Source organism: Methanosarcina sp. MSH10X1 (genome assembly GCF_004099695.1).
Taxonomy (GTDB): Archaea; Halobacteriota; Methanosarcinia; order Methanosarcinales; family Methanosarcinaceae; genus Methanosarcina.
In genome coordinates this window covers 1-57,671 of record NZ_SCHL01000005.1, presented here as the reverse complement: position 1 = coordinate 57,671, position 57,671 = coordinate 1, and the positions used below count along the sequence as shown (strand labels likewise).

General features: G+C 41.1%; 42 protein-coding genes, 1 pseudogene and 1 CRISPR repeat array (1 of these 44 running past the window's edge). Of the genes and pseudogenes, 15 read left to right on the top strand and 28 right to left on the bottom strand.

The window, feature by feature from the left end:
• Positions 1–1,537: direct repeats of the CRISPR family, unit length 37 nt; unit sequence GTTTCAATCCTTGTTTTAATGGATCTTGCTCGCGAAT (it extends 2,128 nt beyond the left edge of the window).
• Between the two features lie 113 nt (positions 1,538–1,650).
• The 8 genes from cas4 to EQO05_RS05830 form a co-directional block, all read right to left on the bottom strand.
• On the bottom strand, positions 1,651–2,340 hold the full coding sequence (gene cas4 / locus EQO05_RS05865) for a CRISPR-associated protein Cas4 (protein ID WP_240664376.1): 690 nt from the start codon (positions 2,338–2,340) through the stop codon (positions 1,651–1,653).
• A 55-nt stretch (positions 2,341–2,395) separates the two neighbouring features.
• Positions 2,396–2,686, bottom strand: a complete 291-nt coding sequence (gene cas2, locus EQO05_RS05860; RefSeq protein WP_054298559.1) for a CRISPR-associated endonuclease Cas2 — start codon at positions 2,684–2,686, stop codon at positions 2,396–2,398.
• 81 nt (positions 2,687–2,767) lie between these two features.
• Positions 2,768–3,739, bottom strand: coding sequence for a CRISPR-associated endonuclease Cas1 (gene cas1, locus EQO05_RS05855; protein WP_128504666.1), 972 nt, complete (start codon positions 3,737–3,739; stop codon positions 2,768–2,770).
• Entirely contained in the window at positions 3,727–4,386 is a 660-nt protein-coding gene (locus tag EQO05_RS05850; RefSeq protein WP_128504664.1) for a CRISPR-associated endonuclease Cas6, read from the bottom strand. Before EQO05_RS05850 ends, cas1 begins: the two co-directional genes overlap by 13 nt.
• 1 nt (position 4,387) lies before the next feature.
• Entirely contained in the window at positions 4,388–6,838 is a 2,451-nt protein-coding gene (gene cas3 / locus EQO05_RS05845; protein WP_128504662.1) for a CRISPR-associated helicase Cas3', read from the bottom strand.
• A complete protein-coding gene (gene cas5b / locus EQO05_RS05840) occupies positions 6,813–7,514 on the bottom strand; it encodes a type I-B CRISPR-associated protein Cas5b (RefSeq protein ID WP_128504660.1) in 702 nt (233 codons plus the stop codon). The genes cas3 and cas5b overlap by 26 nt, the downstream gene beginning before the upstream one ends.
• Before the next feature lie 9 nt (positions 7,515–7,523).
• Positions 7,524–8,552 carry a type I-B CRISPR-associated protein Cas7/Csh2 gene (gene cas7b / locus EQO05_RS05835; RefSeq protein WP_128504658.1) on the bottom strand — a complete coding sequence of 343 codons (1,029 nt, stop codon included), beginning with the start codon at positions 8,550–8,552 and terminating at the stop codon, positions 7,524–7,526.
• Complete coding sequence (locus EQO05_RS05830; protein WP_128504656.1) at positions 8,545–10,419, bottom strand: TIGR02556 family CRISPR-associated protein; 1,875 nt, start codon at positions 10,417–10,419, stop codon at positions 8,545–8,547. The genes cas7b and EQO05_RS05830 overlap by 8 nt, the downstream gene beginning before the upstream one ends.
• A 223-nt stretch (positions 10,420–10,642) precedes the next feature.
• Between EQO05_RS05830 and csa3 the strand changes: the two genes are divergently transcribed.
• Positions 10,643–11,245 carry a CRISPR-associated CARF protein Csa3 gene (gene csa3, locus EQO05_RS05825; RefSeq protein ID WP_128504654.1) on the top strand — a complete coding sequence of 201 codons (603 nt, stop codon included), beginning with the start codon at positions 10,643–10,645 and terminating at the stop codon, positions 11,243–11,245.
• A 68-nt stretch (positions 11,246–11,313) separates the two neighbouring features.
• Here csa3 and EQO05_RS05820 read toward each other — a convergent pair whose 3' ends face one another.
• On the bottom strand, positions 11,314–13,242 hold the full coding sequence (locus EQO05_RS05820) for a glycoside hydrolase family 15 protein (RefSeq protein ID WP_240664375.1): 1,929 nt from the start codon (positions 13,240–13,242) through the stop codon (positions 11,314–11,316).
• 802 nt (positions 13,243–14,044) lie between these two features.
• Entirely contained in the window at positions 14,045–14,674 is a 630-nt protein-coding gene (gene wrbA, locus EQO05_RS05815) for an NAD(P)H:quinone oxidoreductase type IV (protein WP_128504652.1), read from the bottom strand.
• A gap of 373 nt (positions 14,675–15,047) precedes the next feature.
• On the opposite strand from wrbA, the gene EQO05_RS05810 reads away from it, so the two are divergent.
• The 6 genes from EQO05_RS05810 to EQO05_RS05785 all read left to right on the top strand — a co-directional run bounded on the left by EQO05_RS05810 (position 15,048) and on the right by EQO05_RS05785 (position 23,167).
• Positions 15,048–16,178, top strand: coding sequence for a glycosyltransferase family 2 protein (locus EQO05_RS05810; RefSeq protein ID WP_240664374.1), 1,131 nt, complete (start codon positions 15,048–15,050; stop codon positions 16,176–16,178).
• An 8-nt stretch (positions 16,179–16,186) separates the two neighbouring features.
• Positions 16,187–17,356, top strand: coding sequence for a glycosyltransferase family 4 protein (locus tag EQO05_RS05805; RefSeq protein ID WP_128504648.1), 1,170 nt, complete (start codon positions 16,187–16,189; stop codon positions 17,354–17,356).
• Positions 17,357–17,894: 538 nt separating this feature from the next.
• Positions 17,895–18,860, top strand: a complete 966-nt coding sequence (locus EQO05_RS05800) for a glycosyltransferase family 2 protein (protein WP_240664373.1) — start codon at positions 17,895–17,897, stop codon at positions 18,858–18,860.
• Positions 18,838–19,731 (top strand): lysylphosphatidylglycerol synthase transmembrane domain-containing protein, encoded by an 894-nt coding sequence (locus tag EQO05_RS05795; protein WP_128504646.1) that lies wholly within the window; start codon positions 18,838–18,840, stop codon positions 19,729–19,731. The genes EQO05_RS05800 and EQO05_RS05795 overlap by 23 nt, the downstream gene beginning before the upstream one ends.
• Positions 19,732–19,993: 262 nt before the next feature.
• Positions 19,994–20,602 carry a bifunctional 2-polyprenyl-6-hydroxyphenol methylase/3-demethylubiquinol 3-O-methyltransferase UbiG gene (locus tag EQO05_RS05790; RefSeq protein ID WP_240664371.1) on the top strand — a complete coding sequence of 203 codons (609 nt, stop codon included), beginning with the start codon at positions 19,994–19,996 and terminating at the stop codon, positions 20,600–20,602.
• A 516-nt stretch (positions 20,603–21,118) separates the two neighbouring features.
• Positions 21,119–23,167, top strand: a complete 2,049-nt coding sequence (locus EQO05_RS05785) for a glycosyltransferase family 39 protein (protein ID WP_164888479.1) — start codon at positions 21,119–21,121, stop codon at positions 23,165–23,167.
• A 60-nt stretch (positions 23,168–23,227) separates the two neighbouring features.
• On the opposite strand, the gene EQO05_RS05780 is transcribed toward EQO05_RS05785, so the two are convergent.
• On the bottom strand, positions 23,228–24,415 hold the full coding sequence (locus EQO05_RS05780; RefSeq protein ID WP_128504642.1) for a glycosyltransferase family 4 protein: 1,188 nt from the start codon (positions 24,413–24,415) through the stop codon (positions 23,228–23,230).
• Positions 24,412–26,019 carry a glycosyltransferase gene (locus tag EQO05_RS05775; protein WP_128504640.1) on the bottom strand — a complete coding sequence of 536 codons (1,608 nt, stop codon included), beginning with the start codon at positions 26,017–26,019 and terminating at the stop codon, positions 24,412–24,414. The genes EQO05_RS05780 and EQO05_RS05775 overlap by 4 nt, the downstream gene beginning before the upstream one ends.
• Before the next feature lie 39 nt (positions 26,020–26,058).
• On the opposite strand from EQO05_RS05775, the gene EQO05_RS05770 reads away from it, so the two are divergent.
• The gene (locus EQO05_RS05770) at positions 26,059–27,783 is read left to right on the top strand and encodes a glycosyltransferase (RefSeq protein ID WP_128504638.1); all 1,725 of its coding nucleotides are present in this window, start codon (positions 26,059–26,061) and stop codon (positions 27,781–27,783) included.
• 36 nt (positions 27,784–27,819) lie between these two features.
• Here the strand turns inward: EQO05_RS05770 and EQO05_RS05765 are convergent, their stop codons facing one another.
• The 5 genes from EQO05_RS05765 to EQO05_RS05745 form a co-directional block, all read right to left on the bottom strand.
• Entirely contained in the window at positions 27,820–28,875 is a 1,056-nt protein-coding gene (locus EQO05_RS05765) for a DUF1796 family putative cysteine peptidase (protein WP_164888478.1), read from the bottom strand.
• A 268-nt stretch (positions 28,876–29,143) separates the two neighbouring features.
• Positions 29,144–30,547, bottom strand: coding sequence for a bifunctional 2-polyprenyl-6-hydroxyphenol methylase/3-demethylubiquinol 3-O-methyltransferase UbiG (locus EQO05_RS05760; protein WP_128504635.1), 1,404 nt, complete (start codon positions 30,545–30,547; stop codon positions 29,144–29,146).
• A 16-nt stretch (positions 30,548–30,563) separates the two neighbouring features.
• Positions 30,564–31,775 (bottom strand): ABC transporter ATP-binding protein, encoded by a 1,212-nt coding sequence (locus EQO05_RS05755; protein ID WP_128504633.1) that lies wholly within the window; start codon positions 31,773–31,775, stop codon positions 30,564–30,566.
• Complete coding sequence (locus EQO05_RS05750) at positions 31,775–32,554, bottom strand: ABC transporter permease (protein WP_128504631.1); 780 nt, start codon at positions 32,552–32,554, stop codon at positions 31,775–31,777. The genes EQO05_RS05755 and EQO05_RS05750 overlap by 1 nt, the downstream gene beginning before the upstream one ends.
• Complete coding sequence (locus EQO05_RS05745) at positions 32,523–33,626, bottom strand: glycosyltransferase (protein WP_128504629.1); 1,104 nt, start codon at positions 33,624–33,626, stop codon at positions 32,523–32,525. Before EQO05_RS05745 ends, EQO05_RS05750 begins: the two co-directional genes overlap by 32 nt.
• Positions 33,627–34,308: 682 nt before the next feature.
• On the opposite strand from EQO05_RS05745, the gene EQO05_RS05740 reads away from it, so the two are divergent.
• On the top strand, positions 34,309–36,804 hold the full coding sequence (locus EQO05_RS05740) for an oligosaccharyl transferase, archaeosortase A system-associated (RefSeq protein WP_240664369.1): 2,496 nt from the start codon (positions 34,309–34,311) through the stop codon (positions 36,802–36,804).
• A 368-nt stretch (positions 36,805–37,172) separates the two neighbouring features.
• Here EQO05_RS05740 and EQO05_RS05735 read toward each other — a convergent pair whose 3' ends face one another.
• Positions 37,173–38,639, bottom strand: a complete 1,467-nt coding sequence (locus EQO05_RS05735) for a DHH family phosphoesterase (RefSeq protein ID WP_128504627.1) — start codon at positions 38,637–38,639, stop codon at positions 37,173–37,175.
• Between the two features lie 480 nt (positions 38,640–39,119).
• Between EQO05_RS05735 and EQO05_RS05730 the strand changes: the two genes are divergently transcribed.
• The 6 genes from EQO05_RS05730 (at position 39,120) to EQO05_RS05705 (ending at position 44,904) form a co-directional block, all read left to right on the top strand.
• Positions 39,120–40,628, top strand: coding sequence for an NAD(P)H-hydrate dehydratase (locus tag EQO05_RS05730; RefSeq protein WP_128504927.1), 1,509 nt, complete (start codon positions 39,120–39,122; stop codon positions 40,626–40,628).
• Between the two features lie 394 nt (positions 40,629–41,022).
• Entirely contained in the window at positions 41,023–41,208 is a 186-nt protein-coding gene (locus EQO05_RS05725) for a hypothetical protein (protein WP_128504625.1), read from the top strand.
• A gap of 176 nt (positions 41,209–41,384) precedes the next feature.
• Positions 41,385–41,852 (top strand): cyclic pyranopterin monophosphate synthase MoaC, encoded by a 468-nt coding sequence (gene moaC, locus EQO05_RS05720; protein WP_128504925.1) that lies wholly within the window; start codon positions 41,385–41,387, stop codon positions 41,850–41,852.
• A 76-nt stretch (positions 41,853–41,928) separates the two neighbouring features.
• A complete protein-coding gene (locus tag EQO05_RS05715; protein ID WP_128504623.1) occupies positions 41,929–42,780 on the top strand; it encodes a ribose-phosphate diphosphokinase in 852 nt (283 codons plus the stop codon).
• A 59-nt stretch (positions 42,781–42,839) separates the two neighbouring features.
• The gene (locus tag EQO05_RS05710; protein ID WP_128504621.1) at positions 42,840–43,556 is read left to right on the top strand and encodes a hypothetical protein; all 717 of its coding nucleotides are present in this window, start codon (positions 42,840–42,842) and stop codon (positions 43,554–43,556) included.
• A gap of 559 nt (positions 43,557–44,115) precedes the next feature.
• The gene (locus tag EQO05_RS05705) at positions 44,116–44,904 is read left to right on the top strand and encodes a C15orf41 family protein (RefSeq protein WP_128504619.1); all 789 of its coding nucleotides are present in this window, start codon (positions 44,116–44,118) and stop codon (positions 44,902–44,904) included.
• A gap of 205 nt (positions 44,905–45,109) precedes the next feature.
• On the opposite strand, the gene EQO05_RS05700 is transcribed toward EQO05_RS05705, so the two are convergent.
• The 10 genes and pseudogenes from EQO05_RS05700 to EQO05_RS05655 form a co-directional block, all read right to left on the bottom strand.
• Entirely contained in the window at positions 45,110–48,334 is a 3,225-nt protein-coding gene (locus EQO05_RS05700) for a DNA double-strand break repair ATPase Rad50 (RefSeq protein WP_128504617.1), read from the bottom strand.
• Positions 48,331–50,142, bottom strand: coding sequence for an exonuclease SbcCD subunit D (locus tag EQO05_RS05695; RefSeq protein WP_128504615.1), 1,812 nt, complete (start codon positions 50,140–50,142; stop codon positions 48,331–48,333). The genes EQO05_RS05700 and EQO05_RS05695 overlap by 4 nt, the downstream gene beginning before the upstream one ends.
• Positions 50,143–50,744: 602 nt before the next feature.
• On the bottom strand, positions 50,745–51,221 hold the full coding sequence (locus EQO05_RS05690; protein WP_164888477.1) for an HNH endonuclease: 477 nt from the start codon (positions 51,219–51,221) through the stop codon (positions 50,745–50,747).
• A gap of 258 nt (positions 51,222–51,479) precedes the next feature.
• Positions 51,480–51,842, bottom strand: a complete 363-nt coding sequence (locus tag EQO05_RS05685; RefSeq protein WP_128504611.1) for a hypothetical protein — start codon at positions 51,840–51,842, stop codon at positions 51,480–51,482.
• 193 nt (positions 51,843–52,035) lie between these two features.
• Complete coding sequence (locus tag EQO05_RS05680; RefSeq protein ID WP_128504609.1) at positions 52,036–52,671, bottom strand: sarcinarray family MAST domain-containing protein; 636 nt, start codon at positions 52,669–52,671, stop codon at positions 52,036–52,038.
• 4 nt (positions 52,672–52,675) lie between these two features.
• On the bottom strand, positions 52,676–53,233 hold the full coding sequence (locus EQO05_RS05675; RefSeq protein ID WP_205793717.1) for a hypothetical protein: 558 nt from the start codon (positions 53,231–53,233) through the stop codon (positions 52,676–52,678).
• Between the two features lie 250 nt (positions 53,234–53,483).
• Positions 53,484–54,110, bottom strand: coding sequence for a sarcinarray family MAST domain-containing protein (locus EQO05_RS05670; protein ID WP_128504607.1), 627 nt, complete (start codon positions 54,108–54,110; stop codon positions 53,484–53,486).
• A gap of 1 nt (position 54,111) precedes the next feature.
• On the bottom strand, positions 54,112–55,689 hold the full coding sequence (locus tag EQO05_RS05665; protein WP_205793715.1) for a hypothetical protein: 1,578 nt from the start codon (positions 55,687–55,689) through the stop codon (positions 54,112–54,114).
• Between the two features lie 17 nt (positions 55,690–55,706).
• Complete coding sequence (locus EQO05_RS05660) at positions 55,707–56,354, bottom strand: sarcinarray family MAST domain-containing protein (protein WP_128504605.1); 648 nt, start codon at positions 56,352–56,354, stop codon at positions 55,707–55,709.
• Positions 56,351–57,671 (bottom strand): annotated as a pseudogene (locus tag EQO05_RS05655) (hypothetical protein); the annotation flags it as partial. The pseudogene EQO05_RS05655 and the gene EQO05_RS05660, both read right to left, overlap by 4 nt.

Below are 57,671 nucleotides of genomic sequence, written 5' to 3'. Positions count from 1 at the left end.
TTTAATGGATCTTGCTCGCGAATGTACTCCAACTACAGGTTTAGTGCCTTTAACTGTTTCAATCCTTGTTTTAATGGATCTTGCTCGCGAATGGTTTGTGGGATATGTGGAACGCATTGGATAGCTAGTTTCAATCCTTGTTTTAATGGATCTTGCTCGCGAATTCTCAACCAATGAACCCTAAGATCAATATACTCACGTTTCAATCCTTGTTTTAATGGATCTTGCTCGCGAATACTGATGGAACAACACTTTCAACCTGTAACAAATGGTTTCAATCCTTGTTTTAATGGATCTTGCTCGCGAATATTAACCATAATATTCTACTCCCTAATTAACAGGTTTCAATCCTTGTTTTAATGGATCTTGCTCGCGAATGAATAGTCCTTGTGATACATTTTCTGAACTGTTGAGTTTCAATCCTTGTTTTAATGGATCTTGCTCGCGAATCAAGCTGTTTATTGAGAGGTCCCCAGTTTTTGTTGTTTCAATCCTTGTTTTAATGGATCTTGCTCGCGAATTCTTCCCCCCCATCTCTTTGTCCGGTTTGTGTACTCTGTTTCAATCCTTGTTTTAATGGATCTTGCTCGCGAATAAAAATGAAAAAGGCGACAGGTGGATAAATGGTAAGTTTCAATCCTTGTTTTAATGGATCTTGCTCGCGAATTGTCAAACGCAACAGGAATTCAGGAAGGAACTGTAATGTTTCAATCCTTGTTTTAATGGATCTTGCTCGCGAATCCGTAAGTGCAGCAAGCGCAGCCGCTGACATCCAGGGTTTCAATCCTTGTTTTAATGGATCTTGCTCGCGAATTCTTCATAGATTCAGACGGGCTCGATGTATATTCGTTTCAATCCTTGTTTTAATGGATCTTGCTCGCGAATTTTCTGTGTACTATCCTATATATCTTCAAAGATATTGTTTCAATCCTTGTTTTAATGGATCTTGCTCGCGAATACTCTAAAAAACCCGTACCAATAGAAGGCGGGAAAAGTTTCAATCCTTGTTTTAATGGATCTTGCTCGCGAATAATTACAAATCAAGCCGCAAAGGACGAGCTTCAGGGTTTCAATCCTTGTTTTAATGGATCTTGCTCGCGAATTCTACCACTATAAATGTCAAGAGCAATAATATTAGTTTCAATCCTTGTTTTAATGGATCTTGCTCGCGAATGATTTTTTGGAGATGCACGAAAAAAAGCGTATGAGGTTTCAATCCTTGTTTTAATGGATCTTGCTCGCGAATGGCCATTTATTCCACGCCCACTTTCAACATCTTTTTGTTTCAATCCTTGTTTTAATGGATCTTGCTCGCGAATCTTTATAATCACTTTCTCTTTTTCTCTTTTTCCTTGTTTCAATCCTTGTTTTAATGGATCTTGCTCGCGAATTTTAAACTGTTTATATAACAGAATATTTTATTTTAGTTTCAATCCTTGTTTTAATGGATCTTGCTCGCGAATACTGTATCTTTGGAGCTATTTTTGCTGCAGGTGTTTGGTTTCAATCCTTGTTTTAATGGATCTTGCTCGCGAATAGGGCAAAATTTTCCGTTATTTGGCTAGAAAAAGCCTGAGATCAGCCCTATATTAAAACTAAAATTCTTGTTGGGATATTATCAAACCCTTTATAAATACAAGAAAAACCACTTCATACGCAGATATTCCGGTAACAGCAATCTACGCACTTTCTAGAAGATCTGGAGGTCTTGGGATATAAACCTTTTTGAATGATATCGAGTATTTCCTGTATTATTTTATCAGCTTTTTTTAAATCAGTGGTGGTAATTTCGATTTCTTTAACCAGGCTGTTGCTGCGTGTAAAACAAATGTATGCACGATTTACTTCAATATTGTAGTTTTCCCGTATCAAAAGCGCCTGCAAGACGAGTTGAAACTTATAGGTTTTAAAGACCTTTTCTTTGTATTCGGCAAACTTGTATTCAAGCGGAGCAGCTGTGCCGTCTTCCAGAAACAGGACTTCATCCACGATCCCCTTTATATGGCGCTCTTTTGAGGCAATAAAAACATTGCTTTCTTTCCTGATGCAGTCCAGACTTCTCCGCAGGTAATCCTTGTTTGTAAGCTTTCTGGTTTCGTGAACTTCGCGACCTTTTAAGACCTTAAACCTTTTCTCTTCATGTTGAGGGATATCCAGACAGTACATATAGTAAATGAAACGGGAACAGAACAGGTATTCAAGCACGTCTGAAATTCGGATTATTGTTCCGGAATCAGTTTCAGCATATACACCATCATCGCCTCCGATGTCGTTTCCAATATCTTTTTGAGTGCCTGCTCCCAGATCGTTCTCAGCTATTATGGACTCAGATTTTGTCATATCTTCCCTCGAAAACTTAGAGAAATTCGGAGAAATTTAGAAAAAATAAAAGATTTTAGAAAAACTTGGTTATCACTTCGTCGCTGACAAGGTCCTTATCAAAAGCCTGCCCGATAAGCAGGACTTTCTTAAAAGATTGCTCGTCCATAGGAAATACGTACACAGAATCTTTTTCCGTGTCAATCAGTTCTTCGCATTCAAGCCCCAGAGACTCTCTATCATTTGTGTTCAGGTCCCCCAGAAACACGCTTTTCTGAACCCTGTAAAGCCCATAATTCTTACAGCGGTCGCTGACCTTCTGGCGAGTCCTGTTATCCGTAATGTCATATATTACCCAGACAAGCAAACCCAATCCCCTCTGTATTATTTCCAGGTCTCATATTATAATATTTTAGAATCTCATTATATGACTCATTGTTTTACTGTTTCATTTCCCAATCAAGCTGTTTGCAATCCTGTGGCAGTCGAACTGGATTGTGTTTCCGATTTTTATGTTCCTCCCTCCGTAACTTATTTCTTTCTCGAAGGTTTCATTGACAGCCTGGATCAGTACAGCTTTTCCCTCTTTATTAAGGGTCATTCCGTTCGGAATCGCATCAAAGAAGCTATCCATTACCTGTTTTTTCGAGAAAAGGTTGAAAACAGTCCTATCGATATGGATGCGGTACATCTCTATCAGGTCAAACACAAAAGATTTCTTGTTATAGTCGTCCGTATGGTTAAAACCAACATAAGGATCAAGCCCTGCTATAATGCACGCTTTTTCCACTTTCGAATACAGAACCCCGTACCCATAGTTCAAAAGACAGTTAAATTCATCCTTTGCAGGGTTCCGGCTTCTGCCATTGAATTTCCATTTATCAGGCAAAAGGAAACTCAAAGCCCCAAAATAATTTCTGGAAGCCATTCCTTCAAACCCCATAATTTTCCCGCGCATCTCATCAAGAGTTCCTTCAAGCGCTTCAAGCTGGGCTTTGGTTTCTATCATTGCAGCAATATAATCATCGAGTTCGTCTTTTTGCTCAGGCCTGTTCTTTTTAAGGTCTTTCAGGAAAAGAATCTGGTTCTCGATTTTCTGCTCAACCCACCCTTTTGCCAGCCTGAATCCCTCTTGCTCTTCCGAAATCTGAAGCTGCCTTCTTCTTATATAAGTCGTGCTTCCCAGCTTCGAATGCCACACCCTCCCGTAAGGGTCCCCGAAATTATCCAGAAAAACAATATCGATATTGTTTTCCACCGCAAATTTGATCGCATCGGTAGTAATGGTTGCAGAAGTAGTAATTAAAATACTTTCAACTTTCTTTTCCGAGACTTCGAAAATCTTGTCTTCGTTTTTAACAAGGAAACAATTGTTTTGCTTTTTTAAAAATGAACCGTGAGAATTGATTACAAGCTGCATCTTTTCACCGTCCCGAAACCACGCGATACGGATTTTCCAAGGCCGAAATAGTCAGGGATGAGGAAATTTACCATAAATTTCCCTTTGAACGTAGCAATTTTTACTCCTTTCATGCTGCCTACGCCGGGCTGAAGGTCTGGCTCACATTTTATCTGGCTGGGAACAGTATATCCAAGAGACTTGGACATAGAAAGAATGTTTCCGACCAGAGTTCTCCGAAGGAGTTCTTTTTGTTCTTCAGGATTCATTCTCTGATATTTATCAGTAAAATTTTCCTGATTGAGGGCAAACCAGGGAGTTTCAAAGCTGTAAGTGTGGAATTTGTCGGAAAGGCCAAACTCCTGTTCTTTAAATGATATTTTTTTTTCTTGAATTTCATAAGTGGATTCGCCTAGCTCGATTTTCTCATATTTATTGAAAATTTCTTGGAGGACTTCTACACCTTCGTTTATTCCGAAAACTAGAGGAATGCCGTTCAAAATTTTATATTGGACTAAAGGATACATGTAAATTACTTTATCGCAGTTATGTTGATGTAAAAGTGTATATTCATTAAACCGGGTTGCGAAAAACCCTCGTAGCTTTGAGGCGTTTGTCCTTACTTTTCGGTCAGGAACAAGAGTTAAAGTTAGCGTTTTGACTCTCATGTCAATCACCCATTAGGGTAGGTTTTAATTCAAAGACAAAACCAGTTTCAGGATCATAATAATGTTTTGTTTGTTCAAAAGGAATATATCCGATATTGAGATCCTCTAGTTCTTCACAGGAAAAATCTTTTTTGGGTACGGAGATCAGGTATTCATTAAAATCCTTCCGGATTGTTAGATACCTTTCTTTTCTTTCCAAAGGATTTTTAATAGATTTTAGCAAGATGTAATTTTTCCAAGTTTCAACCGCTTTATCATCTAATTCGACAAATACGTCTATTTTTTCATATTCTGCTTTATCATCTATTAACCTGAAATCTGAAGTGAGAGCTTCAAATTTAAGCTCGTTAACACATGAAAGTAGTTCCTTTGATTCGTCCTCACTTGAGAAATCTTTGACTTTCCGGAAATAATTATTGTTTAAAAAGACTAAGTCTTTTTCGAAGATTTCAGAGGAGCTTTCTTTCAAAGCATCTTTTGTGTTATCAATGAGAAAACTTGAGTATATATATCGACTGAGTTCTTTCGTTTTATCTTTCAGTACTATGATCTTCACTTTTCCCCTTTTTACACTTCCTCTTTCATCTGTGGAAAAATTTCTATTACATCTCCCAGCAACCTGATTTATTGAGTCAATCGTAGCAAAATCTCTGTAGACAATATCGACGTCTATATCTACACCAGCTTCGATAAGCTGAGTGCTAACAATAATTTTCCTTTCGTTTGACTTTGCTTTTATTTCCTTAATTTTTTTAAGTCTTTCTTTTGGGATTATGTTAGTTGAAAGATAATAGTAATCTGTATTTTCAAGTTTCAGATTGTTTAGATAATTAAAGATATATAGAGAAGATTTAATTGTATTTAACACAACCAATAAGTCTTTTTTTGGTTCATTTCTCGCTTCAGATTCAACTATCTCCTTAAATTCATCCAAATTCATTGGATTTAGGTCTATTTCCAATTTAATTCGATCAAGTTCCCCAAAATACTTATCTTTGTTTTTTACCAGCTCAATTATCTCCTTCTTTTCGGGGTCGAAGATAAGAGGTTGAGTAGCTGTCACAAAGATAAAGTAAGTATTAAAGTACTCAGCAAACCCCGAAATTATCTGTCTTAGCAATAACCAGTACTTGTGGGGAATCGACTGGACTTCATCAAGTATTACAATCGAATTCGCAATTGTGTGAAATTTCCTGATTGAGCGATTTTTATTAGATATTATTGTGTGGAAAAACTGGGCAAAAGTAGTAACGATTATTTCAGAATTCCACCCTTCAATTAAAAATAAACTTTTAAGCCCTTCAAATTCTTCTTCATCTTGCGTTTTGTAAAAAATATCGGCAAGATGATGATGTTTAAGTAATATATCCTCAGTAGGATTTACCATATAAACTGTCTTAAAAACATCTTCAAAAGCATCATAGTTTTGGTCTATTATGCTCAAGAAAGGCAACGAATAAATTATTTTTGAGTTAATTCTTTTTTCCTCTTTTAATCTTGCTTTCAATTTTAGCGCAAATGAAAGTGATGTGAGAGTTTTTCCTGATCCTGTAGGGACACTTATCGAATAAATTTTATTATCGAGATCAAGCTTTTCAATGTTTTCTGTTACTTCGTTATAAATTTCGTTACGCATTCTATTGATTACGCTTTCATTACTCTGGAAACCCCTTTTTACCTTGTACCGATCTACAAGATCAGGTGGGATATTTGTTTTACTGGAAACGTCAATAGAAGATGCATCAATTTTATCAGAGTTTATAAGAATTGAATAAAGAGTTAATGTCATTAGATAATAGCCTGTAAACTGCTCTTTCTGGAGCAATGCAACAAACGTATTTCTATTTTTTAAGATTTCTTTAGCAATGGAACGATATTCGTTGCAAAAAATATCAATATCAAAAGGAATACTATAACTATGCAGTAGCCGCTCATATATTAACTTCAACTCGTTTGTTTCTAGCGACTTTATTTGAAGATCAATAACTTGAAGGGTATCTTCATCTCTCAACTCTCTAATCTCATCCTCGGCATCTTTTAAGTTACCATGATGTCTTTTTACAGTTAAGTACCCTATAGTAGGAATAAGCTCCAGATTTTTATTACCATTTATCGAGCTTATGTATTTTCTTAAAATATAATATGTGAAAATAGCTGAAATAAGTCCATGATGATATTCTTTTCTGTTTTTTAAGCTCCTCTGTATGGCTGGATCTGTCTCTAAAATATATCTCTGGAAATATTTCGTACCTTTCCCAAAATCATGACAAATTCCGATAAGAAACGCAATTTCAGAAAAAGTATTTTGATCAATCCCAAATTTTTCTAGAGATAAGTTTTTTGCATCACTAGTTAAAATAGATTTATTACCTACGTTAGATAAGTGTTCAAATAATGTTTTTTTTGGATGTGAATGAAGATAGAAATCACATGAAGACAATTCCTTCCCCATTCTCAAGTCTCCATAAGTTTTTTACATTCGCAACTATACTTTTTCCGTTTCTTTCGAATAGAACTTTGCCGTACTCTGATACCTCTCTTTCAGGTAACATCTCTAATGGTATAGTTTCTGAAAAATATTCTTTTCCTTCCTCGAAATTGATTTTCAAGAGTTCTTTTTCGAGGATTATAGAATGGACTTCTTTTTCAGAGTCCGAAAATTCACTGACACCCTCCATTTCTCCTATAAATTTGTAATTAGCAATGTGTTCACTTAGACCTAGACATAAAGTGTATACTGACTTGTGATCCTTTAACAGAGAGTGCAGTTTATTGTATATTTCTTCAGAGGTATGAGAAAAATAAATTCTATACTTCACATCTTTTAATAATTCAAATCTTATTTGAGTCCTATTTTTAATTTTACTCATCAAATCTGCAGATTTTGTGTCGATAAGATTTTCCGCAATCCTAGTTTTTTTGATTGGGCATATTATTCTTACTGCAATACTTGCATTATTTTTCGAAAAATACTTCAAATATTCATCTTTTTCGAGTCCTATAATTGCACCAATCATACCAGCAATTGAGGTTCTCGGAGGAATAGAAAAAGTAAGAGGAGAAGTTGTTGTGTATTGTTTCCGGAAATGTCCAAACTCTCCCCATATATCGAATACTAATACCCTCATAGTTTTAGCTCACAGTGATAACTCTTCAATTTCAATTTCAGCGTCTTTAAGGCATCCTTTGAGATCCTTCTTTTCACCATTGTATGTAAATACAAGAGCTTCGTCTTTACATAACTGGACATTTTTAATTTTGGTCTTGTTTTCAACCAATTTATCGACCAGTTTTTGAACTTCAATTCTTACCTGTGAAATATCTCGGATCTCTTCATCAATTATCTCGGACTGCAAAGAAATGAAATTGTTTAAATCTCCAATGTGGTAATTTCCTTCTTTGTAGTTTACTACGAATAGAAAACGTGGGATCTGTCCAATTTTTGATCTTGAAATCAAATTTTTAGTTCCATTCCACATTCCATCGAAAAGCAGTTTGACATCATCTTCAGAGATACGAGTTTCCTTTGCCACATTCTCGTTTATTATTCCATAAAAATTGATAAGAGAATATGGTAGAAAATCTTCCTCACGGAAAGTCTTTTTACTTGCTCCTTCTTTAGAAGCAAAGGCTCCAGTTCCTCGGAAGTGTTTCATAAAAACTTTATGCATTGATCTTCCAATTTTAAACTGTACAGGCCCAGTGTGAGTTATTGAGCCAGACTTATCTTTGTCTTTATCTTTGTCGTTATCTTTATCTTTGTCTTTATTTTTATCTTTTTTATTTTCTACTTTCAATTCAATAGGGATTGTGCAACCAAAGAGACGAACATCAATACATCCATTAAGAATGTTTTCATCAATGTCCTTTTTTCCGATTTCAAGAGCTTTGAAAGGCTCTTTAATGGTTAAAAAATCTCTAGCTCTTAGTTTTGCATCTTGAATATTTCCCATTTCATCAGGAATTTCTCGCACGAAAATTTCCTGATTTTTAAATTTGTACAGATAATCGCGGATTGTTCTCTTAAGTCTGACATCGGTCACGAGGTTAATTCCAGTTTCTTCATCAATTCTTGGCTTATTTTCATCCAGTGGGTCGCCGTTTGGATTCCCGTCCTTTATATCATATAAAAAGATAATTTCAGATCTATTTTTTATTTCAGTCATTGTTTTCCTCCTTATTGTTCATAAAGGATTTTAGATAATTAGATAAGTTCATGCCGAGAACAAAGTAAAAACTTATTTCATCATTTGGCATTTTCCAGTTGGTTCCTGACTGAACCATGTATTTCGCGATTAATGACTCAAGATCTTTGTAATAATTTGCATTGTACTCTTCAAGCTTATTTTGTATTTCAGGTAAAAGTCTCTTCACATAACGCTCATCGAGATTTAACCCTCTAAGCTTTGCTCTAAAAGGCGTATTATTCCTGTTATGCCACTGTACATTAAGTAAATATTGTGTAAGTATGCCCTCTAAAAATATAGCTCTTTTTGCATCTGTATTGAAGAAGCTTTCAAATTCCGAAAAAATTTTATTTATATGTTCCTCATATTTATTTTCTTCTTTAAACTCGACATCTTCTAATAAAGCCACTAAATCCTTAGAGCTCAAATATTTGCCTCCTTCATAGTTTGCTAATAATTTTAACTGGTTTAAGAAATCTAACATTTGAAATCCCAATAATAAAGATAAATTTGTAGACTTGTCCGCCAGGAAATCTTCTCTTATGCGATCCATGATATGCTTCAGTAAAAAATCGTAGTCAATAGCTTTGAAAGTAAATATTCCATTTATAATTTCTAAAAAATATTTATCCATATTAGAATTTCCGCGGCCATTTAAGAAAAAGTGTCCAATATTTCCTAGTGTAAATCTGATAGGTTTAGTATCATTGTTATCATAGTTCTTAGTGAAAATACTTTTTTTGTCAACTGCTCCCTTAATATCAAAAAGTTTATTCAACCTTGAAGGAAGAATATCTTCAACGTACAAAAGAATTCTATATGCAGAGTTTGATTTTTCATAAAATTGGAAATTTAGATTGAGGAAATTTTCCTGTTTACTTAAGATTTCCAATATATCTTCTTCATTTTCCTGTAAAAAGTATTGATAATCTTTATCAAAATTGAACTTTTTATTTTTAAACTGTTGGAATATCCTAAACAGGTTTTCTTCATCTTTTTTATGTTCTTTAGTAATGAACTTTGGAATTAAAAGATAATTAAAACGATACAGCTTAAAAGACATATATTTCTCGATATATTCTTTTCCTGCTGTAATTTTCAAAGCACATTCAAGACAAACAGGGTTATTCTTCCATGCTTTACTCTGGTCAAATCCACCGCTAACAAAACCAGGCTTATCTACGGTGTAGAACTCATAAGGGGTAACAAAACCATAAACTTCTTTACATAATTTACAAATAGAGCATACCTTATTTTCATCCTTAGAAACAACACCATATTTGCTGTAGAATTTTAAAGCTCCATTATTTTTAAGAATCTTCCTAAATGCTTCAATATCTCCAATATATTTGATGGAACCATTCTCTTCAAACATCAAGGATAATATCGACTTTTCCTTTGCATCAACAGAAGTTACTTTAGATTCAAGCTCAGAGAGTATTGCTTCTTCGTTTTCTTTTATGTACTGTCCAAGAATTTCCAAATATTGTACTTCATTATTATCTAGTATAGGCTTTGCTTCATCCAAAGGCTTTGAAAACCAACCTATGATCTTGTTAGAAAAAGTTTTTTTAACTTCAGTGATTCTTGAAGTAGGAGTAATGTCCGGCCCTCTAGATGACCCGCTTTTATAGAGGTATTTTTTAATTTTTTCTTTTGAATACTCTTGATGTTCAATTCCTTTAAACTCGAAACTATCATTGATCGAGACCAACTTGATAAAGAATACATGCTTATAACTTTCATTGGTTGCAGGATCTTCGACCAATATTGATACGATATCGCTTAAATCTTTATTTTCTTTTTCGAGCGCATATTCACCAATTTCTTTCATCGCTTCGATCACAGAAATTACACCCTCATAAAAAATATAATAAATAATTAAAGCCAATTTATTAAGAATATCTTTTTTAAATTTAGATTATACTTGTGAACCTAAGACATTCATTGTCTACATCTTATATATGCATTTCTAAAATTAATTATAATAATCAATAGATTTAACTGAAAAATAGGATAACACTCACACAGTAAAACATTTAACCCCCCTCCACAATAATAAACACTTAATGTCAAAGCTTACACTTATCTCCACAATCTATTCCCTTGAGCCTGTTATTATCTGCGTGACACGGCTTTCCCCTTCGAAAATCATATTGCTGTCAGAAGAAGGGGCGCCTGATAAGAAGGTGCAGTCTGAGGAAATGATTGAAAAAACGTTTAAAAATGCGCTTGAGATTGAGAAAAAGTACACATCTGTTTATGACACGGTGCGCGTGGCAAAAGATGTTGCTGAGCTTATTGAGCAGGAACATGCCAGGGGCAACCAGGTAATTGTCAACGTGTCGGGCGGGCGGAAGCCGCAGGCTTTTGGGGCGCTTTTCGGGGCGTATGCGAGGAATGATATGGTTCAGAGAGTTGTGTATGTGACCGAAGAGGATAGTTTCATGATTGATTTTCCGGTGCTGAGTTTCAATCTGTCGGAAACAAAAAAACTGATACTCGAAGAGATCCAGAAAGGAGTATCCTCGGTTCCCCAGATAGCCGCAACTGCCGGGATTTCCAAGGGCATGACCTACAACCACCTTCGGGAACTCAAAGCAATGGGCTACATAGCCGACGGGGAAAGCGGGTATATTATAACTGATGCCGGAAGGATCGCATCGATTTAACTTAGAAACATTTTGCGTTAGAATTATTTCACTCTCTCTGCCCACCCTTTCAAAGTTATAACTGCTCATTATCCAGGATAATCACAGACACCGCCTTCTTTTTTCTCAAGGGCTTGCAGGTATTCCAGGACTGCGAGGATGTAGGCGGAGTGGGACCAGGCCAGGGGGAGGACGGAAAGAGGGTTACCTCTGTCGTCGACCTGTTCGGAGAAGAGGCCTGCGGAATGGGCATGGGCTGCACACCAGTCAAGGAGTTCGAGGGCGCGGTCCAGGTTGCCGACGGCGGAATGCCACTGGGACAGCCAGAGCGTGCAGATAATCCAGCTGTTCATGTAGCCGAAGTAGGTGTCGTGAAGATACCTAGCAATTCCGCCTGAGGGACGCTTAAGATCGCGTTCGATAGCTTCCATTGTCTGGACTACCCTGAGGTCGTCGGGAGGAAGAATTCCGAGGTACCAGACGGCAAAGACCGAGGAATCAAGAGTGGCGTCGTCAAGCCCCCGGCGGAAGCGCCTCAGCCTTTCATCATAAAGCTTCTCAAGGATAGACTTCCGGACGCGCTCGGCAGCTTCCTTCCAGAGATTTGCATTGTCGTAATCGCCAAGCGAGCGGGAGAGTTCGTAGGCTCCGTTAAGGCCGGCATAGACCGTACATGCGCTGTAGGTATGCACGCCTTTTCGCTCCTCCCAGAGGTCGAAACTCGAAATCGGGAGGTCTGTTTCCCTGTCAATCGATTTAGCAAGATAATTAGCCGTTGGGATTATAAGCTGTCTGTAGTACCTGCCTGTGGTCCAGACACTCTTTTCAATCTCCCAGTTATTATAGAGGGCATAAAGAGGAAGCCCGGTCTCATCGATCTGAATCATAGGCACGGGATGCCATGTGCTCCCGAAATCCCCGGCAGGCGTGTATTTATGAAGGAAGTTGCCTCTGGGCGTGATGATTTTCGAAAAAAACTCAAAGGTCTCGGCGGTCAGATGATGATACCGTGCCCTGTCTAGAGCAAGGCAGACCCAGGCTGCATCCCTGGGCCAGCAGTAACTGTAAAGGTCTGCCCCGAACTGCTTTATATCGGAGTCGCAGGACGCAATTATCGAGCCTGTAATGTCCATATGGGCGACAACTGCAAGCAGACTTCTGTAAAAGCACTTTGAAACACGCTCAGGCAGTTGCGACATCCTGGCAGACTCCGGGAGGACCGATACTTGCTCAGTAAATGAATTCCAGAAATTGAAGTTATGATGGAAAAGGGCTTTTCTTCCGGCTTCCTTCACCCGTTTATGAATCTGAAGTACACTGCAGTACTTTTTTCCAAGCACTATCCAGTAGTGCAGCCTTGTCGATTCTCCGGGCTTCAGTTCGGGAAGGGTCCAGCCAAGAGTGGAATCTACCGAGCCATGAGCTACAGGATTTCCACTGAGGGAAGCATCACTCTCCATATCTCTCCAGGTGCCTTCAAGCCCTTTCCACTCTGCAGTCCCGACCGCATACTGGTCGAATGCGGGGTCACTCGCATGCAGGAAATAACGGTCGCGCTTGTAATGGATAAGCGTATGTTTATCAATTACAGCAGTTTCTCCGATTTTAGTCTCGAGAATCCGGTAATTCTGGTTTGAGAAAAAGCGCAGGTGCTTGACCGAATTTGAAGTATTCCTGACCTCAAAAGTCCTGTAAAAGATATTCACTGAGGGGTGGACAGCCTCCCAGACCGTAATTTTGAGCCCTATTTCAGGATTTTCGAATACTGTTTCCCCTATATTCGAGATAATTCCCCTGCAAACCTCAGGAACTTCCTGATTGCCTCTCTCAGTACTGGTTTCCCCTCTTCCGACCTCCCTGCTCCTCTCTGAGATTTCAAGAATACGTTCACAGAAATTTTCCTTAAACTCGGACTTATACCTCTGCTGAATTTTCCAGTTTTCAAGCCAGCTGCAGTAAAGGGAGTCAAGATCGCATATGCCAGCCTTTATCGTATTCCCATGATTCTCAAGCCCCACATATGGGAAATAAATGTCTCTTATCGTTCCCCTTTCGTCCTCACAGATCAGGATTCTCCCATTTCCAAAAATTAACGGCCTAATTCAGGATACCTCCTGCATTCCTCTGAATTTTATGCTTTTAAAATTAATAGCCTGCTCAGGCATCAGCTTCAACCTTGTTTCTCAAAATATAACGACTCTACAGGTTGAATCATTTTTTCTTGAATATAACCCATCACGAGAGATAAATGTATTACCTCAAATAGTTTAGTATAAAGAGTTACGGTGAGAACTGAGTTTAACCTCAAAAGTTTCCTTATAACTGCATTAATAAATAAATTTGACTGAATTTGAGTATCTAAAGTTTTTAGCAGTTAAATTATATCTGAGCAGCAGTCTGTTTTCCTGTATAACGTTTTATTAAATGCGATTGAGTTTTCCAGTAAAATGAATTTAATTTCTTACCAAAGATATATATAAATTTAATAAGAAAGTTTATATTTTATTGCGTTATCTTAGTAGGTGATATATAAAAACGAATATTAAAAAAGTACTCACATACAGAGAATGCGTGTTTACAATGTCTTACGTGAAAAAAGCATGCCCCGTTTGTGGGAAAGAGTTTTTTGTCCTTAGAAAGGCTGAGGAAAAGGCCATTTACTGTACTCTGGCGTGCCTGACAAAAGCTCAGGATAAATTTGAGTCCAGAAGTGTAGCCTTTCCGGGCTTGGTCGATCATTTGTAAAATAAAAAATCAAAAATCCGGAGAACACCCTCACAGAGGGAGACGTTTTCCAATCTTTTTATTTTTAAATTCCTTTTATTTTCCGGCGAGCTTTTTTGCAATCCGGGTTACATGTTTTCCCTGATAACGAGCCATTGCAAGCTCATTCTCTGAAGGCTGGCGGCTGTTATCATCTCCTGCAATTGTTGAAACTCCGTATGGGCTGCCTCCTGTAATTTCGTCCATCCTCCTCTGCCGTGTTTCTGAATACGGGAGCCCGACAATGATCATACCGAGATGGAGCAGGGTTACATGCGTAGTGAGGATTGTGGATTCCTGGCCCCCATGCTGCGTTCCACTGGAGGTGAAGACGCTTCCTACCTTCCCGACAAGAGCATCTCTACTCCATAAACCTCCAAGGCCGTCAAAAACCGTACGCATCTGAGCAGTCATATTTCCGTAACGCGTTGGCGTCCCGAAGATAATGGCATCTGCACCTGCGAGTACATCTTCATACATGCTTCTGGTCAGTACAGGGATATGGGCAAAAAGATTTTTTGTTTCAATTGCTCCCATCTTTTCCAGAACCTCATATGGTAGAGTCTCAGGCACCTGATAAATCTCCACTTCGGCTCCTTCGACCTCTCTTGCCCCTTCAGCTACAGCTTCTGCCATTGTGTAGTTGTGACCATAAATACTGTGGAATATCACGCTTACTTTAACCATTCAAATCCCCCATTAAAACTTATTGAAATACAGATAAAGCGGTTTCAACCATAATGGAATGGGTTGATAATCCGCAGAAAAAACCCGGATCCCTTTTTAAAAATAGCTTTGTGATGCCTTATATAATTTGTTAGCAGAAGTTAATTTTCTTTTCCCGGTCCTGTATTCCTGACCCTCAATCCTGTATCCCTGACTTTCTGCCTCTTTATTCTGGCTTCTTGCGTCCCTGTTTCTGACGGTCTGAGTTTATAATTCCTGCTTTCTGCTTTGCCCTGCCAGGAAAAATTATAAAAAATAAATTTCAGGAATGCCGGTTTCTGATAGATGATACGTATCAAAATAGTTATTAGTCTATATGCTGTATAGGCTGGACATGCCCTCTCTTTCTATCGTAATGCCTTCCATGAATGAAGAAGAAACCATCCGAATTTGTATAGAGAAAGCTCAGTCTATATTTAAGAAATATGGTATAGAAGGGGAGATAATAATTGCTGACAATTCTTCGGACCGGACCGCAGAAATTGCAGCGTCAATGGGTGCAAAGGTAATAGGTCCGATAAAAGGGTATGGAAACGCTTACCTTAAAGGGCTGGCTGAAGCAAAAGGAGACTATATTGCGATTGCGGATGCCGATAATACCTACGACCTGCTTGAGCTTGATAAATTCCTTGATCCCCTTATGGCAGGAGAAGCGGATTTCATAATGGGCACGCGGCTTAAAGGCGATATCAAAAAAGGAGCTATGCCCTGGCTGCACCAGTATATAGGCAATCCTATCCTGACAGCAATGTTGAATTTCCTTTTCAGGACGAAAATTTCGGATGCTCACTGCGGGATGCGGGCTTTCACAAAAGAAGCCCTTGAAAAAATGAATCTTAAAACGCACGGCATGGAACTTGCATCCGAAATGGTAATCGAAGCCGCAAAATGCGGCCTGAGGATTAAAGAAGTCCCCATAACCTATTACTCCCGCCGGGCTCCCTCCAAACTGCGTTCTTTCCAGGACGGCTGGAGGCATATGAGATTTATGATGCTCTACCGCCCTCTGCCGTTTCTCTTTCTGCCGGGAGCAGTGGTTTTTGTCCTTGGAGCCCTGATAACCGGTTCTCTCCTGCTCAGTGGGGATGCGGCAGAGAGCAGGCTGCATTCCTTCATTTTAGGTTGTATGCTTCTCATCCTCGGAGGACAGATACTATCTACCGGCGGCTATATGAAAACATACGGTATCGTCCGCGGCGTATACCCTAAGAAGAGGGGCGGTACTGCAAAATGGTTGAATTATCATTCCCTTGAAAAAGAGCTGCTTGCAGGCTCACTTATTCTTGGGGCAGGCTTACTGCTGGGGCTAAAAGTAGTATACACCTGGATCAGCTCGGGATACGGGTCTCTCTCGGAAGTGAGAAGTGCAGCTATTTCAATGGTTTTTGCTTTTATCGGTCTGCAGATGATTTTTTCGGCAATTGTCCTGAGCGTAATGCTACTCGAAGTGGATACGGACTGGTAAGTGATGCAATGAAAATCGCCTTTGTATACGATGCTGTCTACCCATGGGTCAAAGGCGGCGCAGAAATGCGCATCCACGAGCTGGGAAAGCGGCTCTCGGCCAGGGGGCATGAAGTACATATTTTCGGAATTAAATGGTGGGAAGGCGAAGATACCTTTGAGTACGAAGGCATGACCCTTCACGGCGTCTGCAAAGCTCGAAATCTGTATGTAAACGGCAGGCGTTCAATTTCCGAAGCAATAATCTTCGCTGTGGAATTGTTCCCTGAGCTAAGGAAAGAAAACTTTGACCTTATAGATGTGAGCGTATTTCCTTATTTTTCCTGTTTTACCGCAAAAGCGGTCTCAATCCTGAAAGAAGCCCGGTTAGTGCTTACCTGGCATGAAGTATGGAATGATTACTGGTATGAATATTTAGGGAAGGCGGGGTTTTTCGGGCAGCTGGTAGAAAAAGCGGTTTCCAAATTATCAGCGAATAATATTGCGGTTTCGGGCTGGACAAAGGACAGGCTTGATAAACTCGGGGTTTCCGGAGAAAGGATTGCAGTCGTCCCCAATGGGATAGATCTTGAAAGGATTACCGCGATTGAGCCCGAAACCGGAAAAACTCCTGGAGGACTTGAGGATAAGAAATACGATATTATTTTTGCAGGCAGGCTTATAAAGGAAAAAAATGTCGACATGCTGATTAAAGCTGTAGCCGTCCTTAAAGCCGCTTTTCCGGAAATCAGATGCTGTGTTGTTGGAGACGGGCCTGAAAAGACAGAACTGGTTGAACTTGCAAAGAGGACCGGAGTTTGCGGGAACATCGAGTTTGCGGGCTTTCAGGAGTACGGGGCTCTGATAGGGAAAATCAAGGCTTCGAAGGTACTTGTACTGCCTTCAAGCCGCGAAGGCTTCGGGATGGTTGTTATAGAGGCTTTTGCCTGCGGGGTGCCTGTAGTGACTGTGGAGGCGAAGTACAATGCCGCACAGGGACTGGTTGAAAACGGAATGGACGGGCTTGTTGTGGAACCGGAAGAGGGAGAAATTGCAAAGGCTATACAAAAAATAATCAGGAACAACCCGGAATATAGAAAGATCTCGGAAGCCGCATTCCGGAAAGCTGAAAATTATGACTGGGAAGAAATAGTGGAAAAAATTGATTTAGTTTATGACGATTATATGAAAAAATCTTAAATTCGTATCCGCTTGCCTTTCTCGGAATGATGGGAAATATCAGTAAAACGATCAGGAGTACATTTTTTCACAGGAAATAATGAACTCAGGTTATCTTATAGAAGTTAGAATTTGCAATTTATTAGAAAAACAAGATACTCAAAACTTGAAAATAAAGCCAGTTATTCTTAGCTTTCATGCAAATTCAGCTAGTTGAACTGTATGATAAAATCAGTTTACCTTACTTTCATAAAGAAATTAATTAAATCCTAACTTTTATAAGAAAAGTAGTTAAATTCCTATTCATATTATTAGAGGGGAGTACGGAGACGGGAGTAAGTTAATAGCCCATTTGTCAGTAACCTGAATATGCTGTTTTTAGGCTATCCTGGCAGTCTGGACTATTGAAGACCTGATTTATTTCGAATGCGGCTTTCGGAGAAATAGTTATATCAGTAATACTTTTCAAGGTTGTGGGGGAGATGTTACGTACGGTTCGAGAGATCAATTAAAAAATAGAGAAGTTTATACTATAGAAGTTCCAACTAACTTTCCAACAATGTATTCAATTCAAGACGACAATATATTCAATAAGCCTGATCTTTCGATTATAATTCCGGTTTATGATGAAGAGGAAAATATAGTTGAGCTCTATGAGAATCTGTACAGCATTCTTTCGGAATTGGACCGAACATATGAGATAATTTTCGTCGACGACGGATCGACCGACAATACTTTCCAGGAAATAAAAGCAATTCAGAACAGTAATATAAGAATTGTGAGATTTCAGCGGAATTATGGGAAAGCCGCAGCTCTCTCCTGCGGGTTTAGAAAATCTAGAGGAGAGTTTGTTATTACTCTGGATGGAGACCTGCAGGACGACCCCAAAGAAATCCCAAGATTTCTTGAGAAACTGAAAGAGTTTGATATGGTTTCTGGCTGGAAGGTCAAAAGGCAAGACCCTCTATCAAAAACCTTTCCTTCAAAATGCTTCAATAAATTAACCCGCCTTATTACAGGAGTTAAAATTAATGATTTCAACTGCGGGTACAAAGGATACCGAAGAGAAGTTGTAAAAAATATAAGCTTATATGGGGATTTTCACCGCTATATCCCGGCTCTGGCTCACTGGAAAGGTTATTCTGTCGGGGAGATAGAGGTCGAGCACCATCCGAGAATCCACGGAAAGTCAAAATATGGAGTTGAAAGGCTTCTGAAAGGCTGTCTTGACCTGATGACAGTCACATTTTTAATGCTATACAAGAAGAGACCTTTGCACATGTTCGGCGGCATAGGTCTGGTTCTGAGTTTTTCAGGGATAGCTATTTCCCTGTACCTTCTCCTATTATGGATCACAGGTACGCCAATTGGGGACAGGCCTCTTCTTATGCTTGGGATATTGCTCACAGTTATAGGAGCCCAATTTGTCTCCCTGGGATTGATCGGAGAATTGATCACAAACACCAGAAACAACGATGATTATATCATAAAGTTTGATAGCTATGAACTGGAAAACGGCAGGTAAATTTGTAGTTAGCGTGGGGTTGCTTTCGTATCTGTTAAGTAAACTCGATGTAAAAGCTATCTACGAAGTGTTTACTGAAGTGAACCTGGTTTTGCTCTCATTCTCCCTGCCTTTTGTTGTTCTCATGTACCTGATGAAAGCGAAAAAGTGGCAGACCCTGCTTAATTGCATAGATATCAGGATTCCGATCCTCAGGTCGCTGGAAATCATTCTGATAGGTACCTTCTACGGGGCGCTCACTCCGGGAAGGACAGGGGAAGTTTCGAGAGCTTTTTATCTGGATTCGGAGAAATCAAGAAGTATACCAACCGTAATAATGGACCGAATTATAGACGTTGTCTGCCTGATGATCTTAAGTATACTGGCGATTGTATTCTTTTTCAAAGATAGGAATTTAATTTATCTGATGACGTTTGTAATGTCACTTTCCATCGCTGGAATAGTCGTTATTACAAACGAAAAAGCAGTGTCTGCTTTTTTTAATATGTTTTTCAAGAAGCAAGAACATAAGGAAAATTACATCAAAACCATGAGGGAAATTACAAAAAATAGAAAAGTTCTTCTCACGGTTTTTTCGTTGACTTTAGGATATTATTTGCTAAACCTGATAGTATACTGGATAGTAATAAAATCCCTGAGCCCGGCTTTAAATAACGTTCTTACCTTTTCTCTGCCAATAATCGTAGTTTTAGGCAATTTTCCTATATCAATATCAGGCTTTGGGATTCGAGAATTTGTGAGCGTCACGATTTTCAATATGCTGGATGAGAACGCAGCTTACGGGTTTTCCTGTCCTGTAGTTCTTTATCTTCTGACGTCACTATCTCCGGCACTTTTCGGATTCCTGCTCACTCTAAAAAAGCGGTCCTGAAAAGCCTGGTAAATAATTATAAAACAGAAAAAGGAACCGATAGAAGTAAGACACTTAACCGGTATCAAGAATCGATAGAAGTAAGACACTTAACCGGTATCAAGAATCGATAGAATTAAAACACTTAACCAGTATCAAGAATCGATAGAAGTAAGACACTTGACCATATCGAGACTTAATTTAGAATCACTGGGCGCAGATAGGAGTAAAAAATCTGAAATTATAATAAAGATAGGGCTGAATTTAACTCGGTGGGAGATAAATGAATAAGGTGGACAATCCGATAAATCCGGACTTGCGAAGTGGAAATTATAAAAAGTACAATTCCAGAAATCCGCTTATGGGTATGGTTATATCTAATTTTACGGAAAACCTGAAAGCTGCGATAGCCCCGCTGGATAACATAAACAAAGTTATCGACATTGGTTGCGGGGAAGGATTTATCATTAACTGTCTCGACCTGCCTGATGTTACAGGCGTGGATATTTCTAAAAACGCACTTAAGCTTGCAAGGGATAGAAATCGGAACTGCAACCTGTGTGCAGGAAGCGTATATGAACTTTCATTCAAAAAAGATAGTTTTGACCTTGCTATCGCAACCGAGATTCTGGAACACCTGGAGAAACCGGATTCGGCTCTTAAGGAAATCCGGCGGGTGTCCAGGGATTATTGCCTGCTCAGTGTACCCAATGAGCCTTATTTTCGCACCATGAACTTCCTAAGAGGTAAAAACCTGAAACGTTTTGGGAATGATATTGAACATGTCCAGAACTGGAGTTCGGAAGAATTCGTGAAACTAGTAGGAAAATATTTTAAGGTTTTAGAGGTGCGGAAGCCCTTCCCCTGGACAATGGTACTGTGCAGGAAGTAAAACAGGTCTGGTACTGGAAATGTGTAATACAGGAAATAAGACTGGTTTTAAACAAGAGATAAATTTTTGAAACATGCCGCTCAAATGTTTATTCCTGAAATCCAGGTATTAGCAATTAAGTTCCAAAAGTGCGGTGCTGGCAGGTTTATATCAGGAAAGAAAAACTAAGGGGAGAGTTAACTGGGAGAGTTAGATTTTTATAAGAGTTTATTGAATCAAATATGCAGTCGGGCTAATCAGGCAGACAGCCGGGTAGACAACCAGGCAGATAATCAGTTAGATAATCAGCTAGATAATCAGTTAGATAATCAGTTAGATAATCAGCTAGATAATCAGCTAGATAATCAGCTAGATAATCAAATATATGGCAATCAAACATCTACACGCCAGTATAATAAATTGCCGGAAACGCATTATTTTGATATAATTCTTGCAATTATATGTTCAGGCTTTTTCTTATCCTTATTTGCAGGACACTATTTCAAAAATTACCAGCTGCTTCATGCGCTAAATTTGTTGAAATTCCTGGTAATTCCGATACTTTCTTTATGCATATACAGGTATTACAAAACACGGTCGAAAGTCATATTTTTTACTCTTCTATTCTCACTTTTAGTTACCTGGTTCTGGGGTTTTGACTTTGCGTACCGCTGGGACGCGGTACAGCATGTCGTACGCTCCAAATATTATCTTACCCATTCCTATTTTGGCAGCACGGAAGAAAGGCATTCCTTCCTGTATCTTATATGGGGAGGATTTTACAGGCTGTTTGGAGAATCCGAAACCCTAACACATTTAATAAATATGTCCCTGGGTATTTGCGGAATTTTTGGAATATATGCTATTTCCAGAGAGTTATATGACGATTTCACGGCATTCATAGCCCTGTTAGTCTCTCTTACCTTTCCGGCGTTCTTCCTGGTTAATAAATGGGCTTATCTTGATATGCCCTTTACGTCCTTTGTGATAATAACCTTCTTCTTTTTGTTTAAGTACCTTAATACCGGATCTGATCGGTTCTTTTATTCATCTCTGATTTTTGCCTTTATTTCCTATGGAACGAAGGATCCCGGTCTTGTATTATTTCCTGCAATTTTAGCCTGTCTCTTTATATACCATCGGGTAGATCGAAAAGCCCTGATATCAATCGGTTTTATGCTTTTGATCTCTGTACTTTACTATTTTAAAGTGATGTATTACTCAGCAATAATGGCCGAATTCTCAGTTATTACCCCATTGACTTTTGGAGGAGACACCGTAGCAATATGGGCAGGATTTTTAAGGCACGAAATCGCACAATATATTTACACCGGAATATTTTTTCTATCGGTATTTGCGTTCTTGAAAACCGAGAAAAAGAGTGAGATGTTCCTCTATGCATTGTTATTAATTCAGATTCTGTTACTAATAATCTCTGAAAACTATCCCAGCAAACTAATTTTCTCATTTCCTCTTTTTCCCTGGGGAAATTACGTACCATACTATATCCTGCTGGGATTGTCAGTAATGTGTTTACTGGTCTCCATCAGTTTACGCCAGACTGAAATCAGTATTGATAAGAGGGGAGTAGCAATGTTAATCTGGGCTGCTTCCTTAACTGCCTTTTTCATAATCAACGGCAGGGTAATCGACTACGGTTTGAAACCCCTGCTTGATGTCAGTGTCCTGGATTTCAGATACTTAATGCCTGCCATGCCGGCTTTAATAATTCTGTTTTCCTCAGGCATTTCAAAAATAGTCGGATCGAAGGTTTACTCTGAAAAAAGTAAACATATTGTTCTTCTAGTCCTCGCCCTAACCCTGATATTTAACTTCATAATTGCAACAAATTCGACGTTTTATTATGCTAATTCGGGGAATCTTCGTGCGGAAGGATATAAAGAACTTCAGGAACAGAGTCCCGAAGTAGTATATACCCACTGGCCCTTTTACTACGGAAGTGGATACGATATAGGGAAATTCGCCTGGGTGAAAGATAATATAACAGTTAAAGATATTCACTCTAATTATTTTAATTCTACCGAAGATAGGACCTTCCTTCTTTTTGATACTTATTGTTACACTCCCGATAGGCTGGTTGACTTTAATAGCAAAAAAATAGAGGCTAAAACGTATTTATTAAGCCCTCTCTCCACTGCAACTACAGAAGAAACTGTTAATTCGGTTTATATATTAAAGCCTGAGAGAGGTTCAATAGTCTTGAGGGATGGTTTTTACACTGTAGAATACTGGGACAACAAACCCACAAGGTGGATGGGAAATAGCTCTACTCTTTACATATACTCTGATAAAAATATGAATACAACCCTCAGTATGAAGGCTGAAAGCTTTTACTGTCAAAGAACCCTGGAGGTATATGTAAATGGAAACGTGAACCCGGTCTCTACAAACATGATACCAACCAGTTTTGTGACCGTAGAGTCGGCTGTAAATCTTGAGAAAGGAATGAACCTTATCAAGCTCGCAACTGTTGAAGGCAGTAATAAGCCCTGCGATCTGGCAGATTCGAACCCCGAGGATACCAGAGACTTAAGTGTTGCTATACAGGACATCAGGCTTAATTAAAATTTGAGTTTAAGGATGTAAATGCCCAAAAAATAAGGTTTAGAGCACTGAAGATGGTTTTTAATCAACCACTTTGTCCAGAGCCCTGCACATGTTCCGTGCAATTATTCTCCAGTTATACTCACCCTCAACTACTCTGCGCCCGCTTGTGCTAATACTTGCGTACAATTCTTTGTTCAGGAGAATTTCCCGGATCTTTTCAGGCATTTCAGGAATATCACAGACGATTACATTTTCATAGTTTACCAGGTTCAGCCCTCTGGCTCCTACGGGCGTGGAGATAACAGGTAGAGAAGCAGACATATAGTCCAGCATCTTGATATTTGTGCCGGAGCCGCTGACCATCGGGTTTATGGCAACGTCCGAGACTCTGTACAACTCAAGTTTTTCTTCCTCAGTAACTTCGAATGTTAAGCCTACGTTTTTGCCTTTATTCTCATCTTTTACCCCCCAGCAAACACCTCCGCAAATCAGGAAATAGATATCTTTCAATTTCGGAGCAATCTCTTTAATAATTATTTTTGCAGCCTGAACATTGGGGGGATGACCGCTTCCCAGGAAAATAACAAGGGGGCGATCTACTATTCTTTCTTTTACAGGCTGCCCTTCCTTATAAATGGAATCGAAAATATCGGTGTCAACCCCGTTTGGGGATACATGGATTTTATTTCCGTCGAGCCCATAAATTTTTTTAATGCTGCTCCGGTCTTCTTCTGATGTAACAAATAGCAAATCCGATCTGAGAGAAAGTTCACTTTCAACCTTTTCAACTTCACCGGAAATGTAATTTCTTAAAAGACCGTTACCCAGCAAAGATTTCTTCAAGGAGGATTCGACATTATGGGCTTCATAAACTAAGGGTTTATTTTTTGCATAGTCCTTTATAAGGGGGAACATATATGGGTGAGACAGAATTACAAGATCCGAATCTTTGAGATAGTCCTTTGCAACCGAGTCAAGCTTCCGGTTATACCTGCACAGGAACATGGCAGAAATATCATCAACGGATACCCCTAATAATTTTCCTGCTACCGCGTTTATGTTTTTATGAAACAAACTTTTGGGGATTCTCACTTCCAGGAAATTGTTGCAGATTTCGGTTTCTTCAACAATTTTCGATTCTCCAAAGCAGATATAGGTTACATTATATTGCCGGGATAAATTCCTGTAAATATTGTAAATCCTGATCTGTCCCCCGAACCTGGGGGGAAATATCGGAAAATCATTAAATACAACTATTTTTCTCATGTCTGACCCAGTACCTTAACCATCTCGGATGCTATTTTACTCCAGTCAAAGTTGTCTTCAACAGTCCTGCGCCCATTAGAACTGATTTTCGAATAAAGTTTACTATCACTTAAAATTTGATTGATTCTTACGGGGAAATCCGGAATATCACAGATTATTGCATTTTCATAGTTCTCCAGATTCAGCCCTCTCGCACCTACCGATGTCGAGACGACCGGCAGGCCGGCTGCCATATAGTCCAGCATTTTGATATTGGTACCCGAACCGCTTGTCATCGGGTTTAAGGCTATATCCGCAACTCTATATAATGCCTGTTTTTCTTCGTCACTTACCCTGCCCAGAAATATGACATTTTTAGCGTTTTTAAGAGCATACAGCTGGTTTGAGCCCTGGTTCAGATCAAACTTGAAGGTATTTCCGTTTTCAGAGTAACGGATTTCCTGCACAGCAACTCCGAGAGACCGTGTGTCGTTTTTAAAAGGCTCACAGCCGAACAGGATATCAGGACTTTTATCCTTCAGGTCTTTGATTTTAACCGGGTTCCAGCCGGCTTTCAGGCTGAATGAATCTGACCTGCTCCCTATCCTTGCCTTAAGGGTTTTATTATCAGGAGAATAAGCTTTCAATTCCAGTGATTCGACTGTTTCCGGGACTTTTATCCTGAATTCGGGCATACACCAGACTGTCGGGACTGAATTCCAGTACTCCACACCATAAAAACCGTCTGCTAAAGTTACTTTCTGAGGGCTAAGGATGCTATGGACATCCAGATCGGTTTTCTCAACGAGGTTGGAGCTGACAAAATATTGAGAAACGTTCCCGGCTACATAAAAAAGAGTGTCAGGCATTTTGCATGCGATTTCTGCTATATTCTCTATAGCTTCAATATTTGGGGGGTGATAGCTTCCTATAAAAGCACAGATTCTGGAACCGCTCAAAGAGGAGTTTTCTTTAAAAAGGCTGTTATATACGTCAGGATTTACTCCATTGGGCGAGACATAGACTTTATTTCTTCCAATTCCATAAAGGCTGGAAAATTTAGCCTTATTCTCTTCCGAAACCGCAAAGATAAAACTGCTTTTTGTGGATAAGGATTTTTCCAGATAGAACACATAAGCCAGTAAAAGTTTCCCGAGCAGCGAATTTGAGAAGGCTTCTTTCATTAACTCGTATTCGAGGTTATGTGATTCGTAAATAATTTTTTTACCGTTTAAAAGTCGGCCCGGAACAGTATATAAAAAAGGATATACAAAAATTATAGTATCGGCATTCTCGATTTCACCTTCAAGAACTTTTTTAAAGTTCCTGTTGAACCGGCTTTCCAGAGATGTAACAACAGCCGAGCACTCTTTGATATCGGAACACCTGTTGATAAGATGATGAAAAACTGCATTTAGTTTTGTTTTTGGAATTCTTATTTCAGTAAAGCTCTCATTGTGATTGACTCTTTCTACGGAATTTTTAGCATTAGGATAGGTAAATGTAATAAGTTTAACCTTAAAGTGCCTGGAAAGGTTGTTATAAATATTATATAAGCGCTCTTCTCCTCCGCTCTTTGGAGGGTAAAACGCAGGATGAAAGCTTAAAGCAAGCACACATGACATAAGTTTAAAAGTAAAGTCTCATGTAATATAAAGACTGCTATGAGAATCTTAGGTGTTACATTCAGGTACGGGAAGGATGTATACGGTGGAGCCGAAATCCATATGAGGGAATTAGCCGAAGGGCTCGGAAGGCTTGGTGCGGAAGTTGATATCTGTACAACCAGGTCACAGGGAATAAACCATTTGATAAAAACAGGAGAACTCTGGGATAATACCCTTGAAAATGAGGAAATTAACGGTGTCAGAGTGATCAGGTTTCCTGTAAAAAATCCCAATCGATACGTTTCAATTACCCTGGAGAAGCTTATACAGGCTGAACTTGATGAAGAAGAAAGCACAGCCGAAGCCAAAATAACCGGAATCTGTAAGGAACACCTGGAAGAAGGAAACGGGGCATTATTAACCGGATGGAATCAACTGGAAAGATATGGCAGCTTTTCAATGAGATGGACAAAAAAGAATCCCATTATTTTAATTAAGGACGGAAGGATTACGAAAGTAAGCCTGACGATTCAGAACAGGAAGAAAATCGGAGGAGAAATCCTTCTTCTCGCTTCAGACAGAGAATTACGCTATCCTCTACCCGCAACAAAGGATTGGGAAGAGGTAAGTTTCGAATTTCCGGAAATCTCAGGAGAACTCCTGATATACATAAAACTGAATCAGGGTTGGAAACCCCTTAAAGACTTCAGGACTCTCGGCACAGGAGTGTCTCAAATCCGTTACCTTGCAGGGGATACAGAGAAGCAGGTTGATCTGGAAAACGACTACAGGAAAATCCTGATTAAAAGCGGACTATTTATTGAGCACTTCAGAGACAATGCGGAGAAAAGAGCGGACATGTACGGGAAATTCTTCGATTACATGAGAGGTCCGAGGTCGCCTGAAATGCTTGAATGGCTTGAAAATAATGCAGGGAAATATGATATCGTAATATCGCAGATGCTCCCTTTTAACACGCTCCAGGCATCCTTAATTGCTAAAAAACACAATATCCCTGTACTACTCCTGCCGTTAATGCATATAGACGATGAATTCTATCACTGGAAACATTACTACGAAACAATAAAAACCGGAGACCTGGTGCTTGCAAACTCAACCTATTCAAAGCGGGCTTTTTATGACAGGATCGGGGCTAAGAGCCTGTTTATAGGGCCCGGCATAAGCAAGGAGGAATTTTTCAGGGAAAATATAAGCGGAAAAGCTTTCCTGAAGAAATATAAACTTGAGGGCAAAAGGATAATCCTGACCGTTTCCCGCAAAAACCCGAGCAAGAGATACGACCTGCTGGTTAAGGCTATGGAAAAGATAAATCGGGATTTTGAGAGTTCTCATCTTGTTATGATAGGTCCTGATGATGATAAGCAGCCCATCAATTCCGAGTTTGTCTCATATCTGGGGAAAGTCTCGCAGGAAGATCTCGTAAATGCCTATGAAGCCTGTGAAATTTTTGCCATGATGTCCGAAAGTGAGAGTTTCGGGATGGTATTCTGCGAAGCCTGGACCCGGAAAAAGCCAGTTATCGGAAATCTCTATTGCGGAGCGGTTTCAAACCTTATAGAGGACGGAAAAGACGGGTTCCTGTGTGGAAACGAAAATGAAATCGTGGAAAAAATTGAGAAATTGTTAAAGGACAGAGAATTAGCTGTCAGGTTTGGGGAAAACGGGCTGAAAAAGGTAATTGAGAACCATACCTGGGATATAGTCACAAATAAACTTATGAAGGTGTGTAAAGAATTTGCAAAGGCGGAAGCTAACTCCTGAAAAATGAGAGTTCATGTAAGGTTCAGGATTTAGCCTTCATGAAAATTTTATGTTATTAAAGTATACTGTCAGATCCCTTGAATCCCCGGATTCTCCTGTATACAGTGGCGAAACCGGCATATCATGGATGAATTCCAGGATAAATTTCTCTTCAGGCGCGGGAATCGAGGATATGTCAAATTCTTTTTCAAGATAATTATTTTTCGTGAAATCGAGAGCTCCTGCGTATTCCCCGTTTACATATACAAAAGAGTATTTATTTTTATAAGTACTGCATTTTACAAGCATTCTGGAAACTTTGCCGGGAATTTTTACACCAATCCGGGTTCGGTTTCCCGTAGCCCACCTTCCATTACTTTCATACTGCTCCAGCCCGGTATAAACAAACTGCGCCGTATTTTTGAAGTTCAGGCGCTTCTTTTCGAGATATGCGAGCTTTGCAAGTTCAATTGTCTTCGGCGAGAAATTAATTGAAAAATGCCGTAAAATATGCCTCCAGAAAGGATCGGAATCAATCCAGTTGCTTTCATCGTGGTATACATAAGCTATGTATGCATTTTCCAGGACTTTCAAAACCCTGGCTTCTTTTTTGTCCGATAAAAATACAATCAGCAGGTCGAAATCCAGATTCGGGAAATTCTCCCTTAAGATGAGCTCCAGCTCTTTGATGCGGTTCAAATAGTTGTCAGCCTCCGGGAAATACATGACAAAAAGAGCGCTTTCGGCTTCGGAACACCATCTGTAGAAGTTAAGGATTCGCCGGCTGAACTTCTTCCTGAGATGGGGATACTGGAGGCTTAAAGGAATGCCCTTGACGAAATCGTGGACAAACAGTAAATCATGCTTTGTATCCTGAACCAGATAAGTGGTGTTATTGTCGTGAATGCCCTTTATCTTCAAATTATCCAGGTTAAAAAAATCCTTAAAATTCGATTTTATAAACTGGGCAGTACTATCCGGATTGCTGACTATCCAGTCAACAGGACTTGAAAATAGCCTCAGGTTATTCTTCTGGATTTTGTCTGCAACAATACACGCAGACCCCAAACTTACAATAAAATCATAAGACTTTGTTTCTGGGTTTTGTATCATAGGTATCATTACTTCAGGTAATATCAGAAAACTGCTCAGAGCCGGCACGATGTTTATTTGTTCCGGAGTCACTTTTTCCAGATCACGTTCTCCAGATCACGTTCTCCAGAACATTTTTTCCAGATCACGTTCTCCAGAACATTTTTTCCAGATAACTTTTTCCAGATAACTTTTTCCAGATAACTTATTCCAGATAACTTATTCCAGAGTTAGTTTTTCTGGATCCGGTGCTCTCAGACCTACTTTTTTATGGTTGCTTTTCTCGGATTTACTTCTTTCCTATTACTGCATAGTCCTGAGCCCCGTAAAGCCTGCTGTTCAGTAAATCGATGTTACGGTTATAAATTTCCGTTATGGCTTTTTCTTTATCAGTTACTCCCTCAAACACAGGAAGTTTTTCCAGCCTTGCTTCCTCAGAGACCGGGGAAATAAAGAAAACCTCAAGCTCGGTAAAGCCTGTCGATTCAAGCAAGAATTTCAGGGTTTCGGGATGTACGGGCTTTACATGCGTGAGATCGATGTAAAAGTTCGCAAAGGAGAAAAGCGAAAGCGGGTTTACCGTTTCGATGAGAATATAGTGCCCGAAACCGAGTTTCCGGTAGCACAAACGTAATAGTTTTGTCAAATACTCGGGTTTGAGGTGCTCAACTACCTGGTCAATAAAAATGCCGTCAAGGGATCCGTCCGGAAGCTGCTCAAGATACGAAACCGCATCATTCAGCTCTACGCAGAGCCCTCTGGACCTGCACTGTGCAATCATATCCTCATCCAGGTCCACGCCTTTTGCATCTACCCCTTTCTCCTTTAAGAGTTCCAGAAATTCTCCCCTTCCGCATCCGATATCAAGAACATTCGAGCGTCCCTCGAAATATTTAAAAAACTTGCTCTGCCTGCCCTTTATATCTTCGCACGAGCCGCGGAACCTTTCTTCAAACTTGAAATAATTTATACCCAGTTCCTCGGGCTCAGACAGCTTAATTTCTTGCAGCTCATAGGATTCTCCAATCTTTTTATCCAGCACGCTGCGCAGCCAGATCTTATTTTCGAGTTCCGTATTCAGAGAGTAAATAAAAGAATTGAGAACCGTATCTACTTCTTTACAGACCTCGGGTTTCAGGCTGGCGGCCCCATTATTGATCTCTTTACGGATTTCGAGCTTCAGGCTGTCCTTTTCAGAAGTTAACTCTTTATTGACTTCAGTTTTAAGGTTCTCGATTCCCTGATCCATCTGATTGTAGAGATCAGCCTTCAGACTTTCAATTTTGCCGGTTACTTCCCTGTTTACCTCTGACCTGACCTGCCTTGATAATTTATTCAGAGCCGATGCCACAGTCCTGTTGAATTCGTTTTGTTTCGAGATGATAGAGTCGACATATCTTTTAACTTCCCCGTGAACAAGTTCTCTGCCTTTAACAAGAATTGCGCCTGCAAATGGTCGATGCGAGCTTATAGAATAACTATAATTATCCATTCTCCAGTTTGAAGCGAGGTAATTAAGTTCATCCTGAGGGACATATTCTTCAAAGCATTCCTCAGGAGAATCTGCAGGATTTTCCAAAGATCCGGGCGTGTAACCTGTACCGGTATGCTTGCGTTTACTTATATTTTCTCGGACTTTTTCCATTATTTCCTCGACCTTAATCTCTTTTTCCTCGGATTCAAGAGTACCCATCTCGACCTACCTCGAATTACAGCTTCCAGTTACAGGGGATTTCGAAAAATCCTGCATCTCTTGAAGTTGGCATTACATCAAACGAGTACAGCCTGTCGTGCCAGTCATAAGGCTTGTGATCATGTGAGTGTACCGCGACAGTTAATGAAAATCTTCCGGTAAGTATCGGAAGCCGATCTATTACCAGGTCAATGTACCCGCTTCCTTCAATCGAATCAATGGTCAGATTTTTCAGCTCAGTATTGGTTCCGAACAGATTATCTCCTTTTTCCGAATAAAGCGCAATCCCGAAAACCGGGTCAAAAATCTTTTTGTGAGCCTGGTAGAAGATCCTGATTGTTACCGGATCAAAGGAATTAAACCGGGAGCCTGAATTACCAAACTTGTCATAGAACTCGACGCCGGTTATTTCTACTTCTTTATCACCCCAGCGGTTTTTCGTTTCGGGCTCCCCTTCGACTTCAACCTGCTCGGTTTCGGAAACTACCTGCTCCGAAGCCTGATTTCCGCCATATACGTACCTGTCTATTACATCTCCCGTGTTTCCGAGCGCTACCTGCACGCCTTTATTAAGCAGCAGGGTCTTATCACAGAACCTTCTTACAGACCCCAGGTCATGGGATACGAAAACTATTGTCACTCCTTCTTTCCTGTACTGGTTAAGGACATCGAGGCATTTCTGCTGGAATTCCATATCTCCTACAGCCAGCACTTCGTCCATCAAAAGAATCTCGGGGTCAGTCTGGATTGCTGTGGAGAAGGCTAACCTGACCTGCATGCCTGATGAGAAATTCTTCAATTTGGTGTCCCTGAACTTTTCAAGCCCTGCAAATTCAAGCACATCGTCAAGTTTACTTTCAATTTCCCTTCTGGAAATCCCCATTATCGTTGCATAAGTCTTTACATTCTCAGACGCTGTAAAGTTTGGCTGAAAACCCACACCAAGCTCAAGGAAAGGAGTGATTTTCTTATGTACTTTCACATTCCCCCGGGTAGGGCGCAGAATATTTGCTATTATTTTCAGCAGGGTACTTTTACCACTGCCGTTTTCCCCTATAATTCCCAGGGCTTCCCCCTCTTCTACCGTAAAATTAATGTCGTTTAAAGCCTGGAATGTCTCGTACTGGGGAGGCTTGAACGAGCCTGCCAGAGACTCAAAAATGGTATTTCTTTTTTCGTGGGGTATCCGGAAGACTTTTTGAAGGTGTTCAACTTCTATCGTAGGCATTAAATTTCCTCCGCAAAGCCTGGTTCCAGTCTTGAAAAGACAGCGTAGCCTATTATCAGGAAAATAGCGGATGAGGCGAACATGAACAGTAGATCCTCAGGGCTTGCCGGGGTAGAATAGATTACAGTATCCCGCGCAGAAATTATGATCCTTGACATGGGATTGAGAAGGACGATTTTCTGCAGGGTCTCAGGCAGGATATCCATACTGTAGAGGATCGGGGTTGCAAAAAAGCCTGCCTGCATGAGCACATCCCAGATAAACTGCACGTCCCTGTAGTAAACGTTCAGTGCTGAAAGCGCCATGGAAATGCCCAGTGCCAGCGTGAAAAGGAAAATCAGGATTAAAGGCGCGTACACTAAATTAACGGATATGGGAACCCTGAAAACTGCCATGAATATAAAGAATACTACAGATTCGAAGAGGCTCATAAGCAGAGCTGTGATACAGGATGAGATCACGAAAATGTCTCTTGGAAAATAGATTTTCTTAATCATATCCGGTCTTCCTACTATAGCAAACATCCCGATAGTTGTGGATCTGCTCAGGAAGTTCCACAGGATTATTCCCATTAACAAAAATAACTGGTAGTGCTCTACCTGAACCCTCATGAGATTGGAAAATACAAGGTACAGGACTGTAAGCATTAAAAGGGGTTCAAGAAGGGACCAGAAGTACCCGAGTACGGAGTTTTTATACCGGAGCTTGAACTCTCCCCAGGACAATTTCCAGATCAGGTCCCGGTAATCATATAACTCGTTTAGATGTTTGAGAATCATCGTAAATCACATTTTTTATTTTTTCAGTAAAAATGGAAATATCAAACCCTTTAGCCCTATCAAAACATTCATCTCTGTAAGCGTCCGGTCTGCAGGATATTGATTTTACCGCTTCGATTATGCTCTGGCTGTCAGCATTGACAAGCATGCCTGTCTTCCTGTCAATTACCGTTTCCTTAAATCCTCCTTCATTTACGGCTATTACGGGTTTTCCGCTTGCCATAGCCTCCACGGGTGTCATCCCGAAGTCCTCGTCCATGGCAGTACAGATAAAGCCTTTACAGCGGGAGTAAATATCAAGCAGTTCAGCCTCTGAAATTTCGCCCAGCACCTTCACATTCTGCGGTAAATTATTAACTATATTTTCCGCGTAACTCTTCGCATGATCTCCTTTTGAGTATCCGCCGACGATAACCAGCGCTTCGTCCGGCATTTTCGTGAAGGCTTCGATCTGGATTTCCACTCTTTTTTCAGGGTAAAGTCGGTTTACTGAAAGCCAGAAATCTCCATATTCCCTGCACATAAACTTTGAAGTTTCCACGGGAGGATAGATTACCTGAGCATCCCTTTTAAAGTATTTTTCTATTCTTCTTGAGGTATTCTTTGAATTAGTGGCAATTTTACAGACATGGGAAAGGTAATATTCGGAAACTGGCCTGTGGAGCCTTACCCAGATCCGGAAGAAGATAGAAACCAGTAGGCTCTGCCTGCTAAGAAAGGTATCGTAAAGGTCATAGAAAGCTCTTGTAGGAGTGTGGCAGTAATAAAGGTTGGGCTTGTGTTTCTTTGCCGCAAAGTGTGCCCAGTTGCCTGAAAAGATGAAGAAATCGTATTGCTTTGAGAAATCACAGGCTGCAAAATGAAAAGATGCGGAAATCTGCTTGAGAGGAGGCACTTTTGGGGTTTTCCCCAGGCTGATTATGCGGATATCGGAGTAGCCCATTTTTTTTACTGATTCCCGGTTCAGGTCAGTAGTAATTACATCGGCATTGAAATATTTTGCCAGCATAAGCACCAGCTTCTCTCCGCCGCCAATGGCTCCGAAATAATCATGAAATATGGCTACTTTCATCGGTTTCTCACTTGTTTTAGATTTTAAGCAGATTTAAGAGGCTACCGGAAACTGAATCCGGTACAGATCCCCGGCAGTGGGAAGTAATATACCCGGCCATTCTAACGCTCAGAATTTCTAAACTATTTCTGAAATTAGCATTATCAGGGCTCTGTTAAAGATGCCAATCATTTATTGGTGGTATCGAGTATTCTATCAGTAATAGCAGTAGTCTTGAACCTCCATAAAGTAATACCAGACCCTTGTTTGGTGGCATCGAAGCTTTTATTAGTAGCATCAGGGCTTTTATTGATAGTACCAGAGTTTTTTTATTGCCAGTGCTGGATGTTGTATTAATAGTATTAGTGCTTCAATTAGTCGCAAAAGGACTTTTTATAAATAATACCAGATCGTTTATCGGTAGCATCAGGTATTTTATATTAATAACAGATCTCCGTAAGTATTAAGGATCTTTTCCCGGTTTCAACAATTGATTAAGCTCAACGGTTATAAGTATATTGAAAAATTCATATCAACATTAGAAGAGGTATATATAATACTTGCCAGATGAAATCGCGAATCAGGCGTACACACTTTTTTATCTGGACGAGAGAACCTTAAAGTTATTATATTAATTTGAATACTATCAAAGATTATTTTACTTAAAAGTATAATAAAGCAAACAGCTAAAAAACTAAAAGAGATGGTTACAACGAACAAAGGCATGGGATGTCCGGTGGCAAAACGGCCCGCTCATAATTTAAAATTCAGTATTATTGCTCTGACCGCAGTTGTAGTAGTTGCTTTTCTCATGCGCATGCTGTCATATGCCTCGGTTACTGCAAACGGAAGCATAACCTTCAATGGATTCGATGACTTCTATCATATGCGGCGCATTGTATATACGGCTTCTAATTTTCCCCATTCCCTTAATTTCGATTCCTACATTAATTATCCTCAGGGTTTTGAAATCGGATGGCCTCCTTTTTTTGACCTGTTAGGCGGGTTGCTTGCAAAAATCCTGGGAGGAGGGCAGCCTAATCTGCATACCATCGAATTTGCAGGAGCCCTGCTGCCAGTACTTCTTGGGATTCTGACTATAATTCCACTGTATATTGCGGCTGTCTCGATACTTGACAGAAAAAACGCATTCCTTGGAGCTTTGATTTTTGCAGTGCTTCCAGCACATGTATATATATCCCGGTTCGGTGCGGTTGACCATCACGTAGCAGAGACTCTCCTCGCAACTTCAGCTTATGCATTATTCATACTTGCTTTAAAATGGGCAGGGGAGGGGGCGCTTTCCCTGGCTTCGCTTAGAAACGTCTCCTCAGAAAAGAAACTTGCAAAAGCACTGGCTTCCGCAGTAGCATCCGGGCTATTCTTCGCACTCCTTATTTTCACATGGGTCGGAGCTCCGGTTTTTGTGAGTTTTATCGTACTCTATGTATTCATACAATCCACTCTTGACTTCAGGGCAGGGAAAAACTCGGAATATCTTCTTGTCTGTGCCACTACGTGCCTTCTTGCAACACTTCTCTTTACCATCCCCCTATCAGCGGCTTTCGCACGCCCGGGACTTGAAATGAGCGCAATGTACCTTTCCTGGTTCCAGGTATTTTATGTGCTCAGCATGCTGGCAGGAACCTTAGTCCTCTGGGGCTTTTCCTCATATATCTCAAGAAAAGATGTGGACTGGAAATACTATCCGGCAATCTTGATACTGGTTTCCGGGATAGGGCTCCTGTCCCTCAAGATTTTTTCCACCGAATCCTATGCTTTCGTAATTGAAGGTATGAGGTTCTTCCTTGGAAAAGGTGAATACATAGGCACAATTTCCGAAGCCGTACCGTTATTTTTAACCGCACAGGGGAGACTTACCTTCTCGCCAGTACTGTCAAGCCTGGGTCTTTGCTTCCCCGCAGCGCTGGGAGGACTTTTCCTGCTCGGCCTTGAGTGGAAAGGGGAAAAATCAAAGCCTGAAGGGATATTTTTCCTCTTATGGTCAGTCTTTTTCGCGTATTTAGCACTCTCTCAGAGGCGTTTTTCCTATCTATTCGCGGTAAACGTTTCAATTCTTACCGCTTACTTCCTCTGGGTCCTGCTTGAATCCTTTAATTTTGAGACCGAAGCAAGGAATTTATTGAAATCCGGACCGATGGCGGGGAAAAATTCCATGCCCGAACTTAAGGCAGGAAAAGAAACAAAGTCAAAAGCAAAATCAAAGCCGAAAACAAGTAATCCATCGGGCTCGATAAAAAACCTGCAACCCGATTATTTCAAAATCTTCTCATCCGTGGTACTGATAGGGCTTGTGTTTGTACCCTGCCTGTGGGCAGGATTTGCTTTTGCAAAAGAAGGAAGTTCAATTGATCCTGAATGGAAAGAAGCTCTCACCTGGCTTGAAACCTCAAGCCCTGAAACCTCTTATTACCCTGAGCCTTCTCAGACTCCCGAATATGGGGTTCTGAGCTGGTGGGACTACGGTAACTGGATTGTCTACCTGGCAGAAAGGCCTGCAGTCTCAAACAATTTCCAGACTGGCATACAGGATTCCGCACATTTCTTCACAACCGATTCCGAGGAAGAAGCAAAGGCAATTATGGAAAAACTCAACGTGAAATACGTAATAACTGACAAGCAGATGGCTAGCGGTAAATTTGGGGCTATTGTAGAGCTTGCAGGCAAGGATATCGAGCAGTACTTCAAAATTGAAACCGTCAATGGGAAAAACGGGCTTGAAACTGTTGCGACTGCTACAAATGAATTCGCAAATACCGAAGTATATAAACTTCATGAACTTGACGGAACAAATCTTGGGAACCTGAGACTTGTCCATGAAAGTTCTATCCCGGACAAAAAGGACGGAAAGAAAAATGACGTAAAGGTATTCGAGTTCGTCCCGGGAGCCAGGCTTTCAGGTACTGCAAGCCCGGAGCAGAACGTTACTGCCACCCTTGAACTCAGCTCGAATACAGGCCGAAAATTCACATACCAGAATACAGCAATATCGGATAAAACCGGGTCATTTGAAATAACCGTACCTTACTCGACCGAGAATCCGGGAAGCGAGGTCAGGGCTGTGTCAGCTTACTCCCTTAGTGCAGGAAAAAACACCACAGTCTCAGGAATCCAGGTAACGGAAAATGATATCTTGAAAGGGAACCCGGTAGAGGTAAAAATTCCGGAAGCGAACTGAAATTTGCTGAACCGGATTTTTAAAGCCAAAAAGCAGGAAATCGGAAGGATTAGAGGCTTTAGAAAAGAGGCTTTAAAGAACTGGAAAATTTAGAGAAAACGGAGAAATTAGAGCTTTAGAGAAAACGGAGAAATTAAAGCTTTAGAAAACTTAAAAAGAAACTGTAGGAATAGAAGCTCTGGAAACTTTTAAAACTCGGTTGGAGGAAGAAAAGATTTATTTCCCTCACTCTTCCTTCCTTTACCTTTTTTATCTTCTTCCTCTCTTTTCTCTTATTCATATCGTTTTTTTATTTCCTGAAAGGATTTTACTCAATGTTTTGAGAGAAAGATTCCGGCTATGGGCTGTAGCCGAAAATTTCAAAATTTTCATTCTCCCGCACTTTCAACTCCGACAGCACTCAGGAACCTTTTGACCACGGCTTCATTAACCAGCCTCAGTAAGGTCTGCCGGTCTTTTGTAGCACTGAAAACCCCCAGGGGAATCTGTGCTCCTGCTGCATTTGCGTGCCCGCCTGCGTCTTCTCCGAAAGCCTGGCGCATAATTTCACCGAGATTAATCCTGATATCGTTGCTGCGCCCGGAAATATAGATGCGGTCTTCAGTGACCCCGAAAACCACGGTTGTTGAGATCCCTTCAAGACTCAGCAGGTAATCTGCAGCCTGCGGGAGGGTATCCCTATCCCTTATGTTCCCGACATTTGACAGAAGATAACTTCCCAGCACCTGCCTGTTCCTGATGGCTTCCCCGAGAACTTCAAGGGTTTCAATAGCCATTGAGGGCTGCTCAAGCTGGTCCAGAATCCCATGGTTCGAAAGGGGGTAAAGGTACGAAGCAGCTGAGAGGTCTGCTGGGTCGGTCTTTCGCTTGAAATCCTGGGTGTCAGTCCGAATCCCGTAAAGCAGGGCTGTTGCCAGGGTCTTGGAAATATTGATATTGAGCTGCTGCAGGTACTTTGTCATTATTGTAGCGGTTGCCCCGAAATTTGGCCGGATGTCTATATACTCAGCCTTTATCTCGGTTTCTCCCGGCGGGTGATGGTCAATTACAATGCCCACATAAGAATTGGGGGGAACCATATTGTTAACACCGGGAATCGAGCAGTCTATCAGGGCAATTTCATCGAAACCTCTGAGGTCGTGCTCTTCCATCTTGCCGAGGTCAATCCCCAGCAGATTTACAAAGGCTTTATTTTCCTGGTGCCCGATCCTGCCATGGTAGAGAATATTTGCTTCGACGCCAAGGGTCTTTGCAATCTCTTTCAGGGCAAGCCCGCTCGAAATGGCATCGGGATCAGGGTTGTCGTGGATAACAATGGCAAGTTTTTTATCCCTAATTCCTTTCAGCCACCGCGCAAGCCTGTTGCCCCTGTGAACCGACTCGGCTCTCTCAAGGGAACGGGAAAGTGAAGTTGCAACAAGCTTGGAAGGCATAAAGACATAATCTGCCCCGAGGTCTTCCATTTTTTCCTTATTAATAATATCCGAGGCTCTGGAAAAGAGTTGAACATCAGGGCTAATGGCCTTCTTGAAATTTTCGATGCCCTTCCTGTTAGCCTCATTGTTGGAAGTCAGGAAAAGTATAACAACAACGTTTTTAAGGTCAATCTTATCGACAAGCTCAGGATCGGAGATGTCACCTACCATTGCTTCAAAGCCCTCCTCCCTGAGAGTCTCGACCTTAGCTTCGTCTTTGTCTACGATAATTACGAGCTTATTGCTTTCCCTGAGCTCTTTCGCAAGCGCGAAACCGACACTTCCACTGCCCAGAACAAGGTATCTGGGTTTGACTGTACTTTTAAGGTTGCTATCCGCATCTTTTGAAAAATTAGCCAAAAAGAGTCCTCCCTGCTTTATATAAGTCCAGATACGTGCAAAGGAAAGCAAACATTTGATCAGAATCCTGCCTGTTCACGTTTTACTGCAGTTAGTTAACTGTAAGGCTAGCTGTAGTTTTTAGACCTTTTTTCTTACTGATTAAATACCCTTATGAAATTCATATATAAATTATCTCTTACGAATCGCTTTCAAGCGGAATTATACTTTGTGAACCATGCTCTTGGGGATCGATATTGTTTTTATGGAAAATTCAGTAACCCCGGTATATTATGTTATATCGGAATGTAACGTATATAGTTAATAACATCAAATAGGTTTTCCTCGGTGTAAAAATATAGAGTAAATTACTTCAATTACTCTAGAGATATATAATGATTTCTATGACAGTACATAAGCCAGGATTTCAGGTTTTGAGTGAGATTTGAAAGATTAAAAGGTTACGGGAAGCCGGATGAAATCGGCAGGCAGGCAATTAATATGAGGTGCATCAGTTCCTTGAGAATGAAGGCAATAGACAAAAACTGCGAATGCCTTGGACTTCTACCTGTCCAGCTAATGGAAAATGCAGGTGCAGCTATTGCACAACATGTACGGGAAAAACTTGAGAGCGGTAAGGTACTTTTTGTCGCAGGCCGGGGAAACAACGGAGGAGATGCTTTTGTTGCAGCCAGGCATCTGGCAGGCTCTCCGGGATATGTTGTAAAGGTAATCCTGCTGGGAAAAGCCAGAGATATAGGAACTAAGGAAGCTTTACACAATTTTTCCCTGCTGAATTTCAGCCGCGTAGAGGTGCTCGAAATAACGGATTCAAGCCAGCTTGAAGCTGCGGCTTCGGGCTGGTGTTCAGAAGCTGACCTGCTCGTAGATGCCGTATTCGGAACAGGAATAAAAGGGAAAATAAAAGAGCCCGAGTCCACAGCTATCGATCTTATAAACAGGGAAGGTAAAGCCGGAAAAACCGTGATCTCGATTGACATTCCTTCAGGACTTGACCCTGACGGCGGATACTTTGAGAAAGCCGTGCGTGCAGGGCTTACAGTTACTTTCCACCGTATGAAAATAGGGCTTATTAGCGAGAAGGCAAAGGAATACACTGGCATGATAAAGGTTGCCGAGATAGGAGTCTTTGCCGACGCCGAACAATATGCCGGCCCCGGAGACCTGATGATGCTCCACAGGCGGGAATCCGGCGGACATAAGGGAGATTCCGGAAAGATCCTTGTTATAGGAGGCGGCCCGTATTCAGGGGCTCCAGCCCTTGCAGCCCTTGCAGCCCTCAAGGCTGGGGCAGATCTTGTAACCGTAGCAGTTCCCATGCCTGTAGCCGAGGTTGTAGAATCTTATTCTCCGAACCTTATTGTCAGAAAACTTTCTTCTGATATTCTCCGCCCTGACGATCTTTCCATTCTTCTGGACCTTATAAATTCCCATGATGTGGTCGTGATGGGAATGGGATTAGGAAGAGCGGCAGAAACCCTGGAAGCCGTTCGGAAAATTCTTCCCTTTTGCAGGAAAGCCGTCCTTGATGCCGATGCACTCTCAGCCCTGTCAGGCACTATCTTTGAAAGCCTTGCAGGCAACTGTGAACTTATAGTAACCCCGCATTCAGGGGAGTTTGCCCGACTGAGAGGCATGGAAACACCTGAAAGCCAGGAATCCCGCATTAAAGTCGTCAGGGAATTCTCGGAGGAAGAGGGGGTTGTAACGCTTCTCAAAGGAAAAATCGATATTATCTCGGACGGAAAACAGACCCTGCTGAACAGAACCGGAAATGCAGGCATGACTGTAGGAGGCACAGGGGACGTGCTTGCAGGGCTTACAGGATCGCTTTTTTCCAGAAATCCCCCATTCCTTGCGGCAGCCTGTGCTGCATATATTAACGGAGCAGCCGGGAATCTGGCTTTTGAGAAAGCAGGCAACGGGCTGCTTGCAACGGATGTTATAGAAAAAATTCCTGAAATAATTAAAGAAGCAGGGATAGGGTAAAAGAGATAGGGAAAAAGAAATAGGGTAAGAGAGCTAGGGAAAAAGAAATAGGGTAAGAGAGCTAGGGAAAAAGAAATAGGGTAAGAGAGCTAGGGAAAAAGAAATAGAAGTAAGTTCTAAAGCTTCCAGCCTGCAGCTGGAAACTTAACATCCCAATTAATTTAGTGCCGAAGCGTATTTAACACTACAATTAATTTAGCATTTTGTTCGATCTACTGCCATACAACTAAAAGCTACATTAGTTGCAATTAATACTATTATAATGCAAATTTAATCATACTGCAAATTCAATCATGCTACAAATTCAATCATACTACAAATTCAATCATACTGCAAATTCAATCATACTACAAATTCATCGAGATACACAAATGATAAACGGGGAGGCAATTTTATGGTGCAGGGAGTAGAAAGGAAAATCGAGCTGGAAATAGAAAGGAACAGAATAAGATTTACGGTTTTTCATGGGGAAGATGAACAGGTCATAAAACTTAATCTTGAAGAAGCCAGAGCGTTTGCGCAAGATCTGGAAAAAGCAATTGAAGATTACTCAAAGAGAAAACAGATCAGAATTGACTGATCCGGGAAAGAGAGGCTAAAAATCAGGTAAAAGCCCTGCAAAACCGGAGAAAGCGCCGGTAAGCAAAAAAAGCACTTAAAAGACACAATAAATGAAAGTAAAAGCCAGATAGGCTAAAAACCGTGGAAAATATACACGGTAAGGTGAATATAAAGTATGAAAAACGCGGTGATTTCGTGGAAAAGCAATTTACTCATATCGAGTCCGGCAGAGCACGCATGATAGATATAGGCGAAAAGCAGGAAATTCCCAGACTGGCGCGGGCTGCAGGAGAAATTATACTTTCCGGAGAGACTATAGAGAAGATAAGAACCGGAACAGTAGAAAAGGGCAATGTGCTTGCAACTGCTAGGGTTGCAGCCGTGCTTGCGGTTAAAAAAACCCCTGAGATAATCCCCATGTGCCATCAAATTCCGATTACTGCCATAGATGTGGACTTTAAAATCGGAGAAAAAACGATTTCGGCTGAGATTGAAGTCAGAACTATCGGGAAAACGGGAGTCGAGATGGAAGCCCTCACAGGCGTATCGGCAGCGCTTTTGACTATCTGGGATATGGTGAAATCGGCAGAAAAAGACGAGAGCGGGAATTATCCCGGCACTTCAATACAAAATATCCGGGTGCTCGAAAAGCTTAAAGGGTAAGGGCCAGGGTAAGCGCATTAAAAATAAGCTTTTTAAAGGATGGGATATATCAAGACGGCAGACTGAGGTATATATCTTGAAAGTTATAGGTGGACCAGCATCACAATTACTTGCCAGCCGCACTGCCCGGGCTTTAGGCACAGAGCCTGTGCTTTGTGAGTTTAATCGTTTCCCTGATGGGGAACTTTATCTCCGAATTACAGAAGAGACCGAAAACGAGCGTGTGACCCTTATCCAGAGCACGCCCACCGACTCGGACCTTGTATCCCTGCTCCAGCTTATCGATGCCTGTGAAGGGGCTAGCGAGCTCAATGTCGTGATTCCTTACATGGGATACGCCAGACAGGACAAGAAGTTCAAGCCCGGAGAACCGATCAGTGCTCGCGCGGTTGCCCGCTGTGTAAGGGCTGACCGGATCTTTACTGTAAACATCCACGAAAAAAGCGTGCTTGAACATTTCCCTTGCCCTGCGGAAAACCTTGATGCATCAAAACTGCTCGGGGAATATATCGCAGGTTTTGGTCTTGAAGACCCTCTTCTGATTGCCCCTGACTCCGGAGCCGAAGGGCTTGTGAAGAATGTATCTTCAGGGCTGGGCTTTGATTATGACCATCTTGAGAAAACAAGGCTCAGTGGAGATACAGTTGTAATCAAGACAAAGAATCTCGAGGTGACAGGCAGGCATGTCGTCCTTGTGGATGATATGATCGCAACAGGCGGGACAATGGCAGAATCTATCAGAATGCTCAGAGATCAGGGAGCGGCCGGAGTTTATATTGCCTGCGTTCATCCTGTACTTGCAAGGAATGCGGCTTTGAGACTCTTCAATGCAGGCGTAAAGGACATAATCGGAACCGATACCCTCGAAAAAGCCGAGAGCAGGCTGAGTGTAGCCCCCCTGATTGCAGAAACCCTCAATGGGTTCTGATTAAATACCTAATTTTTATTACCGTTAACTATTTTTTATATTCTGCTGTTTTTAGTAATATGACCCTTCCAGAAGTCTGTCCACTTAATGAAAACCAGACGTGTAAAGGGCGGGAATGCCACCTCTTCTGCCTTGAGTGGAGAACGAGAGAACCCACCTGCCTTATAGGCTACAGTACAACAAGTAAAATTAAATCCGGGAAACCTGACCGCAACAGGGACACGTATGCCGAAGATACTTTCCGCAAACTAGGCAGGCAACCACTTTCTAAAAGAAAAAATGTCTCCGAAAAAGGAGACTGGACTCCCACAAGGCTCACAGAAAAAACTCTGGGAAAACCTGGTGGGAGAGACGAGACAGGCTTTACTCAGGTCCGGGATATCAAGGAAGCAGTTGTAAGAATTCCTGACCCGAAGCCCGAGAGAAACCACGAAGAAAGGCTGAGAGAACGGTATACTGCCAGTGACGCCGAAAAAGCCTCCATGAGGCTGGAGTCCAGATTGAGGAAAGAGACGGGTGAAGAAAACCCGGTTATCTGTGCAAAAACCCAGCCAGGAATCCAGGAAAAACCACGGACCCCGGAAAAAATCATTTCAAGAGATAAGCACACGACAATCTTTGCACCTTTTGATATTGATAAAAAAGATAACACTTACCTGTCAGAAAGAGAAGAAAAAATAAAAAAGCCCCCTGAAAACCAGGAAAAACGTAAGAAACTTGACGAAGCGATGGAAATAGACCTCCCTGATACTTATAATGAAGAGTTCTGGAGTTAACCGCGACCGTTGACCCGAAACCGTTGCGCCGGTTTATCACGCCCCGGTTACACCGGTCTAGATGGAGCATGGGTTTTTGATCAAACTTTTTTTGAAAAAGTTTGCGATAAAACCTTTTCTCAAAAGGTTTTCGCTCAAGCCTTTTTTGAAAAGGCTTGCGTTTCGCCGGTTTATCACGCCGTCAAGCCGTTTTCGATAAAGCATGCGTTTTTGACAAAACTTTTTTGAAAAAGTTTTCGCTCAAGCCTTTTTTGAAAAGGCTTGCGATCAAGGATTTTTTTGAAAAAGTTTGTGAGAAAGGCTTCGGACCTGCGACGAAAAAGTGTCTTCTCCACTCCGGAGCTTCTGAAGCGAATCGGCTCAGCATATCAAAAATGCGGCTGCTCCGGGTTTCAAGGCATTGATTATGATTATAAACTATGAGCATAGAAGAAATCATGAGGAAATCAATTACACGTCTGAGAGACTTTTGATATCGTAAGATTCCCGTCTTTCATTCTGCTTAACTTCCACATTGCGTGCCCGGGAAGAAAACAAAAAAGGGATATGATGATTCAGGATGGACCGCCAGACATACCAGAAAATATACAGTTCACTGCACGACTTTAAAGATGTTTTTCGCCTTTCGGAGGAATATTCCAAACCTGTAGGCGTACTTGCAACAATTCTCAACCAGAAAATCGTAAAAAAGACGAGATTCAAACACAGGAAGATTTACTCCAGAGAGAACGAACTTTTTTTAAAATGGAGACAGGGGCGTACTATCCTTGATCTTGCGGAATACACGGGCTTTCCTCCGACTCTCATGGCTTCGCTTATAATGAAAAACTGTGAGATTTCCAAGAAAAGTATAAACTGGCTTTTCAAAAACGTGGATTTAATCGAAAACCGCCGCCTTAGAAAGGAAGTCAAAAGAGCCCTTGAAGCCGATCACTTCTTTTCGCCTCACGCACATGAGATGCAGTGTAAGAAAGGCGAGATGGGAGAAGCCGTTATCCAGAAATGGCTTGATGATAGGGAAATTCCTTATTGCACCGAAGCAGAGATTCGGGCCAAGGGAGACGGCAAGACCCCTGACTTTGTCCTGGCAGACCCGGTATGTATAGACAACCTTATGGTCAACTGGATTGAAAGCAAAGCCCTTTTCGGAGACGACTTCGAACACGAACACTATTCGAAGAAACAGTTTCGGGAGTATGCCGAGATCTTCGGAGAAGGCATGGTTGTCTACTGGTACGGGTATCTCGAAGATCTTCCTGCCGAGGGCTATCTTGTAAAGAACTATAGCTTTTTTGAGGAATACAAAGAGGAAATTGACGGACTGTTTAATTACCTGGTATACTGGTAATCCGCAAGCCTTTCTCACAAACTTTTTCAAAAAATGTTTGATCGCAAGCCTTTTCAAAAAAGGCTTGAGCGAAAACCTTTTGAGAAAAGGTTTTATCGAAAACAACGTAGCGGCGTGATAAACCGGCGCAACGCAAGCCTTTTCAAAAAAGGCTTGAGCGAAAATCCCCATGTAACGGCGTGATAAACCGGCGCAACGGTTTAAGTTAAACCTTTACGATAGACGACATATTTGTAAGAGGGTCTTTTTCTACCTGGAAGATGTGGTCTGCAGAGTCTATAAGCGTCTCGTCATGGGAGACCACAATAATCTGGCCTACCCCTATGCTGCGCATCAGGTCTATGAGTTTCAAAAGCTGGTTTATGTGCCCGCGGTCAAGAAAAACGGTGGGCTCATCAAGAATCATAGGTGGAAGCCCATCTGCCCTGTCTCCGCCAAAACCGAGAGCAAGAAGCCTGTAAATCGCACAGCGCAGCACCAGGTTAAAAATGGCTCGTTCTCCCCCGCTAAGGAGTTTGGGTTGAAGAGGAGTGCCGTCTTTTCTGTAAACCGTAAGGTTATATTCCGGGTCGAGTTCGATATGGGAATAGGCATTATTTGCATACATGAAGCTGAACATTTCATTCAAAAGGGTAGACAGAGCCCCTATATTTCTTGCCCGCATATCAGCCCGAACACGCATATACATGTTCTCAAGTTCCTCAGCATTGTTATACACGGCTTCGAGATATAATTTCCTGTTTTCAAGAGCCCTTAGTTCATCTTTCAGCTCATTGCGGCGTTTTAAGCTGTTCTCGACCATACCGGCTTCTTTCAAAAATGCATCTTTTGCAGCCGTTATTTGTCGGATTTTTTCGGAAAGGCTTGCCTGATACGCTTCAAACTTGCTGCGTTTATCCTGCAGATCCTCGAACCTGCTTCCCTGGAGCTTTCCTTCAAGCTGTTTTACCCGCTCGTTTCTCTCAAGGATCTCCCGGTCAAAGAAGCCGATCTTTTCCGTAAGGTTCCTGATAGAAGCCTCAAGCTCGGAGATTTTGTGCTTTGTATTGTCCATGCGAAGAAGGTTTGCCCTGAGCTTTTTCGCCTGCAGGAGGAGATTTTCGCTCTCCTGATGAGATTTTTTTGCCAGGTCTTCTTTTTTCTTCAGGGCTTCAAGCTCAACTTCCAGAACCCTGAGTTTCTCCTTTTCCAGATTTTCCCTTCCGGCAAGCCCTTTCAGTTTCTCATTGAGCTCTTCAAGCCTTTGCCCGTAATTTTCGATCAATGCAAGGAAAGTCCTTATTTTTCCATTCAGGGTCTCAATTTCCGAAGCGTTTTCGGCAAGCTTTTTCTCAAAAGCTTTTGCGTCTCGAAGCATTTTTTCGCTCTCGCTGTGAGCTTTCAGGGCTGCTTCCTCCCAGCCCTGCAGAGCTTTTATATCTGGAAGGAGCTGTCCCATCTTAGCCTCAAGTTCCTGTTTTTGTTTATTGAAGCTTTCAAGTTTAAGGGAATCTTCCTCGAACCGGATTCTATGGATCTTTATCCTTTCCTGGAGCTCTTTTGCCTTATTCCTTAGTTTTTCGGTTTCAAGGTCATAATCCGAAATCCGTTTCTCCAGCTTTTTTGCGTCCTTGAGCCGGTTGATTTTTTTCTCGATTTCAGCCTGCTGGAGCTTTATATCAAGAAGTTCTGCTGCAAGCTTTTCTCTCTTCTGCTCGGATTCCTCGGTCGTGCAGGCAATCTCAGAGCCTTTAAGTTCCTGCCCACAGGTAGGGCACTTTCCTTCGGCAAGCAATTGCTGGTTTTTACGGAGAACCTTTTCAAGCTCCCTGATGGTAGCCTCACGCTCTTTTTCCTGTCCATGAAGCCTGTTTTTATTTTCCAGCAGTAACTCACTGAGATATTCAAGGTCCTCAAGCTGTTCCCCGGTAAACCCGAGCCCCTTTAGCCCCGTGGAAGCTTCGGATTTCTGTTCCTGGACTTCCAGAGCTGCCCTTTCTTTCTCCCGGAGCTCTTCTTCAAGAATCTCAATTTCGGTTTTACCTTTCCGAACTGCTATCCTGTAATTTTGAAGTTCTTTATCAAGTGTGAGAAGGTTTATGTCTCCGGTTTCCTTTTCTTTGAAGGCAAGGGCAAGCTTTGTTGAGGCTTCGTTTTTCCTTTCACGCAGAAGGTTTTCTTTTTCTTCCAGTTCCTTTATGAATAAAGGAATCTCGTAAGTTTCGGAGAAACCTGTACCTTCTTTTGCAGTTTCTTTAAGCCTTTCGTTCTCTTCTTCAATTCTCAGGATACCTTTCCTGTTTCCTTCGATTTCCCCGTTTGCAGCCCCTATATCCGCCCTGCACTGCATGAAAGTGAGTTCGGTTTCAGCTTTTTCCTTTTCGAGGTCGCTTAAGGCTTGAGTGTGCACTTCTTCTTCCCTGAGAAGTAGAGCAAGTTCTTTTGAAATCCCATTAACCTTTTCCCTGGCCAGGAATTCCTCCTTTTCCTGCTGCAAGATCAGAGTCTCAATATCAAGGTTTCCAAAGCCGCATTCTTCCCGGATAGATTTATTTTCTTCTCCCAACCCGAGCAGGGCCTGTCTCTGCTCATGAGATTCTCCTGAGAAGTTTTCCCTGTCACGGATGCAGCCAGCTTTGCTTTCCTGGGATTTAAGCAGAGCCTGTTTCAGGGCATGAATTTCCTGAAGCCGTTCCCTGTGCTCTGCAATCATGAGGTCGAGCTTTTCTTTCTGGGCTGCTGCAGTCTCTTTGTTTTCATTAAGCTTTTTTAAGACAACATCGCTTTCCTTTATTTTCTGCCTTAGCCCGTTCAGTGCGGCATGCGGTTCCTTATTTTCAATTCCTTCGATTTCGGCTTTTACGCTCGAAAGACTGTTGCCGGTATCCCTCTGAAGCCTTCGGACAGCCGTTTTCGCATTGCCTGCCCTTTCCCTGTACTCTTCAAGCTTTCCAAGCTGCAGCAGGTCATCGATCATGCGCTGCCTGTCTTTTGGCTTTGCATTAATGAGTACATCAATTTCGCCCTGCCGGATATAAGCGCAGTTTCGGTATGCTTCCTCGTCCATATTCAGAAGGGAACAGACCTCTTCATACGTCCGGGTAGCCTGATCGACAATACTTTCCCCATCGGCATAGAGCACGCATTTCGAATTCGAAGCGCTCTCACTCCGAGAAGAATACCTGAAAGCCTGTTCGATAAGGTAATCCTGTCCCAGATGCTCAAAATCCAGGCTTATTTTGGCATTTTCAGCCCCTTTAAAAATTACATCCGCAAGTACGAAATCTTTTGAGAGGATTTTGCTTCCGAAGAGCCCCATAAAGCAGGCTTCAAGCAAACTGGATTTCCCGCTCCCGTTAACCCCGGAAATAACCGTAACACCGTCTTCGAATGTAAAATCCAGCTTTTTATAACTTCGGATGTTTTCGATATACAGGTTTTTGAGCTTCACAGGTAATCACCAAGGTTATATTGTCGGGGTATGGCAGATTTTCCTTTTCCCTTATTCTGCCCTGTCTTTCCCCCTTTTTCGATTAACTCCGTAGCCCTGGCAGGTTTTTCTTCAGGCAACTTCTCGGTTTTGCCTGGCGTTTCCATTTCAGGTTTGCCTTTATCCCCGAGCTCAGGTAATTTCCGAGTTTCCTTCTCAGGCTTACTTTCAGCAAGCCCACTAACAGGTTTAATTTCAGGTTTAGTCTCGATATTACTCTCGGGTTCAGTTTCAGGTTTACTATCGGATTTACTCTCAGGTTCAGTTTCAGGTTCAGTTTCAGGTTTACTATCGGATTTACTCTCAAGTTCAGTTTCGGATTTACTCTCAGTTTCGTTATCTTTGGCTTCCAGAAACTCGATTTCGTTTCCGGGATTGCTCGCGGCTAAAGCTTCAATTCCCTTTCTGGGGAGCTTATTTTCAATGTCCTCGTTTCCGTCTGAAGTTCTGAGAACACCTGAGAGTTCAGTAATTTCAAGTTCTCCGGCGATTATTCCGGCAGGTCTGAATTTCCCCGCAAGCCCGGTTTCTCCTGAGAATTCAACGGCAGGGCTTGCTGGAATCTCTATCCCGAAATCTGGGCTTCTGAAGTCCGCAGCTTTAGCTTCAATAAGCTTTGAGAGCATTCCTTCGGTCTCTTCATCCACTCTTGACCTGGAAATGTTTGGGCTCCGCACAATTTCATCAATAATCAGCCCGCCGTCGTTTAAGCTCATTCTCCCTATCTCGTCTGCAACGGCATGGTCAGGATCGGAAAAGGCGACCTTTAAAACCTCCTCCGGGATGGATTCTTTTGTCCTCCTGTCCTTGACATTTGACACCAGAGCCCCTTTCTTAAGCAGGTATTCCTCAAGCTCGCTCTGGGACAGGACTATCCCCGAATCTCCGGAAATCTCCAGATGAACCACGGACTCCGGAATTTCTTCAAGATATTCGCTTACTCTGGAAAAGATCTGTTCATAGGGCTTATCTTCCCCGTTCAGCTCTACCGGGATAGAAAGGAAATTTCTAGTCGGAATCGTGCGCCTGCTGATTTCAACTCCTTTTTCGGAAAGCGTGATGAGATTGTAGGAACGGGCGTCCTTTTCGGAAACGGCATTCCGCTCCGTACTGCCGGGATAAGTGATCCAGGTTTCCCCTGTCTTGTTTTTAGTTATTGCATGTTCATGGTAGTCGCCAAGAAGAATCGCATCAACCCCGAAAGGAAGGTTTTCAAGTACCTCATCACAGTCCCACTCCGCATATGGGAAAGGATTCACAATCTGATGCATTACAAGCAATTTCCAGCAATTTTTCGCAGGGATAGAAGGGTTAGAAAGTGTGGAAAGGGTGGAGTCCGGCTCCTCAAACCCTGAATAATCGAATATTGGAATCTTTGATTTCGGGACGCTGTCGATCCCGTAAATGGCTGCATTGCTCACCATAAGCGGCTTTTTCCCAAGCCTTGCCGCAAGTCCCATTTCTTCAAAAAGGTCAAGCCACTGGGTACTCTGCTTGCTCTCATGGTTCCCGACAATCCCGAAAAAAGGTATGCCAGCCGCCCTGAGCCGTGCCAGGATATTCATGGTTTCAAGAAGGTCTTCAAGGGTCGGGTTCCTCGAATCAAAAAGGTCTCCCGCATGCACTACGGCATCGACCTGCATCTCAACCGCATCGTTCACGACAAGCTCGAAAGCTGCAAAAAAATCCCGTCTCCGAGCTTCACTGTGGTACTGCCTGTATCCCAGATGCGTGTCAGCAGTATGGAGTATCCTTATTTCCCTGGCCATGTTTCGATCAGTCTCTAATTTTTACCCTATAAGGCTTTCTATATTAGTACTTAACTCATTTAGACAGAAAACAGACTCCAGCCAAGTAAGGAAGTTAACAACTTTCGCGCTGGAAAAGTGGCGAATCGACATAAATCTGACATAAGATTCAAAAACAGGTTTCCGATGGTCAGGGGTTAAGACAGTGATATCAGTCCAGGGGAGCCGGAGTAGCATTTTCGGTTATCGCTGTCCTGGCAGGTGCGCGGCTGGAGCAATCAAGCTTCAATCAAACGGAAATAATTTCATAAGCTAGAGAAATCATTACTAAAAGCCAGTAATTAGAGCTGTAGGATAAATACACTACAAAGGCGGCAGAAGGGTATTTTGTTTATAGAAAGCAAAAATATTTACGTAATTACATAAAAAGTTATATTAAAATTTTAGTGTTTCTCTGGATAGTCAGACTGGTAAAAGGGAAGATAATGTAAAGGTTAAGGCAGTTCCTTGGATTATACTTGTTAAAGGGTTCTGTCGACCCATGCATTATCATGATACCGAATTTTGATTACATTTATCGCTTATAGGATTTCGAGAGACAAAGATCGCAAAGATATCAATAATCATATTACAAGGATGTTTTTAATGCCGTCAACTGTAACTCTTCTAGAACTTGATAACACCTTTATGTAATCTTCCTTATTTGGAAATACGGGCAATTTGGATTCGAGATCAAATATCCTTACTAGTTTCTCAAGTTTCGCTGTTGCAAGGTTCTCTAATAAATTTTTTTTCGTAACTTTTTTCTCACTTGTTCTGGGCTCTTTTTTACTTACATGTGGATCACCAAATTTTTCACGATATTTCTCAATTGACTTCGTGCCCATTCCTCTATTACAAGGACCACAAATAGGTCTTAGATTTGAGATGTTATCATTACCACCCTTGGCTACTGCTTTGTTATGTCCAACTTGAAAATCCATTACATGAATCGTCCTTATCTTACAACAATAACATTTCCCTTCAACTTTGTTACCCATATATTTGATCCAAACGGCGTCTCTAGTATTTTTATCAATTGTTCTTCTTTTTTCCGTCAAAATCCCCCCAAAGTAACAAAAATTTGTTAGTATATATTTATGCAAAACTGATATAAAAATGTTAGTAAGAAAAATTTCAAGGTTTTGAACAACAATATCACCTGAACAAAAAATAGAGAAAATAAAAAATTCCATTATATCCGAAAAGTCATTCTTTTGATACGTTCTAAATTCAAAGCACAGAAAAGAGGGAAAAAGTACAGATTTTCCCTGGAATTCATTTTTATAAAAATAAAAATGGAGATTTTACAGGCTAATTTATACACACCTTCTAGGATTTTCGACCTCTCTTTTAAGAATTTCCATCCAGTCCGGGGCCTCCATGCCGGGATATTCGTATCCTAAAAGCAGCACCTCACTGAATTCTTCGCCTTCAACCGGCATGGAGCCGGTTATCTCATAGGTCGGGAACGGGACCGGAAGGACGCCTTTTACAGTTTCGTCAATTTCCAGTTTCGTAAGCCTGGTGAGATTGTCCGTAAAAAGTACTTCTTCGCCACTGCTCGCGGTCACGATAGGTATTGTACGGATCGAGTGATACAGACATGATTCAACCACAGCGAACCCCAGTACGAGTTCCTTCCAGATTAAGGGTTTATTCTGCTCGTTTGTTTCTGCCATTGCTTATCCCCTACAGCTAATATTCAGTTTAACAGGTTTTGAGCTTGTATTTTTGAGCTTATAGAGAGGATATGACCGTAAGCGATAAGTCCTTTTCTTTCGGGAAAATCAACGTCAGAAGTTAATTTCTTTGCCTTCATAAAGCTAGAATTTCTCGAAAGATATATTAGAAATATTCCTGAAAGGAGTATTTCTACTGGCGGGAGAATATGAAGAATACAAGCGCAAGCGCCATAATAGCAGTTAATAAACTGGAAGCTGGTGCAGATGCCGCTGGAGTAGATGAGTTTTCTGAGGCTTGTTGCTCTTGGGTGGATTGACTTTCGGACACAGGTTGCTCAGAAGTAGGAGTTTCGCCTTCGTAGTATTCGTTGGAGATAGTGCAGTAGGCGACAGTAAAACCTCCGTTTACTAGTGTTTTTCCACCAGCACCTAACTCATCAACTTGATATACAAAATCTATAGGTACACTTCCACCTGCCCAACTTTCAGTTGGTTTTACTATCCATTCAAAAACTTCCGTTGAATTCTCTTCTATAATTTTCCCATAATACTCTTCCATTCTTGAGGTTGGTCCATCTACTATGACAAAATCTTTGTCTCCAAGTTCACTTAGTTTGACAGAAACATAACATTTTTGATGCACTGTAAAATCAATCCTAACTTTGAAGGGTTCTCCAATCTTTAAAAGAGGTTTTGCTATTTCTTTTCCAGGAAGTATCTTGTCGTTGTAGTAAACATCTATAGAGCCATATGGACTACCAGCAGAAGCTATTCCTACCAAGAAGATAAATATCACTCCTAAAGTAGTCAAACCGATATATCTCATACTTTCACCCCATTTCCAGTATCAAATTATCATACTCAATGGATTTTTCCGTGTGACTGCCCAATTTATCTCCAACACCCTTCGGGCCTGTTCCAACAATTGTCGAGGCATATCCGTTAAACCGAAACTTTAGGGGAATATTCTCTCCAATTATTATTGGGGATCCATCAACATTCTGTTTAAATGGATGCTTTACAAGGTCATCTTTTCTCACGTACCTCTGCCCCTTATGCCCAAAATAAGGCTTTGGAATCACCTCATTATCATTATCAGTAACGGTAAATGTTTGATATTTTCCCACAATTTCATATGTCCATAGATTCACTGTGAAAATCCAGTGTGGAGGCAACAACGGCAATCCACACGGAACAGCTGCCATCGTCCTATCTAGCCTTTTTGTTACCTTATCTCCTGCTTCACCGGAATATCTGTCAACGGTTTCATTTGCCAGGTTTTTCAATTCCTTATCAACTCTCCCAAAGCCGGCATCAATAACTGTACCTTCGTTTACTGTAACTATACAGATTCCATTTGCAACCCCAATTCTGATGTCAGTGTCCACTCTGTTTAGAGTAGCTTCAAGCTCGTCAGATTCAACAGGTGGGTTTGAATTTCGGATTTCAGATTTTATGATCGCAGAGAGTTCAACTGCGAGTTCATTAGTAGATTTCTGGATTATCTGATCGTCAGAGAGGCTATTCAGGTAACTTTCTGTAACCGCCTCGATATCACTTCAACTTTATTCAGTGTAACTTCAGATTAATTGAGTCAATCCAAAAATTAGAAACAAGTTTAATATTCCCCCAGAGTTTCTACTGATGGAAGAATCTGAGGGATACAAGCGCAAGCGCAACAATAGCAGTTACCAAACTGAAAGCTGGCGCAGATGCCACTGGGGCAGAATTTTCTGAGGTTGGCTGCTCTGGGGTGGGTTGGGATTCAGAATTCTCAGAAGCAGGAGTTTCGCCTTCATAGTATTCATTGGAAATAGTGCAGTAGGCGACTGTGAATTCGCTGTTTACTACAGGTTCAGGATTGCCTTTTTCTACGATTGAATAGTGAAAATTGATTGGAATTGATCCACCGGCCCATTTATCTGTTGGTATGACTGTCCACTCAAAAACGTGGGATTCATTTGCCTTCAAAATTGTGCTCGAATATTTATCCATTTTTGAAGGCCCTTCTATGACCTCAAAGTAACCTTCACCTAGTGTTGTGAGTTGACCAGATACTTTGTATTCTTGATAGACAGTCATATTTATTTTGAGATTAAATGGTTCTCCAATCTTAAGGAGAGGTTTTGCCACTTCCACGCCGGGAAGAAGATTATCATTGTAATACACATCATATGTGTAAAGTTTCCCATAAGGATTAGATGCATTTGCCAGGCTAATAGTTGCTATTAGTAATGATATTATGATCAGGTATTTTACTTTCATATTATACACCATATTCTGTAAGGAGGCTTTCAAATGCAATTGATTCTTCAGTAGACTCTCCTATCTTATCTCCTACTCCCCGTAGTCCGGGACCAACTATAGAAGTTGCATACCCGTTAAACTTAAATCTAATTTTCCTATTATCACCTAACTTTATATTATAGCCGAACTCGTCTCTTTTTATAGGATCATAAATTTCTAAACTTTCCCTTACGTATTTTTGCCCCTTATGCCCAAAATAAGGCTTTGGAATCACTTCATTATCGTTATCGATAAGTGTAAATGTCTCATATATTCCAATAACCTCATAAGTCCATACATTTATTGTAAAAATCCAATGCGGCGGTAGCACCGGCAGTCCGCACGGAATACTTGCTATAGTTCTGTCCAGCCTTCTTGTTACCTTATCTTTTGCTTCACTGGAATACACATCAACTGTTTCATTTGCTAGGTTTTTAAGTTCGCTATCGACTCGCTTAAAATTAGCATCAATAATTTCACCTTTATTTATTGTAACTGCACAGATTCCGTTTGCAACCCCAATTCTGATGTCGGTGTCCACTCTGTTCAGAGTAGCTTCAAGTTCATCTGATTCAATGGGTGAATTTGAACTCCGGATTTCAGGTTTTATGATCGCAGAGAGTTCAACTGCGAGTTCATTAGTAGTAGACTTCTGGATTATCTGATCGTCAGAGAGGCTATTCAGGTAACTTGCTGTAACCGCTCTAACTTCGTCTTTTTTAATCCAGTCTGAGACAACCGGATTCGAGTTTATTTCTTTGACTACATTTTCAATTATCTGAGCCCTCATCTCCGGAGCATAAGTATGCTTCAAGTTGTAAACTTCTGTGTCAAGTTGAGTTGTATCCATTGAGATATTCTGTTCACTGAGATTCTGCTCAAGCAGGAAAACTTCTATGTTCAGGTTGGAAATGCTCTGGCTGATTTGCTGGGAAGCTTCTGTTTTTACGTACTCATTGCTTGAAGAAATACCGTCTGCTATTTCCTCTGAAATTCCGGTTGTGAAAATACAGGTGTTCCGAACGCCAAGAGGATAAATCGTTTTTCCTTTTGGATCTTTTAATTCGTACTCTTTCCTGAGGTCGAAATCAGGATCATGGTAAAGATAGTTGGGTTTCTGGTCAACAATGATTGTCAGGTTTTCTGTCCAGTTGTATTTGCTTTCCGGCTGACCGGTAACAATCATTGTGGAGATTATACCCATATCTCCACCAAGAGCTGAAGCAGCCCTTTCCACTGCCGGATTGTTAAAAAGAGTCATTGGACCTGAGGTCACGCTGTCAAATGAACTGGTGTCAATGCCTTTCTTCTCCAGAGCTTTAAGAATGTAAGCATTGAGATCCGAGTCCAGTTTACGGTTCTTCCGATCTATATCTTCTATTAGCCTGTTATAAACCTCGTTTTTAGCAATGTACCGGGCAAAATCGCTTGAAGCGTACATTTTTCCTGACGGAGTGAGGTACTGCTCTCTGTTTACGTAAGCTTCGCTGTATTTGTCGGCAGCATCAGAGCAGCAAGAGTCGGACTTTTTACTTCTATTGTCAATAACAGTAAACACCTGATATTTTCATCAATTTATTGATGGAAGAATCTGAAAAATGCAAGCGCAAGCGCCAGAATAGCAGTTACTAAACTGAAAGCCGGTGCAGATGCAGTCGGAGAAGATGAGTTTTCTGAGGTTGACTGTTCTTGGGTTGGTTGATCTTCAGACGTATGTTGCTCAGAAGTAGGAGTTTCGCCTTCGTAATATTCGTTAGAGATAGAAGGGTATGCTATAGTAAACCCACTGTTTACTAATGTTTTACCACCTGCACCGAGTTCATCAATTTGGTAAACGAAATCTATAGGTAAACTTCCTCCTGCCCAGTTTTTAGTAGGTGCTACTGTCCATTCAAAAATTTCTGTTGAGTTTTTTTCAATAACTTTTCCACAATAATCATTTGTTCTTTTTGTTGGTCCATCTATTATAACGAAATTACCCTTCCCAATTTCGGATATCATTGTAGATACGTAATATCTTTCATATACCGTGAAATCTACCCTTACTTTAAATGGTTCTCCTATTTTTAAAGTCAGATGTGGAACTTCATTGACATCTAATAGTTTTCCATTAAAATAAAGATCATACTCATAAATATCTCCATAGGGATTCGATGCTGTTCCTACTTCTGTAAATATAATTAAGCCCAAAGTCAAAAGTAATATTTTAAAAAAAAGCTTCATGTTAGTCCTCCCGTTTCTAACACAAGACTGTCGTAGGCAAACGACTTTTCGTTCTTGCCGCCGGTCTTGTCTCCTACACCATTTGGACCTGAACCTACAATTGTACTGCAATAACCATTTAAGTTAAAAACAATACGAGTATTCTTTCCTAACCATATGGGATTTCCTATTTCGTCAACCTTGTATGGATGTCGGACTCGATCCTCTTTCCTCACATATTTTTGCCCCTTATGCCCAAAATAAGGCTTTGGAATCACTTCATTATCGTTATCTATAAGTGTAAATGTTTCATATATTCCAATAACCTCATAAGTCCATACATTTATTGTAAAAATCCAATGCGGCGGCAGCACCGGCAGTCCGCACGGAATACTTGCCATGGTTCTATCCAGCCTTCTTGTTACCTTATCTTTTGCTTCACTGGAATACCTATCAGCTGTTTCATTTGCTAAGTTTTTAAGTTCGTTATCGACTCGCTTAAAATTAGCATCAATAACTTCACCTTTATTTATTGTAACTTCACAGATTCCGTTTGCAACCCCAATTCTGATGTCGGTGTCTACTCTGTTCAGAGTAACTTCAAGTTCATCGTGTCCAACCGGTGGATTTGAGTCTCGAATTTCAGACTTTACAATAGCAGAGAGTTCAATTGCGAGTTCTTTAGTAGTAGATTTCTGGATTATCTGGTCGTCAGAAAGGCTGGTCAGATAGCTTGATGTAATCACCCTGACTCTTTCTACTTTAATCCAGTCCGAAACAACCGGATTCGAGTCTATCTCTTCAACTATATTTTCAACTATTTGAACTCTCATTTCCTGAGCATAAGTGTGTTTCAAGTTAGAAACTTCATTAGTCAGACTAGTTGTATCCAGGGGGATATTCTGCTCGCTGAGATTCTGTTCAAGCAAGAGGACCTCTGCATTCAGATTAGAAACACTCTGGCTGATTTGCTGAGAGGTTTCGGTTTTTACATATTCATTACTTGAGGAAATACCGTCTGCAATTTCATCGGAGATACCTGTTGTGAAAATACAGGTATTTCTGACGCCCAAAGGATAAATCGTTTTTCCTTTTGGATCTTTTAATTCGTACTCTTTCCTGAGGTCAAAATCAGGATCATGATAAAGGTAGTTCGGTTTCTGGTCAACGATCAGTGTCAGGTTTTCTATCCAGTTGTATTTGCTTTCCGGCTGACCTGTAACAGTCATCGTGGAAATTATTCCCATATCCTCCCCTAGAGCTGAAGCAGCCCTTTCCACTGCCGGATTGTTAAAAAGAGTCATAGGACCTGAGGTTACACTGTCAAATGAACTGGTA

Excerpts from the sequence above, each read along its gene's own strand:
- EQO05_RS05795 (WP_128504646.1), top strand. The coding sequence starts at position 18,838 with ATGAACTGGAAAACGGCAGGTAAATTTGTAGTTAGCGTGGGGTTGCTT.
- EQO05_RS05725 (WP_128504625.1), top strand. The coding sequence starts at position 41,023 with ATGGTGCAGGGAGTAGAAAGGAAAATCGAGCTGGAAATAGAAAGGAAC.
- EQO05_RS05680 (WP_128504609.1), bottom strand. The coding sequence starts at position 52,671 with ATGAGATATATCGGTTTGACTACTTTAGGAGTGATATTTATCTTCTTG.
- EQO05_RS05750 (WP_128504631.1), bottom strand. The coding sequence starts at position 32,554 with ATGATTCTCAAACATCTAAACGAGTTATATGATTACCGGGACCTGATC.
- cas7b (WP_128504658.1), bottom strand. The coding sequence starts at position 8,552 with ATGACTGAAATAAAAAATAGATCTGAAATTATCTTTTTATATGATATA.
- cas4 (WP_240664376.1), bottom strand. The coding sequence starts at position 2,340 with ATGACAAAATCTGAGTCCATAATAGCTGAGAACGATCTGGGAGCAGGC.
- EQO05_RS05705 (WP_128504619.1), top strand. The coding sequence starts at position 44,116 with ATGGACCGCCAGACATACCAGAAAATATACAGTTCACTGCACGACTTT.
- EQO05_RS05765 (WP_164888478.1), bottom strand. The coding sequence starts at position 28,875 with ATGATACAAAACCCAGAAACAAAGTCTTATGATTTTATTGTAAGTTTG.
- cas5b (WP_128504660.1), bottom strand. The coding sequence starts at position 7,514 with ATGAGGGTATTAGTATTCGATATATGGGGAGAGTTTGGACATTTCCGG.
- EQO05_RS05800 (WP_240664373.1), top strand. The coding sequence starts at position 17,895 with ATGTATTCAATTCAAGACGACAATATATTCAATAAGCCTGATCTTTCG.
- cas3 (WP_128504662.1), bottom strand. The coding sequence starts at position 6,838 with ATGGGGAAGGAATTGTCTTCATGTGATTTCTATCTTCATTCACATCCA.
- EQO05_RS05850 (WP_128504664.1), bottom strand. The coding sequence starts at position 4,386 with ATGAGAGTCAAAACGCTAACTTTAACTCTTGTTCCTGACCGAAAAGTA.
- wrbA (WP_128504652.1), bottom strand. The coding sequence starts at position 14,674 with ATGGTTAAAGTAAGCGTGATATTCCACAGTATTTATGGTCACAACTAC.
- EQO05_RS05780 (WP_128504642.1), bottom strand. The coding sequence starts at position 24,415 with ATGAGAAAAATAGTTGTATTTAATGATTTTCCGATATTTCCCCCCAGG.
- EQO05_RS05740 (WP_240664369.1), top strand. The coding sequence starts at position 34,309 with ATGGTTACAACGAACAAAGGCATGGGATGTCCGGTGGCAAAACGGCCC.
- EQO05_RS05745 (WP_128504629.1), bottom strand. The coding sequence starts at position 33,626 with ATGAAAGTAGCCATATTTCATGATTATTTCGGAGCCATTGGCGGCGGA.
- EQO05_RS05695 (WP_128504615.1), bottom strand. The coding sequence starts at position 50,142 with ATGGCCAGGGAAATAAGGATACTCCATACTGCTGACACGCATCTGGGA.
- EQO05_RS05770 (WP_128504638.1), top strand. The coding sequence starts at position 26,059 with ATGAGAATCTTAGGTGTTACATTCAGGTACGGGAAGGATGTATACGGT.
- EQO05_RS05730 (WP_128504927.1), top strand. The coding sequence starts at position 39,120 with ATGAGGTGCATCAGTTCCTTGAGAATGAAGGCAATAGACAAAAACTGC.
- EQO05_RS05760 (WP_128504635.1), bottom strand. The coding sequence starts at position 30,547 with ATGGGTACTCTTGAATCCGAGGAAAAAGAGATTAAGGTCGAGGAAATA.
- EQO05_RS05790 (WP_240664371.1), top strand. The coding sequence starts at position 19,994 with ATGAATAAGGTGGACAATCCGATAAATCCGGACTTGCGAAGTGGAAAT.
- EQO05_RS05805 (WP_128504648.1), top strand. The coding sequence starts at position 16,187 with ATGAAAATCGCCTTTGTATACGATGCTGTCTACCCATGGGTCAAAGGC.
- EQO05_RS05775 (WP_128504640.1), bottom strand. The coding sequence starts at position 26,019 with ATGTCATGTGTGCTTGCTTTAAGCTTTCATCCTGCGTTTTACCCTCCA.
- EQO05_RS05670 (WP_128504607.1), bottom strand. The coding sequence starts at position 54,110 with ATGAAAGTAAAATACCTGATCATAATATCATTACTAATAGCAACTATT.
- cas1 (WP_128504666.1), bottom strand. The coding sequence starts at position 3,739 with ATGCAGCTTGTAATCAATTCTCACGGTTCATTTTTAAAAAAGCAAAAC.
- EQO05_RS05660 (WP_128504605.1), bottom strand. The coding sequence starts at position 56,354 with ATGAAGCTTTTTTTTAAAATATTACTTTTGACTTTGGGCTTAATTATA.
- EQO05_RS05810 (WP_240664374.1), top strand. The coding sequence starts at position 15,048 with ATGCCCTCTCTTTCTATCGTAATGCCTTCCATGAATGAAGAAGAAACC.
- EQO05_RS05755 (WP_128504633.1), bottom strand. The coding sequence starts at position 31,775 with ATGCCTACGATAGAAGTTGAACACCTTCAAAAAGTCTTCCGGATACCC.
- csa3 (WP_128504654.1), top strand. The coding sequence starts at position 10,643 with ATGTCAAAGCTTACACTTATCTCCACAATCTATTCCCTTGAGCCTGTT.
- EQO05_RS05710 (WP_128504621.1), top strand. The coding sequence starts at position 42,840 with ATGACCCTTCCAGAAGTCTGTCCACTTAATGAAAACCAGACGTGTAAA.
- EQO05_RS05685 (WP_128504611.1), bottom strand. The coding sequence starts at position 51,842 with ATGGCAGAAACAAACGAGCAGAATAAACCCTTAATCTGGAAGGAACTC.